We start from the raw sequence: 42,509 nt of genomic DNA on the forward strand, positions 1-42,509 counted from the left end.
CGGGTAAGGGGCTGGATTCGCGCCATCCGACACCAGACCCTTAACGGTCGGGAGGCGGCGAACTACGCTGGGTGCATCCGGTTCGCACCCGTACGTGCGGCTCGGACATCCGGCACAGGAACCGCGCTCGCCGCCAACAGGCCCCCGCGGTGGCTGAATCGGACTCAAGGGGAGGGACACCCCCACGACAGACCAGGCCCGCCGGCCTGCCCCAGCGGCATCACGAGGTGAACCGCAGTGAACAGAGAACACCGCGGGCCGAACGAGAAACTCGGCACCCTTCTCGGTCTGGCCGGCATCAGCAACGCCGGACTCGCCCGCCGGGTCAACGACCTGGGCGCGCAACGCGGTCTGACGCTGCGTTATGACAAGACGTCGGTCGCCCGATGGGTCGCCAAGGGCATGGTGCCGCAGGGCGCCGCGCCGCACCTGATCGCGGCCGCGATCGGCAGCAAGCTCGGCCGCCCGGTGCCGCTGCACGAGATAGGGCTCGCCGACGCCGATCCGGCGCCGGAGGTGGGCCTCGCCTTCCCGCGCGACGTCGGCGAGGCGGTGAAATCGGCCACCGATCTGTGGCGGCTGGACCTCGCGGGCCGCCGCGGACCCGGAGGCGCCGGAATCTGGCAGAGTTTGGCCGGATCCTTCGCAGTGAGCGCTTACGTGACCCCCGCGTCGCGCTGGCTGATCACTCCGGCGGACGCCACGGTCGCCAGGGACGCACCCGCGCCCGGCATGGCGCACGTCGGGCACACCGATGTCTCCAAGCTCCGCGAGGCCGCGGAGGACGCCCGCCGCTGGGACTCCAAGTACGGCGGCGGCGACTGGCGTTCCGGCATGGTGCCGGAGTGCCTGCGGGTCGAGGCGGCGCCGCTGCTGCTCGGCTCGTACAGCGACGACGTCGGCCGCGCGCTCTTCGGCGCCACGGCCGAACTGACCCGGCTGGCCGGGTGGATGGCCTTCGACACCGGCCAGCAGGAGGCCGCACAGCGCTACTACATCCAGGCGCTGCGGCTGGCCCGCGCCGCCGCGGACGTGCCGCTCGGCGGGTACGTCCTCGCGTCGATGTCGCTGCAGGCCACCTACCGCAACTTCGCCGACGAGGGCGTCGACCTCGCACAGGCCGCCCTGGAGCGCAACCGGGGCCTGGCGACCGCCCGCACGATGAGCTTCTTCCACCTCGTCGAGGCCCGCGCCCACGCCAAGGCCGGCGAGGCGGCGGCCTGCGGGGCCTCGCTCGCCGCGGCCGAGGCGCTGCTGGAACGGGCCAGGGAGGGCGACACGGACCCGAGCTGGCTCGGCTTCTACTCCTACGACCGGCTCGCCGCCGACGCCGCCGAGTGCTACCGCGACCTGCGCATACCGCGGCAGGTGCAACGATTCACCGAACAGGCGTTGGCACGGCCGACGGAGGAGTTCGTGCGGTCGCACGGGCTGCGGCTGGTCGTGTCGGCCGTCGCCGAGCTGGAGTCGGGCAATCTCGACGCCGCGTGCGCCGCGGGCGTGAAGGCCGTCGAGGTCGCCGGCCGCATCTCCTCGGCCCGCACCACGGAGTACGTCCGCGATCTGCTGCACAGGCTGGAGCCGTACGCGCACGAGCCGCGCGTGCTCGACCTCCGCGAACGGGCTCGCCCTCTCCTGGCCTCCCCCGCATAAGGGTGCGCCCTTCCCCCGCGTAAGGGTGCGCTCTTCCCCCGGCCACGGGGGTGTGCGGCTCCCCTTGCGCAGGGGCGCTTTCCCGCGGGCCGCGGCGGCTCGGGCGGTGCCCCGCAGCGGGTGCTTTCAGGGGCGCCTGGGGTCCCCCCACGCGCCCCTGAAAGGGGCCGGCGGTCCGTCGCAGCACGACGGCAAGTGGGTTGCTCTATGGCGCCGCCGTACGCAGACTCACCCCCGCCGGAGGCGCACCGCGTAAGTTGATCACGAGCACCCGGGAGGAGGTCCGCCATGCCCGCGGCCAGGACCGAGCACACCGTGAACGACCGAACCGTGTACGACGTCGTCATCGTCGGCGCCGGAATCGTCGGGCTCTCGACCGCCTACGCCCTGGTGCGGGCGGCGCCCGCGTTACGTGTCGCGGTGGTCGAGAAGGAGGCGGGACCCGGACGGCATCAGACCGGGCGGAACAGCGGGGTGATCCACAGCGGTATCTACTACCGCCCGGGCTCGCTCAAGGCCCGCTACGCGCTGGCCGGTTGCGCCGAGACGCCGGAGTTCTGCGCCGACCACAACATCCCGTACGAGGTCACCGGCAAGCTCATCGTGGCCACCGAGCAGGCGGAACTGCCCCGGCTGCACGCGCTCGTCCAGCGCGGGCGGGAACACGGCATCCCGGTCAAGGAGTTGGGGCCGATCCAGATCGCCGAGCACGAGCCCGCGGTCGCCGGGCTCGCGGCGATCCACGTCGGCTCCACCGGCATCTGCGACTTCCGCGCGGTCGCCGCCGCCCTGGCCGGACTCGCGGCGGACGCGGGCTGCTCGATCCGCTACGGCGTGCGGGTCACCGCGATCGGGCGGGCCGCGGACGGCACGGTCACCGTCACCGCGGAAGGCGGCACCGCCCGGCCCGCCCTGCGCGCCAAGGTGCTGGTCAATTGCGCGGGTCTGCACAGCGACCGCATCGCACGGCTCGCGGGCGACGACCCCGGGCTGCGTATCGTGCCCTTCCGCGGCGAGTTCTACGAGCTGGTGCCGGGCCGCCGCGGGCTGGTGCGCGGCCTGGTCTACCCCGTCCCCGACCCCGACTTCCCCTTCCTCGGCGTCCACCTCACCCGCGACGTCCACGGCGGTGTCCACCTCGGCCCGAACGCGGTGCCCGCGCTGGCCAGGGAGGGGTACGGCCGCTGGACCGTGCGCCCGCGCGACCTGGCGGGCACCGCCGCGTACCCCGGGACCTGGCGGATCGCCCGCAGGCACTGGCGGCAGGAGGCAGGCGAGGTGCTGCGGTCGGTGTCGAAGCGGGCCTTCACCGCGAACGCCAGGCGCCTGCTGCCGGCGCTGCGGCCCGCGGACCTGCGCCCGGCCCCCGCGGGCGTCCGCGCCCAGGCCGTGCTGCCCGACGGCACCCTCGTGGACGACTTCCGCTTCGCCGGCTCGCCCCCGTTCGTGCACGTGCTGAACGCGCCCTCCCCCGCCGCGACCGCCGCCCTGCCGATCGGCCGCGAGGTGGCCGGGCGGGTGCTGGCGGCGCTGTGACCTGCGGCGGGCCACCGGCGTCCGCCGGCAGGACCAGCCCCGTAGGACCGGAGCCTTCCCGTAGAATCGGACGCACTGTGTCCATCTCACCCCTCACCCCCACCGCCCACGCCCCCGCCGTGCCCGGCGCCCGCTTCCCCGACGGGCCGGCCGCCGACCCGGCCGGTTCGCGCGGCGAGCACCGCATCCGCTCCTTCCACGCCCGGCGCGGCCGTGTCACGCAGGCGCAGGCGGCCGCGATCGACCGGCACTGGGAGACGTGGGGCGTCGAGCTGGACGGCAGCCCGCTGGATCTGGCCGCGCTCTACGGTTCCGCGCGGATGCCGGTCGTGCTGGAGATCGGCTTCGGGATGGGCGACGCGACCGCCGCGATGGCCGCCGCCGACCCGGCGACCGGCATCCTGGCCGTCGACGTCCACACCCCGGGCCAGGGCAACCTGCTGGCGCTCGCGGACCGCGCGGGCCTGACCAACGTACGGGTGGCCAACGGCGACGCCATCGTGCTGCTGCGCGACATGCTGCCGCCCGCGTCGCTGTCCGGGCTGCGGGTGTACTTCCCCGATCCCTGGCCCAAGGCCAAGCACCACAAGCGCCGGCTGATCCAGCCGTCCTTCCTGGCCCTGGTCGCACCGCTGCTGCGGCCCGGCGCCGTCGTGCACTGCGCGACGGACTGGGAGCCGTACGCCGAGCAGATGCTCGACGTGCTGAGCGCCACCCCGGAGCTGGCCAACGCCCACCCGGCGGCGGGTTTCGCGCCGCGGCCCGATTTCCGGCCGATGACGAAGTTCGAGCGCCAAGGCCTCGCCAAGGGGCACGTGGTAAGGGACCTGCTCTTCACCCGGGTCTGAGGGGGCACGCGCGCACCCGCGCACGCCCCCGGCGTGGGCGGCAGCACACGTATCCACCTCCCCCATACCCTCGCGGAGCAGGGCAGTCGCCCCGTACTGTCGACAGGTGGCCACGTACTCGTACTCGTCCTCACCCGAGCCCGGCTCCCCGCCCGAGGGTCGCCGGTCCGACGAGCAGATGTACGTACCGGTGGCCCCCGCCTCCTGGCACTACGCCCCGCGGCGGCCGTTCTGGGAGAGCCGGGCGGTGCGCACCGGTGCGCTGTTCACCGCGCTCGCGGTGTGCGGAGTCGTCATCCTGGCACTGGTGCGCAAGCACATAGGCACCGAGCCGTTCCTGGTCGGGCTCGCGCTCGCGGTGCTGCCGGTGCCGCTGCTCGTGTGGGCCTTCCTGTGGCTGGACCGGGTCGCCCCCAGCCCCTGGCAGAATGTCGTGTTCGCCTTCTCCTGGGGGGCGTGCGCCGCCACCCTCGTCGCGCTCTTCGCCAACGAGTACGGCGCCAAGCTGCTGGCCACGACGCTGTCCGCGAGCCAGACCCAGTCCGACCGGTGGGGTGCGACCTTCGTGGCGCCGCTGGTCGAGGAGACCGCCAAGGGCACCGCGATCCTGCTGCTCTTCCTCTACCGCCGCCGGCACATCGAGTCGCTGCTCGACGGCATCGTGCTCAGCGGCCTGGTCGCCACCGGCTTCGCCTTCACCGAGAACATCCTCTACCTCGGGTCGGCCTTCGGCGAGGACAAGGCGGTGGGCGCCGGCGTCCTGGACTCCACCACCGCGGCGACGTTCTTCGTCCGGGTGCTGATGACGCCGTTCGCGCACCCGCTGTTCACCTCGATGACCGGGCTGGGCTTCGCCATCGCGGCCACCACCCGCCCGGGGCGCCCCTGGCGGTGGATCGCGCCGGTCGGCGGCTGGCTGCTCGCGATGGTGCTGCACGGCTCGTGGAACGGCTCCTCGCAGCTGTCCCCCGTCGGCTTCCTCACCGTCTACGTCGCCGTGATGATCCCGGTCTTCGGCCTGGTCGTCTGGCTCGCCTTCTGGGCGCGGGCCGGCGAACTGCGCACCATCCGCACCCACCTGGCCGCCTACGCCGCCGCCGGCTGGCTCCACCCGCGCGAGCCCGTCGCGCTCGGCTCGATGCAGACCAGGGCCGACGCCCGCGACACCGCCCGCCGTTACCACGGCGACGCCGGCGCCCGCGCGGTGCGCGACTACACCGGCTACGCCACCCACCTCGCCTTCCTGCGGTCCGCCGCGACCCGCGGCCTGGCACCGCCGGACTTCGCGGCGCGCGAGTCGGAACTGCTCCACCACCTCTGGCGGGACCGCGCGTTGGCCCAGCCCGCCCTCCTCCAGTCCGCCCCCCTCCCCTGGCCCCCGCCCGTCCCCGGCCCGCGCCCGTACCCCTACTGGTCCCAGTACGCCCCCGCCCCCTACGCTCCCGCGCCGGCCCCCTCGTACGGGCCACCCGGCCCGAAGCACCTCTAGGGTCTGTGCCGCCTGCCGCCTGCGCCGCCCCGGCGCGGGGTTTTCCGTACCGCTCGCCTGGGCGCCCCGCGGGTGTCGGTGACTGCTGCTACATATGAGGCTGGACCTTTGCAGTACAGGGGGGCTTCGATGGCGGACGTCATGCGCAGTGACGGGCTCGGGGAGCCGGTGACCGGGCTCTACGAGGAGTTGATCACCCGGCGGCTGGCCGAGCGGATCCAGCAACTCGACGCCGACGGGCTGCTGGCGATCGACGAGCAGGTGGGGGCGGAGTCCTCGCCGCATGTCCTGGCGCGGCACGTCGGCGCAACGGTCAGGCGCGTGCTGCAGGACCTCGCTCCGGCCGAGCAGGTGGCCGCGGCCAACCAGATCCTCACCTCGATCGGCACTCTGCAGGGTGCCAGGGAGTGGATCAGCATGGTGGTGGAAGGCCCCCGCCAGCTGATGGCCATCGCCGAGCAGAAGGCCCCGGGCGTGTACGAGGTCCACCGCCCGGTGACGCCGCTGTCCGAGACCGCGCTGATCACCAACTCCCCTGAGGACCCCAACCTCGGCTTCGAGTTGCGCGCGGAGCTGGCGACCGCCGACAGCATCGACCTGCTCTGCGCGTTCGTGAAGTGGCACGGCCTGCGGGTACTGGAGCAGCCGCTGAAGGCCGCGCGCGAGCGGGGCGCCAGGATCAGGGTCATCACCACGACGTACATCGGCGCCACCGAACGCCGGGCGCTGGACCGCCTGGTGCGGGACTTCGGCGCCGAGGTGAAGGTCAACTACGAGACGAGGTCGACCCGCCTCCACGCGAAGGCCTGGCTCTTCCGGCGCAGGACGGGGTACGACACGGCGTACGTCGGCAGCTCCAACCTGTCCAGGGCGGCCCTGCTCGACGGCCTGGAGTGGAACGTACGGCTGTCGTCGGTGGCCACCCCCGCGGTGATGCGGAAGTTCGAGGCCACGTTCGACTCGTACTGGAGCGAACCGGCCTTCGAGTCCTACGACCCGGACCACGACGGCGACCGCCTCGCGCAGGCGCTCTCCGCGGCGGGCGGCGGCGCGGCGGGCGGCAGGTCCCGGCTGACCCTCTCCGGCCTCGACGTCCGGCCGTATCCCTACCAGCGGGACATGCTGGAGCGCCTGGACGTCGAGCGCGAGGTACACGACCGGCACCGCAATCTGCTGGTCGCGGCGACCGGCACCGGCAAGACGGTCATGGCCGCCCTCGACTACCGCTCGCTGCGGCACAAGCTCGGCCGGGACCTGCGACTGCTCTTCGTGGCCCACCGCCGGGAGATCCTGGAGCAGTCGCTGCGCACCTACCAGGAGGTGGTCGGGGACGCCGACCTCGGCGAGGCGCTGCACTCCGGTGACATCCCCGCGAGTTGGACGCATGTCTTCGCCAGTGTCCAGTCGCTCAACGCCGAGCGGCTGCAGCGGCTCGACCCCCGGCATTTCGACGTCGTCGTGATCGACGAGTTCCACCACGCCACCGCGAGGACCTACCGCAGGATCATCGAGCACTTCGAGCCGATCGAGCTGCTCGGCCTCACCGCCACCCCCGAGCGGCTGGAAGGCCGCAGTGTCCAGGACGAGTTCTTCGACGGCAGGATCGCCGCCGAGATGCGGCTGTGGGAAGCGCTGGACAACGACCTGCTCAGCCCGTTCCACTACTTCGGCATCACCGACAGCACGGACCTGACCGGGGTCGCCTGGCGGCGCAGCTCCCAGGGATACGACCCGAAGGAGCTGAGCCGGCTCCTCACCGGCGACACCGCCCGTGCCCGGCTGATCCTCCGGGCCGTCAACGACAAGATCGCCGACCCCGGTTCGATGCGCGCGCTCGGCTTCTGCGTCTCCGTCGAGCACGCCCGCTACATGGCCGCGTGTTTCCGGGAGGCGAATGTGGCGGCCGTCGCCCTCTCCGGCGACACACCGAAGGAAGAACGCAGAGCCGCGCTTGCCGGCCTCGCGTCCGGCCGGCTCCAGGTGATCTTCTCCGTCGACCTGCTCAACGAGGGGCTGGACATCCCCGACGTCGACACCCTGCTCCTGCTGCGCCCGACATCCAGCGCCACGGTCTTCCTCCAGCAGCTGGGCCGCGGACTGCGCCGCACCGAGAGCAAGGCGGTGCTCACCGTCCTGGACTTCATCGGCCGGCACCGCGCCGACTTCCGCTTCGAGGAGATCTTCGGCGCCCTCACCGACCTCCGCAGGAACCGCCTCGCCGACAGCGTGGAACAGGACTTCCCGCAGCTGCCGTCGGGGTGCCAGATCATCCTCGAACGCAAGGCCAAGGAACGCGTCCTCAAGAACATCCGCGACCGGATCGGCGTCAACGCCCCGCAACTCGCCCGGGAGATCGCCCGGTACGCCCGCCCCGCGCTCGCCGACTACCTGAAGGAGAGCGGCCGCGACATCAAGCAGATCTACCGCGGCGGCAACTCCTGGACCGCCCTTCTGCGCCGCGCCGCGCTGCTCCCCGGCGACGCACCGCCCGGCGAGGACAGACTCCTGCGGCGGACCCCCGCCTTCCACCACGTCGACGATCCGGTACGGATCGACGCCTACTCCCGGCTGCTCGCCGACGACGCCCCGGCCTACGACGCCCTCGGACCGCAACTCCAGGCCTACGCCCGGATGCTGGTCTTCTCGCTGTGGCCCGGCGGCGGCTCCTTCACCGGATACGCCGCGGCCCTGCGCTCGTTGGCCGCACAGCGGGCCTTCCGCGACGAGGTGCGGCAGATCCTCGCGTACAACCTCGACCGCACCGAGCACGTCCCCGTCCCGCTGCTCGGCGACCACGCGGGCCTTCCGCTGACCGTGCACGGCTCCTACAACCGCGAGGAGATCCTGACCGCCCTCGGGCAGACCGCGATCGGCGGCTACGCACCGGACACGTTCCAGGAGGGCGCTCGCTGGTGCCCGGACATCGCGACCGACGCGCTGTTCGTCACGCTGGAGAAGGACGCCAGGGACTTCTCCCCGCAGACCCGGTACCGCGACTACGCGATGAGCGAGACGCGGTTCCACTGGGAGAGCCAGGGCCGTACGTCCGACACGTCGAAGACCGGCGTCCGCTACCGCACCCATGCCGATCGCGGCACCCACATCCTGCTGTTCGTCCGCCGTTTCAAACGCACGGACATCGGCGGCCCCCAGCCCTGGATGCTGCTCGGCCCGGCGCAGTTCGTCGAGTCCCGCGGCAGCAGGCCCATGGGCATCGTCTGGGACCTCCGGTTCCGGATGCCGGCCGACGTCTGGACGTACTCCGCGATCGCGGCGGGCTGAGCCGCCGTACCGGTGACTCACCGGACCGGGTGGCGCGATGTCCGCGTTCACCTGGTTTGCGGTGGTTGATTTCCTCGACGGATTCGACCTGGAAAACGCGTGACACCCCTGTAACACTCGGTATCTGACGGGTCGACAGCAAACCCACGGGGGCGCCGACAGTGCAGCCAGATGCGAGAGCCGGGCGGATGCCGGGTGCGGGGTGGTTCTGCAAGGTCCCCGGTGCGGTGTTCGAAGCGGAGGCGGGAGCGGGTCAGAGGGTGCCGGAGGGCACGGCACGGGTGGTCGTCGAGGAGTACCCGCTGCCGCAGCAGCACGAGCAGGTGCTGCGCGAACTGACCGACGCCGTACGCGAGTCGGCCGACGCGCTGCGGCAGGGCGGCGGGTGGACGGGCGGCGCGGGCCTTGAGGCGGTGCTCGCGCTGGACGCCGCGATGGCCCGGCGCGGGGTGCGGGTCCGTGCGGTGTACCCGCGGGCGCTGCTGGCCGTACCGCGGCATGCCGCGCACCTGCGGCAGGTCTCGGACGCCGGGGTGAGCGTGCGGGTCCTCGACCATGTGCCGCACGACCTGCTGGTCTTCGACGGGGAGACGGCCTGCCTGACCTCCGGGCAGGCGTGCGGGGCCGACGAGCCGGCGCCGCCGCTGGTACGGGTGCGCGGTCCGCTGCTGGCCGCGTCCTTCGCCGCGATCTACGAGTCGTACTGGCAGCGCGCCACCCCGCTGTCGCGTACGTCCGCCGGGCCGCACCACGCCCAGCTCTCGGCGCGGGAGCGGGAGGTGATCCGGCTGATGACCAACGGCTACAGCGATGACAGGATCGCCAGGAAGCTGGGCATCACGACACCGGACGTGCAGTCGGTGATGACCGCGCTGATGGAACGGCTGGACGCCGGCAGTCGTTTCGAGGCCGGGTACAAACTCGCCCGCGAGGTCGACCCGCGGGACCTGTGAAGGGGTGTGGCCCCGCACAGGGCCACCGGCCGGAAGGGAACCGTGAGGGCATGCGCGACCGGGAGGCGATGCGGACGCTGCTCGCCAGGGCCAGAGCCCGCGTCGACCCGGGGGAGTTCGGGCTCGCGCCGCGCGCCGACCCGCGGGGGCGCAAGGTCGCCGGGCTCACCCACGAGCACATGACCCGGCTGCTCGGCTGGCCCGAGCACAAGTACGGCTACGTCGAGCGCGGCCGGCTCGCGGCCATCGAGACCGAACTGCTCGAACCCATCGCCCGCATCCTGCACCTGTCGGACCACGAGTGGGAGGCGCTGGTCCTCTACGCGACCGGGACGCCGCCGGCGTACCGCCTCGACCCGCAGCTGGGGCGGGCGGTGCCGAGCCCCTGGGAACGGGTGCTGCGCGGCTCGCGCGAGATGGCGTACGTGAACGACGCCGCCTGGGAACTGGTCGCGTACAACGTGGCCTTCACCGGCATCTTCCGGCGCCGCGAGGTGCCGGGCAACGTGATGCGGTGGATGCTGCTCCACCCGGATGCCCGGGTCACCCTCGGGGACTGGGAGCACAGCTGGCTGCCGCTGCTCGTGCCGCAGCTGCGGGCCGCGGTGGCCGCCAACCCGCACAACAGGACGCTGGCGCAGCTCATGGCGGACGCCGGGCGCGACCCGGTGGTCGGGCGGTGCCTGCAGGCCCCGACGACGGAGTACATCGGGCCGCGGGCGGAGAACGCGCTGCCGCTGGTGCACGCCGAACTGGGGCCTGGCTGGGCCACCTTGTGCGCGGCCGGGCCTTTCGGGGTGCCGGGCGGGCGGCTGATGTTCGTCCTGTTCGACCAGGGCGAGCGGCCGCGGCACGCGCCCGCCCTGTCCGCGCCCGCGAGCGGCCCCGTCGGCCCGGAGCGGCCCGAATCCCCCCGTACGCCCACCGATACGGCGAACCTCCCCGCCGGGCTGGACAATGAGGCACCATGAACACCCCTCTGCCGCACGCGCTGCGGGCGCTGACACCGAACGTCCACGCATGGCTCCCGGACGGCCACGCGACCTGGGGCATGGCCAACTGCGTCGTCGTGACCGGGCGCACCGCGGGGTCCGGCGCCGCGCTGCTGGTCGACACCCCGTACACGGCCGGGATGACCCGGCACCTCCAACAGCTGATCGACGGCCTCGGCGACGGCCCGGCGGGCCGCCCCGAGGTCCGCACGGTCGTCAACACCCACGGCAACGGCGACCATTCGTACGGCAACGGGCTGTTCCCCGACGCCGAGATCATCGCCACCGACGCCAACGGCGAGCACCTGTGCGCCGAGCCCGCACCCGCGGACCTGGCCGGGCTGATCGCCGGCAGCGACCCGGACTCGCCCCTCGGGGCGTACATGCGGCGGCACTTCGGGCGCTACGGCGACTTCGGCGGGGTGAGCACCGTCCACCCGACCCGCACCTTCAGCGGCGAACTCGACCTGGACGTCGACGGGGTGGAGGTGCGGCTGATCGAGGTGGGTCCCGCGCACACCGCGGGCGACCTGATCGTCCACCTGCCGCAGGAGGGCGTGGTCTGCGCGGGCGACGTCGTCTTCAACGAGGACCACCCGGTGCACTGGGCGGGGCCGTTGGAGTCGGTGCACCGCGCGTGCCGGCGCATCCTGGACTGCGACCCGCGGGTCGTGGTGCCGGGGCACGGCCCGGTGATGACGCCCGCGGAGGTGCGCCGCTACGCCGACTACCTGCTCGACCTGCGCGACGCCGTCCACCGCGGCCACGGGGCGGGCCGCCCGCTGCCGGTGCTGGCCGCCGAGCTGATCGCCGACGACCCGTACCCGGCCTGGGGGTTGACCGAGCGGATGGCGATCCTCGCCGCGGTCGAGTACCGGGCGCTGGACGGCGAGACCGGGCGTCCTGACCTGGTGGGCCTGGTGGGCATGGCCGCCGGGTTCGCCCACCGGCGGGAGGGTGCGGCGGCCGGCGGTACGGCCGCCGGGAGCGTGCCGGCCGGCAGCGGCGGCTGAGCGCCGGCCCGACATGCCGACGGCCCCGGCGTCGGGGGGGGTGAACGCCGGGGCCGCCGGCTGCTCAGGGGCGGCGGGCCGTGCGGCCTGCAGGTGGTGCGGGTAGCGCGCTGGTGCGGCCGCTAGGGGCCTTCTGCGGGCCGCCGCGGGGCGGCCCGGGTGTCAGACCGCGACGTCATGACCGTACAGCCACGGCACCGGGTCGACCGGTGCGCCCCCGCCGGGGCGGACTTCGAGGTGCAGGTGCGGCCCGGGCACGTTGCCGGTCGCGCCGACACGGCCGATCGTGTCACCGGTGACGACCTGGCCGGCTGTGGCGACCATCGTCGACAGGTGGCAGTACCACAGCTCGGTGCCGTCATCGAGGCGCAGGACGACCCGGTAGCCGTACGAGCCCGCCCAGCCGGCCGAGGTGACCGTGCCGCTGTGGACGGCGTTCACCGGGGTGCCGGTGGGGGCGGCGAAGTCCTGGCCCGTGTGGGTCGCCCACATGTTGCCCGACTCGCCGAAGGCGGTGGTGAGGGTGTAGGACGCGACCGGTTTGACGTAGGAGGCGGCCAGTCGGGCCAGCCGCTCCGCCTCGGCCTGCGCGGCGGCCTCGGCGGCCGCCTTGGCCTTCGCCTCGGCCGCCGCCTTCGCGGCGGCGGCCTGCTCGCGCACCTTGCGGGCCGCGGCCTCCTTGGCCGCGTGCTCGGCGGCGGCCCTCTCCGCGGCCTCGCGCTCGGCGCGGGCGGTGGCTTCGCGCTGCCGGGTGACCTGGTCGATGATCCGGGTGCGCAGGGCCTCACCGGGGTCGGCGGCGGCGGGGGCCGCGTCGGCGGCGCTGTCCGCCGGGGCCGCGGGCGCGGCCGCCTGGACGACCGCGGAGGGGTCGTACGACGGTGTGCCGACGGCGACGTCGGGCTGCGCGGCCGGGGCCGCGGACGGCGGGAGGGCGTCGGGGAAGCCGGGGGCGTCCGGGAGCGATATCGGGGGCGCCGCGGGGGGCGCCTCGGCGGCGGCGGCCACTCCGCCGGTGCCGACCGCGGCCATCGCCGCGATGCCGAGCACCGCCGAGCCGACCACGCCGCTGCGGGCCGGGAGCCCGGCGCGCTGCCGGGGCAGGCGCAGCTGGCTGCGCGGACCTGCGGCGTCGGAGCCCGGGTCGTACGCGTCGAACGATGCGGCGGCCGGGCCGTCGACGGGGGCGTCGGACGGCAGGGACTCGTCCCGCTCCCCGAAGGGCCACTCCCCGGTCGGTGCTGCTACCGGGGACGGAGCGTAGGCAGGCTGGTTGGACGCCACGGGGGCGCACTCCTTTCCTTCCTTCTCGCCTACCGGGTTAGCTGACGGGTTCGGAGCAGGAAGGTCTCCTACGGGCCTGACGGCTGCCCGATTCACCCCATTGGACCCCTCCCGCGGTAGCGGAAGGGCGGGTCCCCGGTTCCCGCGGACGGGATTCGGCAAGCGCACGGTGCCGCCTGTCGGCGGCGGTGACGACCGCGCTGCGTTATCGAACGTTAATAGAGCCGGAGAGGTTTTCCAAGCCGAATGGGAGAGTTGGGGGCGGGAACCAATCGGGCAGGGTATACCTAGAGAGGACCAATCGGACAGGCGACGTGGCCGGGCAGTGATGTGAGTGTGCGTCAGTTGTTATCGGAGGGGGCGATATGGCTACGGACGGTGAGACGGCGACGGCGGGGCGCAGCGGCGGGTTCGGCTGCGGAATCGACGGCGGAATCGACGGCGGGCGTGGCAGCGGGCGTGGCAGCGGCCGAGGGGGCGGACAGGGCAGCGGGCGGGGCGGCACGAAGGAGCGCGCACGGAAGGGGCCGCGGGGGCCGCACGCGGAGATATCCGCGAGGCCGGCACGGCAGCTCCAGTGGTCTGGACCTGTGCCAATGCGCGAATCGCTTGGCATGCCGTGGGCGCGGGCCGCACGATGGGCGAGCCCGACGTTCTTGTCATGCACCCGTCCCCCCCATGACGCCTCAGGGAGCCCTCGATGGAACGCCCCAACTCTGCTGCGGCAAGCCGCCGTTCGCTGCTGCGCGGCGGCCTCGGCCTCGGCGCCGCCGCCACCACAGGCCTGGCCGCCGGCCTCTGGCCCGCCGGTGCCGCCCAGGCCGCCACCGCACCCGTCGCACCCCAGGCGGCCGCTGTCGACTACCCGTCAGCCGCCTGGGCGCCGGCCAGCACCGCGAACTACACCGCCTCCAACCGGCCGTCCAGCTACCCGGTCGAGCTGGTGGTCATCCACGTCACCCAGGAGACCTTCGCCGACACCATCTCGCTCTTCCAGAACCCGGCCCACGCCGCCGCGTCGCACTACGTCGTCCGGTCCGCCGACGGCGCCATCGACCAGTGCGTCCGCGAGCACGACATCGCCTGGCACGCGGGCAACTGGGACTACAACACCCGCAGCATCGGCATCGAGCACGAGGGCTGGGTGGACCAGCCGGCCTACTTCACCACCGCGCTCTACCACGCCTCGGCGGCGCTGACGGCGGAGATCTGCGACAAGTACGGCATCCCCAAGGACCGCAACCACATCATCGGCCACTCCCAGGTGCCGGGCACCGACCACACGGACCCCGGGCCGAACTGGGACTGGGTGCGCTACATCCGGCTGGTCAACGGGGTCTGAGGCCCGGCGGCCCCGGTTCGTCCAGCGGGAACATGACGCTGAGCCGGGGCAGCCGCCTGGCCGCCTCCTCCTCGTCCCTGGCCGTCCAGCGCCGTCCCGCCGGGTCACGGCGCCCGGACGGCGCGGGGTGGCCGGCCCCCCGCCCCGGGGCCTCGGCGTCACGCGCGGCGGCGCGTACCGCGGTCCGTACGGCGGCGTAGAAGGCGTCGCCGAAGTCGTCGGCCGGACCGGTCGCCAGCTCGTACGCCTCCAGCCCCAGCCGGTCGAGGGCCGGCCAGCCCGGCCGGTCGTCGGCGGACCAGGCGGCCCGGGGGCGGCCGGCCAGCCGGAAGACCTCGGGCGCGTAGGCGAGGACGTCCGGATCGTGCACCGCCGCCTCGAAGACGGCCCGGCCCAGGCCCATCATCCAGTGCTGGAACGACCGGAAACCGTCGTCCGAACACCAGCCCCCGAAGACCCGGTCGGCCGCACCCCACAGATTCCAGGTGAAGGCCTCATCCGTCATCCGCTCCAGGCAGGCCTGAAAGCCCACGATCCCGCCGGCCGGCAGCCGTGCGAGCGCATGGCGCAGCCAGGCATCGCGCTTGTCACCGCCGAATCCGTGCCGCCGGGAGTCCTCTAGGAGGGTCCAGAAGGAGTCGGTGTCCATGGCTGTCGACTATGCCAGGGGCGACCGATCCCTCCAATTCCCCTGCAACAAAAGCCCAGTTGGCGGGCGGCGGCGGCAGGGGCGCCCTGCTCGCACCCGCGGACCCGTCCGCAGCGCGCCACCACCTGCGCCCCACCCCTCCCACCCGCCACAACCTGCCGGGCCGCCGCCGCCCGACCGGTAGTTTGCACCGCCAAACATTGAAAAGAAGCGCATACTTGAGGCAATGCGCGCGGGTCGCGCGCCCCGGCTCGGCATTCCCCTCCACGAGCATTCCCGCTCGGAAAAGAGCCACGGATCGCTCAGCTTTACGTGCCTTTCCGGAAGCATGCGGAGTATTCCTTTCAATGCCCCTTCCCTTTCGCCCGTTCGGGTGACCAGCGGGCATTTCGCTGCCTACCTTGTTCCGCGGCGCGGGCCAGGAGCCCGCGCGTACCGAGACGAAGGTGGGGACATTCATGCTCCGGCTCTTACCCTGTCTTTCCGCGCACCCCCCGGCCCGCAGAGCACGCCGGTCGGCCGCGCGGGCCGCCGTCGCGATATCGGCGGCGCTGCTCGCGACGGCGGCCGGCTCGCTCTCCCCGGCCATGGCTCACGGCGGCGGCGGTGGCGGTGGCACCCCGCCGCCGCCCGCCGGGGTGGGCCTGCAGAAGACGGTGCAGAACGTCACCAGCCCCGGCACCACCCAGGCCCAGCACTCCGACACGCTCAACTGGGTGGTGTCGTACGACACTTCGGCCACCGGCGGGCCGGCCCCCGCGACCATCACCGACCCGGTCAGCGGCGCCCCCGGCGCGCAGGCGTACGTCCCCGGCTCGCTGCGCGTGCCGCCCGGCTGGACGCCCGGGTGGTCCACCGACGGCAGCACCTTCACGGGCACCGACCAGGGCGCCGCGACCACCGCCGTGCAGGCGGTCAACGACGCGGCGATCGGCACCGGCACCAACGTCAGCGGCGACCTGCTGCCGCCGGTCCAGGCCGCCACCCGCTCCACCGGGGGCGACGGCTTCACGCCGATCCTCTACCGGGCGGCCTCCGGTGACGTCGAGGCGTGGAACATCTACCACCACAGCGGCCCGGCCGCCCCCCTGGTGGTCTGCAACGACCTGTCCTCCGGGCAGCCCTGCGCCGGCGGCCCCTGGCCGCGCCCGCTCAACACCACCGCAGGCCCGCTCGGTTCGGGCGGCACCGGCAACGTCTACAGCACGCTGACCCCGCAGTACGTCATGGACCCGGGGCGGCCCGGCGTGGTCTACTACCCGGCCGTCGCGACCGGTTCGGTCGGCGCCGGCTGCCTCGACCTCGCCGCCCGCGCCAACTGCGGCTTCTTCCCGCTCGCCGCCGCCACCGGCTCCCCGAGCAGCGCCAACGGGCTCGCGGGACTCGTCGCCCAGGGCGGCAGGCTCTACGGCGTCGCGAACACCGGCCAGGTGCTGTGCCTGGACATCGTCTCCCAAACCCCGTGCGCGGGGCAGCCGTTCGCCGCGATCGTGCCGCCCAACCACGACCTGCCGGGCAACACCTACTCCCTCTACCAGGGCGCATTGGCGGTCGCCGACGGCCGCATCTACGCCTCCTCCTCGCCGATGGCCTCCGGCTCCACCGCCCCGGGCGCCCCCGCGCTCGGCTGCTTCGACCCGGCCACCGGCCAGACCTGCACGGGCTGGACCACGCCCCACCCGGCGGGACCCAACGCCAACGCGTACACGTACAACGCCTTCGTCGCGTACGACACCGCGGGCCACCCGAGCGGCGTCTGCACCGCCGACAGCACCGGCGGCAGCCCGTCGACCAGTTGCTACGCGCTGGACGGCGGCCCGCTGGCCACCCCTGCGACGGGCCTGGACGCGCTGCCCGCCGGGGTCCTCGTCTTCAACCCGGAGGTCGTCAACGCCGGGGGCGACAACCGCAGCTACTTCGCCGTGTGGGGCGGATCGCTGCCCGGCGACACCGTCTGCTACAGCTGGACGCACGCCCAGCCGTGCGCCGGATTCCCGGCTGTGGCCGGGCACCCCGCGGTCAACTCCGGTGTGACGCGCGACTACGGATACTCCTACGACGCGACCACCCGCTGCCTGATCGGCCTCGGCGACGCGGGCATCCTCTTCTCGATGGACCCCGGCACCGGCGGATCCCCCTGCCTGCACACCGGCGCCTCGGTCACCCTCAAGCCCTCGGACTTCTACTGCGACGGCGGCACCGGACACGCCGCCGCCTACACCGAGGCACGGCTGACCGGCCTCGACCTCGCGCACACCGACCCGGCCGCGACCACCGTCGCGGTCACCGACCCCGACGGCACCGTCGTCGCGACCCCGGCGCTGTCGTCGTCCGGCACCGTCGACCTGTCCGGCATCTCGGCCACCGCCCATCCGTCGATCACCGTCACCGTGCAGTTCAGCCTCACCGACACCAGTGACTTCGCCGACGGCAGACACCCCTCGCTGACCGCGTACTTCCAGGGCGACGACCCGCAGCTGTGCCTGCGCACGGTGGTCACCTCGGACTGCGCGACCAGCCAGGTCGCCGACACCGCGACCGGCAGCGACGCCACCGGCGCCCTCACCTCCAACACCGTCACCGTGCCGGTGCAGCCCGGTGCCGCGTGCCAGCCGCACGTGACGGTCGACAAGGAGATCTGCGCGGGCACTTCCTCGCACACCTGCGGCCCCGGCGGCTCCGGCCCCTGGGTCAAGTCCAGCCCCGTCGGCCTGCTGCAGGTGCTCGGCACGGCCTACTGGCGGATCACCGTCACCAACGCCGGGCCGGTCGACGCCACCGGCGTGACCGTCAACGACCCGACCACACCCTCATGTTCACAGGGCAGCTTCACGCTGGCCGCCGGCACCAGCCGCCAGGTCTACTGCAACTCCTTCCTGCTGGCGCTCCCGGTGAAGAACACGGCGACGGCGAGCTTCACGCCCGCCAACTCCCCGCACGGCACGCACCCGACGACGACGGACCCGTCGTCGGCCGTGGCCTGCTCCCTGCTGTGCATCCTCCTCCCGGCCGAGAAGCACTGACGGCGGCGGCACCCCGCCGCTGAGCACCGCCCGCCCCCCGACGCCTCCCGGGCGCCGGGGGGCGGGCCTTCCGCGCCCCGGGCGCCCGCACTCCCCCGATCGCCAGTACCCTCGTGTTCCTCACGGCACCTCATCTCCCTGCCCCGCGTCCTCGACGCCCTGCCCTCTCGTAGCGGCAGGGGCAACGGACGCCGTGAGCCCCGGCAGGACCGCCCGGCTGCCGGTGGAACCCCAGTACGGAACCGGGCGTCGCGGAGCTGCGGTCGGCGGCTCCGCCACCAGGGGCAGCGCGAGGGACGGAATCAGGTGGACGACGACCACGACGGCACGGGCATACCCGGCGAGACCCAGCAGGACCCCGCGGCGGCACGCAAGCCGGCGAAGAAGCCCGCGAAGCGGGCAGTTCCCAGGACTGCGGCGCCGGCCGCCCCCGCAGGCACGCGCGCGGCCAAGACCGCCGACGCCACACCGGTGGCGTCCCCGGGCACCCCGGCCGGAACGTCAGCCGAAGCAGGCACGACCGCCGGAGCGGCGCGCGACGCAGGCCCGGCTGCCGCCCCGGGCACAACCGCCCCTGCGGGCGAGGCCGCCGCCACCCCGGCCGACGCGGGCTCAACCCCCGCTGCGGGCAAACCCACGAGCCCGGGCACCGCCGCCGCAGGCACGGCGGCCGGCTCGGGCAGGCCTGCCGCCACCGCGGGCACGCCCGCCGGCACCGCTGCCGGCGCGGGCACGACTGCCGCCACGAACGCATCGGCGGGGGCAGCGAAGGGTGCGGCCGCGACTACCGGCGCGGACAAGCCCGCTGGAAAGGGCACCGCCGCCGCCAAGCGCACGGGCACCCGTACGGCCAAGGCGACGGCCACGGGCGCGGGCACGACCCCCGCCCCGGCCAAGCGCGCGGCCACACCCGCCGGCAAGACGGCAGCCACGCCCGCCCGCAAGGGCACGACGGCACAGCCCGCGGCGACCACCGACGCGACCCCCGCATCCGTCACCGACGCGACGCCTGCCGCGGACGCGGGCACCGCGGCGGGCAACGGCAAGCGCACCGGCAAGACCGCAGCCGCAGCCGCCAAGGCAGGCACCGGATCCCCGGCGCCCGCAGCGGGCACGGACGCAGCCGCCGACGGAACCGAGAGCCCCGCACCCGGCGCGGCCAAGCGCAAGGCCGCAACCGCGCCCGCCGCGCCCCGGAAGAAGGCCGCACCCGCCAAGAGGGCCGCGGTCGCGAAGCAAGCCGGCCCGGCGAAGAAGGCCGTCAAGTCCGCGCCCGCCGCAGCAACGGCCGAGGCGCAGGCCCAGGCGCAGGCCCAGGCAGCACCAGGCGAGGCCTGGCGGGTCGACGGGTACGCGGTGGAGGGGGACGCCCGGGTCGACGCCGGTGGGCACGTGGTCGTGCCCGCGCGGCACGAGGCCGGCGGGACGCCCGTCGTGATCACCTACGTCTCGGCGGAAGTTGCCGCCGACGAGGGCTTCCGGGAGGCCTTCCGCGGGGCAGCCGAGGGACTCGGGCGACTCGAATCGCCGTACGTGGCACGGCTGTACGCGTACACCGAGGACGGCCCGCACGCCGCGGTCGTACGGGAACCGGTGGACGGGGTCGCCCTGGACGCCCTGCTCACCGACAGCGGTCTGCCCGCAGGACCCGAGGCGGCGCTCACCGTACTGAAGAGCTCGCTGCTGGGCCTGGCGGCCGTCCACGAGGCCGGCCTCGCCCGCGGCGGCTACCAGCCCGCGAAGGTCCAGGTCACTCCCGAGGGCACGGTGAAGCTCACTGACCTCGGCGTGACGGTGAGCGGCGCGGAGGCCACCGACGTCCAGCTGGCGACGGCCGCCTTCTCCGCCTGCCTGGCGACGGGCACGGAGCCGCACCCGGACGTCCAGGCCCTGATCGCCCGCGGCTTGGCGGGCACAGCCGCAGCCACGGCAGCCGACGCGGACGCGGACACCGCAGCAGCGGACGACGCAGCCGCCGGCACGGTCACCCCTGCTCCCGCTCCCGCTCCTGCCCCTGCCCCTGCCCCTGCCCCTGCCCCTGCCCAACAACTCGCCACCGCAGCGGACTTCGCCGCCGAGGTAGATGCCGTCGCCGTCGCCGTCCACGGCGAGGACTGGGAAGCGCGCGGGCAGGCGGAACTGGCCGCGCTCGTCGTCCCGTTGCTCCAGCCGGCAACAGCAGTGCCGCCGCAAGGCGAACCCGCACCGGTCACCGAACCGTCGCTGCCCTTCACCTTCGTCGCCGACGATCCGTCCGCGGAGGGGCGCCGCTTCGGCCGGCGGGCCAAGGTCCTGCTCCTCGCCGCGGCAGCGGTCGTCGTCGCGGGGGCTCTCACGGTCGCCGCCGTGGCCACCGGCAACAGCAACGACGCCGCGGCCACCGTCACGCCCAGTGCCACGCCCACCGCGTCGGCCACCGTGCCGTCCACCACGGCCCCGGCCGCCGCCCCGGCCCCCACCACGACCGCGCCCTCCCCGACGAGCGCGCCGTCGACGACCCCGGCGGCACCCTCGCCGACGAAGCGGCCCACCACGCCGCCCACGACGGCCCGGGCCACCACCGCGCCCGCCACGCCCCCGCCCGCCACGAAGCCCGCCGCGCCCGCCGGGGCGCACGTGTCGGCCGTGTACGCCCATCTGGGCTGTACCCCCGGTAACCACACGGCCACGGCCGTCGTGCGGGTGGAGTACGACGGCACCGCGGGCGCCACACTGACCCTCACCTGGTGGCGCAACAGCTCGGGCAGTCCCGAGGGGGCGACGACCATGACCCCGCAGACGGTGAAGCTGCCGAAGGGCTCGACGTCGTACGTCTTCACCTCGAACTTCACCTACCAGGACACCCCGAAGCGCCCGTACATCGGCGTCACCGCCACCACCGCCCCGGCGGCCGCCACGGGCGCCAGGACCGAGGTCGTCCGCTGCCGCTGAGCACCCCGCCGCAGTGCCCCCGCCGCCCCCGCCCGAGCGACACGACCCCTGCTCGGGCGGGGGCGGCGGCTTTTCCGCGCGGGCGCAGGTTAGGGCCTGTCGTTGTGCGCTGCACCTGGGAAACGAATATGCGCGAGGGACGGATGTTCTGTCCCTGGGCGGTAACGCGAAGCCCCAGGGGGATGCCGCCGAGGCAGGATCGGCTGCAGGCAGCACAAAGGAGAGAGGGATACCATGGGCACCAGGAAAATCGGCCGTACGGCACCGGCGCTTGTGCTCGTCACCGCGGGTCTGGCACTCGCGGCCTGCGGGCCGTCGGATGCTTCCGGCACCTCGGGCTCCGCGCCCGCCGCGTCCTCCGCCCCCATGACCTCCAGCGACGCCCCGACGCCGACTGAGGCGCCGTCCGTGACAGCCACCTCGACCCCCGCCCCCGCCACCACCGCCACCGCCTCCCCGGCGGCGACCGCGGCCACCGGTTCGACGGTGCCGGGGTGCACCACCAGCCACCTGAAGGTCACCGTGCAGAGCAACGGCAGCGGGGCCGGCAGCAGCTTCTTCACGCTGGCCTTCCAGAACACCGGCAGCAGTCCCTGCACCCTGTTCGGCTATCCGGGCGTGTCCTTCGTGAAGGCCGGCAACGTCCAGCTCGGCAAGGCCGCCGCGCGGACGCCCGCGTCGAAGGCGACCGTCACGCTGATACCCAACGCCCACGCGTTCGCCGACCTGCGGACCGTCAACGGCCAGGGCGGCTTCGACCCCGCCCAGTGCCAGCTCACCACCGTGCCGTCGCTGCGCATCTTCCCGCCGAACCAGAGGGCGTCGGTCAATATCCCCTGGAACCAGAAGGAGTGCGTCGGCTCCACGGTGCAGAACCTGCAGGTGGGTCCGGTGCACAGCAACCGCTGACCCCACCACCCGGGTCGGCGGCCCCGCCGGCCGGAATGAGATGATCCGCTCCATGAGCAGCGGGGACAGCGGGGACGGCGCGCAGCGCCCGGAGGAGCAGTGGGCGCTGCGGCCCGCGGCGGCAGCGGACGTCGAGCCGATAGCGGACCTGCGGGCCGTCGTCATGCGCCCCGACCTGGAGCGGCTCGGGCGCTACGACGAGCACCGCGTACGGCAGCGCTTCCGGGACTCCTTCGACCCGCGGCACACCACCGTCATCACGGTCGGCGGCGAGCTGGCCGGTTCCGTGACGGTCCGCCCCGCGGACGCCCGGCTCTGGCTGGAGCACTTCTACCTCGCCCCGCACGTGCAGGGCCGCGGGCTGGGCTCCGCGGTCCTGCGGTCCGTGCTGGACCGCGCCGACGCGGAGGGTACGGCCGTGGGCCTCAACGTCCTGCAGGGCAGTCCGGCCCGCCGCCTCTACGAGCGGCACGGGTTCGTCGTGGACGCCCAGGACCCGGTCGACGTCTTCATGACCCGCCCCCCGGCCGCCGCCGGCCGATGACATGACGCCCCGCCCCCACGAGGGGAGCGGGGCGCCGCCTGCGTCAAGCCGTCAAGCCGTCAAGCCGTCGAGCCGTCAGCAGGAGAGGTTGCCTCCGGTCGGCACGCCCAGGATGGACGTGAAGCTCGTGTAGGCGTTGACGCGGGACTGCACCTGGGCGGGGTTGCCGCCGTTGCACTCGATGCTGCCGTTGATGCTGCGGATGGTCTCGCCGAAACCGGCGCCGTTGACCATGGCGTTGTGCGGGGTCATCGTGCCGGGTCCCGACTGGGTGTTCCAGTACCACAGGCCGGTCTTCCAGGCGATGGCCGAGTCGGTCTGCACGAGGTTGGGGTTGTCCAGCAGGTCGATGCCCAACGAGTCGCCGGCCGCCTTGTAGTTGAAGTTCCAGCTGAGCTGGATCGGGCCGCGGCCGTAGTACGCCGACTGTCCCGCGGGGCAGCCGTAGGACTGGCTCGTGTCGCAGTAGTGGGAGTAGTTGGCGGTGTTCTGCTCCACGATGTAGACCAGCCCGCCGGTTTCGTGGCTGACGTTGGCGAGGAAGGCGGCGGCCTCCTGCTTCTTCACCGTGTCGCTGCCGGTGTTGGCGAAGCCCGGGTACGCGCTGAGCGCCGCGGTCAGGCCGCTGTAGGTGTAGAAGGAGTTCCGGCTCGGGAACATCTGGTTGAACTGCGCCTCGCTGACCACGAATCCGCCGGTGGGCGGCTGGGTGCTGCCGCCCGTGGTGCCACCGGTGCCCGAGCAGGTGTACGGGCTCCAGTACCAGGTGCTGATCGTCGGGTCGTAGCCCGGGTTGTCGTGGGTGGCGATGTAGTCGAGGCCGTTGGTGTACTGCACGATGTCGCCGGTGACGTACGCGCGGCCCGCGACCCACGCCGGGTAGCTGCAACCGCCCGAGCCGCCGGTCGTACCGCCGGTGCCGCCGGAGCCGCCGGTGCACGTGCCCTGGTCGGCCCAGACGTCGGCGGCGCCGGGCGTCTCGCCCTGCGTCCACCACTTCGCCGACCAGTTGTGGCTGTTGTAGGAGGCGGTCATGCCGCCGGTGTAGACCGAGGACGAGTTCCACGCCGAGGCGCAGGTCGCCGCGGATGCGGGGGACGACATGGGCACGAGGATCACCAGGCCCACGACGGCCGCGACTGCGGCCAGGAACGCGATGAGGCGTTGTCTCGACACGTGACCACTCCTTATGGGGGTTGAGTGGGGTCGAGGCACACTCCAGCGTATTGGTCTGGACCTGTCAAGGTCCAGACCAATGCTCTTCTCGCCCGACGCCCCCGCAGTGCCGACGAGTTGCGCCCCGCCGCACGCCTCCACCTGCGCCTTGCCTGGCCTTTGCCGGAGAAATACAGTACGAGCTTCACTTATGTGGGGGGATTTCCTTACGTGCGTCTGTCTTTCCGTGGCATCTGCGCCACACTCGCCCTGACCGTGGGCCTCGCCGCCGGCTCCGTCCTGCCGGCCGCCTCCTCCGCCGCTGCGTCGACCGACCCGGTCAGCCGCTGCCCCAGCGGACGGCTCTGCCTCTTCGACGGCCTGGACGGGACCGGCTCGATGACGAGCTATTCGGGGAGCATGACATCGCTCGGCAGCTGGGCGAACCGGGCACGCTCCTTCGTCGACAAGGCCCCGTACGTGAATTTCTGCCCGTCGACGGAGCCGGGTCCCGCAGCCACCAACGAGGGGTATTCCGGCGACCCCACGGTCCTCGACTTCCGTAAATGGGACGCTGTTCTGGACCGCAACGTCGAGTCCTTCGTCCTCACCAACAGCGAACGCGAGTGCGAGACGGGAGTGGAGTACCCGTCCTGGCTCGGTGACGACGCGGCGGTCACCCGCCCGCGCAAGCTCTTCGGGGACCTCAACCGCGACGGCCGCACCGACCTCCTCTACCGCTCGCCCGCAGGCCGGCTGTACTTCCTGCGCGGCGACGAGAGCGGCACGCTGATCGGCGGCGGCTGGAACTCGATGACCGCGATCACCCGGCACGGCGACCTCAACAGCGACGGTGGCGAGGACCTGCTGGCCCGTGACACGTCAGGCGTCCTGTGGCTCTACCCGGGCAAGGGAAACGGCCAGTTCGGCGCCCGGACGAAGGTCGGGACCGGCTGGAACAGCATGCGGCGCATCGCGTCCGCCGGAGATCTGACCGGCGACGGCCGGCCGGACCTGCTGGCGGCCGACACCGCCGGAACCCTGTGGCTCTACCCGGGCGACGGCAAGGGCAGGCTGGGCAATCGCAGCAGGGTGGGCGGCGGCTGGAACAGCATGACCGCACTCGTCGGCGCCGGAGCCTTCGACGGTGACAGCCTCAACGACCTGGTCGCCCGCGACACCACCGGCCGGCTCTGGTTCTACCCCGGCAACGGCCACGGCGGGTTCGCCCCTCGCGTGCTCATCGGAACGGGTGGATGGCAGGAATTCACGACCGTCCTCGGGCTGGGCGACGCGAGCGGTGACGGCGTCAACGACCTCTACGCCATCTCGTCCGACGCCATCTCCTTCTACAAGGGTCGCGGCGACGGCCGTATCTACCTCCAGGGTGCGAACGTCGGGTGGGAGAAGGGCGACATGGTCTTCTGACTCCCGCCCGGGCACCCCTCCCGCCCGCCTCAGCTCCGGCTGCGGTGGGCGAGAGGGGTGTCGCGGTGCCGCCGTGAGAAGCGCGGCCCGGGCGGGGTGCGCGGGGTGTGGGCGTCGGGGAGGGTGAGGGCGAACAGGGACGCGGCCAGCGCCATGACGGCGAGGACCAGGTAGACGGTGCGGTACGCGGCGGGCGGGGCGATCTCGCTGGAGGACGGCGTGTTGGTGATCAGCAGGGTGGCGACCAGCGCGGGGGACATGGCCATGGAGAACTGGGCGACCACGCTGCCGATGGTGGTCGCCTGACCCATGTCCTCCTTGGGGATGGTGCTCACCGAGACCACGGTGAGCGGCATGAAGACCGCGCCCATCCCCAGGCCCAGCAGGAACATGTAGATCCGGAAGGACCACACCCCCGTACCCGCGTCCACCGTGGTCATCACGGCCAGCACGGCGGCGACCGCGAACAGCCCGGAGGCGATGATCCGGCGCGCGCCGACCCTGTCGTACAGCCGGGCCACCACCTGGACGGTCAGCAGGACGCCGATCGCCTCGGTGAAGGTGGCGCTGCCGGACTCCAGCGCGGTGCCGCCCCGGGCCTCCTGGAGGAAGAGCGGCGCCGCGTACATGGCGCCCATGAACGGCACGACGCCGATCACGCCGATCACCTTCGTGTCGCGGAAGAGGGCGTCCTTGAACAGGCGCAGGCGCAGGATCGGTGCGGCGGTGCGGAGTTCGAAGACCACGGTCGCCGCCGTCAGCGCGGAGCCGGCGACCAGACTGCCGGCGATCAGCGGGGAGGACCAGCCCTGCCCGGCACCCTCGCAGACGCCGTACATCAGCAGCGACAGCGCCGCCGCGGACATCACGAGGCCGGGGACGTCGAGGCGGCCGGGCTCCCTTTCGCGCGGGTTGTCGAGGAAGAACAGGCCGAACAACAGAGCGGCCACGCCGAAGGGCAGGTTGACGTAGAAGACCCAGCGCCACGACAGGCCGTCGATCAGGACGCCGCCGAGCATGGGCGCGACCGCCGGTGCCATCTGCTGCGGGATGATCATGACGCGGGAGGCCCGCACCCTCTCCGCGGGACTGAAGGTGCGGAAGAGCATGGTGGCGGCGACGGGGGTCAGCAGGCCGCCGGCCAGGCCCTGCAGGCCCCGGCAGACGACGAGTTGGCCGAGGTCGCCGGCCATTCCGCAGAGCGCGGACGCCGCGGTGAACAGGGCCATCGCGGCGAGCAGCACCGGCTTCCCGCCGAAGCGGTCGCCGAGCCAGCCGGACAGCGGGATGCTGATGCCCACACACACCGGGTAGACGACGACCACGCTGTCGCTCCCGGCCGCCGACACGCCGAACTGGCGGGCGATGGAGGGCAGGGCGACGGTGGTGATGGCACCGTCCATCACCACGAGGAAGAACGCGGCGACGAACATGACGGGTACGACCAGGCGCTGGTCCAAGCGGCGGCCGGACATGGTCCTCCTGTGTGCGATAGGCGCCGATATGCTGAGTCTACTCACTATGAGTCGGCACATGAAGATGTTTCCGAGCGACGGTCGACCGCTGACGGCGGCAGGCGAAATGAACGACAGAAGGAGCGTGGCGGAACCCGGTGGTGGAGACGCGGAGCAGCGACGTACTGGTCGACGACCTCTTCAGGACGACGGTGCGGCTGCGCACGTACGTCGACGCCCAACTGCGCGGCCACGGCCTGTCCGTACCGCGGCTGCGGCTGCTCAGAGCGCTGGCGGCCGCCCCCGCGGACGAGCCGCTGCGGATGCGGGACCTGGGCGAGGCGCTCAACGTCGCAGCCCGCACGGTCACCTCGCTGGTGGACGCGCTCGAGCGGGACGGCCTGGTGGAGCGGGTACGCCACCCGACCGACCGCAGGGCCTACCTGCTCGCCCTCACCGACCTCGGCCGCACTACCCACGCCAGGGCCGAGGACATCGACCGGGCCGCCCTGGCGACCGCGACCCGCGCCCTGTCCGCAAAGCAGCGGGCGCTGCTGCTCGACCTGCTCGCGGTGCTGCGCGACTCCGTCCCCGACGCCCCGCCCAGCCCGCCGGAGGGCTGACGCGGCCCTTTCCGCCCGGACGGAAAACCCCCTCCGCCCCGCACGCGGGATGCGCTACGCTCGCGCCGCCGGGGTGCCCGGTGCGCAGGCGACGGATACTTCTTTCTGCAAAAAAGAGGGACCTGGGTTCGAATCCCAGCATGTCTGGCCCAGCCAGGCTGTGGCGCAGCGGCCCAGCGCACTGTCTCCGTAGCCGACTTCGATCTCGGGCACCCCGATCTCCTCCCCCCTTCCGACGCGCCGCTCCGGCCGTCTTGCGCCCTCCATTTGTTCAGCCAACCCGTGCAGCCAAACTGTGCAGCCAACCCGTGCAGCCAAGCTGTGCAGGTAAGCTGTGCAGGTAAGCTGTGCAGGTAAGCTGAACAATTCCGCATGCGGATTCCTGAGGTGAGGACATGGGCGGAGATCGAGGGCCTGCGGTGTCGGCGTCCGCCGTGCGCGCGTCGCAGGAGGTACGGGCGGTCATCGGGCGGCTGCAGCGGCGTATCCGTGCCGCCACGGGGACCGAGGGGATCAGCCTCCCCCAGGCGTCCGTACTGGCCCGGCTCATGGACGGCGACGGGCTGACCACCAGCGACCTCGCCGCCGCCGAGGGCATGCGGCACCAGTCGATGGCGTCGACCGTCGCCGCGCTGGCCGGCCTCGGCCTGGTCGAACGGCGCCGCGACCCCGACGACGGGCGCCGGCTGCTGATCGCGCTCACCGCCGAGGGGCGCCGCCGCGCCGAGGAGGGCCGGCAGGCCCGCGGCGAATGGCTCGCCGGCGAGTTGCAGACGAGGTGCACGGAGCAGGAGCGGCGGACCGTCATCGAGGCCATGGCCGTACTGGAGCGGCTCGCCCGTGACTGACCGGCGGACCGCGGCGCCCGGCGACACCGGGAAGGCGGGCTTCGACCGGCGGCTCGTCCCGCCGATGATGCTCGGCTCGGTCCTGAACCCGGTCAACTCCACGGTCATCGCCGTCGCGCTGGTCCCGATCGGCACGGCGTTCGGAGCGCCCCCGTCGCAGACCGCCTGGCTGGTCTCGGCCCTCTACCTGGCCACCGCGCTCGGGCAGCCGGTCGTGGGCCGGCTGATCGACCTCTTCGGCCCGCGCCGCCTGTTCCTCCTCAGCACCAGCCTGGTCGGCGTCGCGGGAGTCGTCGGCACCCTGGCCCCCGGCCTCGGGGTGCTGATCGCGGCCCGCGTCCTGCTCGGCTTCGGAACGTGCGCCGGCTACCCCGCCGCCATGGCGCTGCTCCGAAGCGAGGCCGAACGCACCGGCAGGGACAGCCCCGCCGGCATCCTGACCGCGCTTGCCGTCGCCAACCAGACCATCGCCGTGGCCGGCCCGCTGCTCGGCGGCCTGCTCATCGGCCTCGGCGGCTGGCGCTCCACCTTCGCGCTCAACATCCCGCTGGCCGCGGCCGCGGTCCTGCTCGGCGCGCTGCGGCTGCCCGCCCGACGGCCGGCCGCCCGCGGCCGGACGGCCGCGCAGATCGACCTGCCCGGCATGGCCCTCTTCGCGGCGATGCTCGTCTCCCTGCTGCTGTTCCTGATGAACCTGCGCGCCGGCGCCTGGTATCTGCCGGTGGTCACCGCCGCGGCCGCGGCCGCCTTCACCGTGCGGGAACTGCGCGCGTCGACGCCCTTCATCGACCTGAGGGTCCTCGGCGGCAACGCCCCGCTGCTCGCCACGTACGGCCGCGCGCTGGTCGCGTACGTCGTCTCGTACGCCTTCCTCTACGGCTTCACCCAGTGGACGGAGGAGAGTTACGGGCTCTCGCCCTTCCACGCGGGGCTGGTGCAGATCCCGATGTTCCTGGTCGGGATAGCCGTGTCCGTCACCGTCGGCCGGCGCGGCGGGGTGCTGGCCAAGCTGCTGCTCGGCGCCGCCGGGCAGATCGCCGCCTGCGTGCTGATGCTGACCCTGACCTCAGCAAGCCCGGTGTGGGCGCTGCTCGTTCTCGCCGTCGTGTTCGGCATACCGCAGGGCGCCAACGGCCTGGCGCTGCAGAACTCCGTCTACTTCCAGGCCGATCCGCGGCGCACCGGCTCGTCCGCGGGCCTGCTGCGGACGTTCGCCTACCTCGGCTCGATGATCGCCTCCTCCGCGACCGCCGCGTCCTTCGGGCAGCACGCCGGCACCGCGGGCATGCACCATCTGGCCTGGATCATGCTCGCCGCCGGCGTCCTCTTCCTCGCGGTCACCGCCTTCGACCGCAGCCTGCGCAAGGCGCCCGCTTCGTAGAGTGCGGGGACAGCGCCGGTGCGAAGGGGTGGGACATGCGTGTGGTGACGTGGAACCTGTGGTGGCGGTTCGGGCCGTGGGAGGAGCGGCGGAAGGCCGTGCTCACAGTGCTGAGGGACCTGCGGCCCGACGTGGTCGGCCTGCAGGAGGTCTGGTCCCGCGGTACGGAGAACCTCGCGCAATGGCTGGCCGACGACCTCGGCATGCACTGGGCCTGGGAGCCGTCCCGCGCCCCCGAACGCTGGCAGCGGCGGCTCGGGGACCCGGGCGTCGACTTCGGCAACGCCGTTCTGAGCCGCTGGCCCATCGCCGACCGCGAGGTGCTGCAACTGCCCGCCCGCGAGGGCGACGACGACGGCCGCCTGGCCCTCTTCACCCGCCTCGAAGCCCCCGGCCACCAGGTGCCGTTCTTCACCACGCACCTCACCTCGTCCGTGGACGCCTCCGCGATACGGTGCGAACAGGTGCGCGCGCTCGCCGAGTTCGTCGCCGGGCACCGCCACGGCACCGACCACCCGCCGGTCATCACCGGGGACTTCAACGCGTGGCCCGAGTCCGACGAGGTACGGCGGTTCGGCGGCTACAAGACCGCGCCCGCCGTCCCGGGCCAGGTCCTGGTGGACGCCTGGGAGTACGCGGACCCCGCCCAGCCCTCGGTGACCTGGGACACCGCCAACCCCTTCGTCGCCGCCACCTTCGAGCCCAGCCTCCGCGTCGACTACATCCACGTCGGCCTGCCCGGCCCCGCGGGCCTCGGCGCCGTCACCGCCGTCCGCCGCGTGGGCGACCACCCGGTCGACGGAGTCTGGCCCTCCGACCACGCGGCGGTCCTCGCGGACCTGAAGGAGCGTCCCTGAAGGGGCTGTTGGCTTCCGCCGTGATCTGAGTACGGCTACTCATACCGTCGGGTGATCAGCTCGCAGTAACGTGGGGCCGGTGTTTCACCGGAGGCCACGGGTGAGCAGGGAGGGGTGGGGGCCGTGTCGTTCGAGACGGAATGGGCCGGGATCAAGCAGGAGGTCGCCGGCGGGCCGGTGTTGACGCTGGCGCATGCGGACGCCGGTGGAGGCGGTGGCGGCACCGCGGATGCCACCGGCGGCGACGCGGGCATGGCGTCGGACATCGCCGCGTGGAAGGCGGCCGCGAAGGGCGTGGGGACGCTGGCCGACAACCTGACGAAGGCCGCGGGCAAGCTGGAGGAGGCCCAGCAGGGCATGGACACCAGCCTGCTGTTCTCCAACAGCAGCTTCGACACGCTGCAGGCCCAGGGCGAGTTGCACCCCACCTGGAGCGGCTACGTCAGCAGCCTGCTGACCAGGTGCGCCGCCCTGAAGGAGCAACTGACCGCCGCGGGCGCGACCCTGTGCATCAGTGACGAGGCCGTCAGGGCCGAGTTCGACAAGCTGGACGACGGCTACAAGGACACGCCGGCCGTCGGCGGTCAGAGCCTGGGGGGCTGACGCGTGGACGTACCGGCTCTGAAGTTCCTCAAGACCGCCCAGTTCGAGGGCCTGGCCGACGGCTACCGCGCGCTGAGCGACATGGCCGACCAGGGCAAGGGCGACATCGAGAACGGCATCAGCGCGAAGATGCGCATCGCCGGTCTGGCGGGCGTCGGCGCGGACGCCGCGCACCGCCAACTCAGCGAGGTCACCGAAAACTTCCACTACATCCAGGTGGAATGCGGCCTGGTCAGCACGTCGTTACGGGCATTCGTCTCCGACATAGGCCCGGCCAAGGCGAAGTTCGACACGGCGATCTCCGACGCGGCGGCATACAGGTTCACGGTGGCGGACGACGGTTCCGTCACCTACCCCGCCGGGGGCGAGGACGACAAGGGCCAGCCCGCCGAGGGCGGCACGGCGACGAGCGTCGCGGACCCCAGCGCCCGCGCGATCTCCCACCAGGCCGCCCACTTCGACCCCAACCCGCACCACGCCGTCGCCCAGGACATCGCCGACCGGATCTCCGACGCGCTGCGCGAGGCCACCTCGGTGGACGACAAGTGGGCGCCGCAACTGCGCAAGCTGCTGGCCGACGACGACCTGACGGTCTCCGCGTCGGACTGGGCCGACGCCCAGAAGGACATGGCGGGCGTCGACAAGGACGCGGCCACCTACCTCAGCCACATCAAGCCCCCGCCGAAGAACGGCAGGCCGCAGGACAACGCCGACTGGTGGAAGAGCCTCACCCCTCAGGAGCAGGCCGACTACCTCGCCGCCTACCCCGGCCGCATCGGCGCCCTCGACGGCCTGCCCGCGACCGTCCGCGACGAGGCCAACCGCACGGTCCTGTCGGAGACCCGCGGCAAGTACCAGACGCAGCTCGACTCGATCCCGCCGCCGCCGAAGGAGTGGGCCGACATCGCGGACCCCTCGGGCCGCGGGGTGCACACCCCCGAATGGACGGTGTGGAACGCCGAATACGGCGACCAGTACAACAGATTGGCCCACATACGCGGCCGGTTGAACGGCATGAACGCCATCCAGGACCGCTTCGACGCCACCGGCACCGGCGGCCTGCCCGAGGCGTACCTCCTCGGCTTCGACCCCGAGGGAAAGGGCGACGGCAAGGTCATCCTGGCCAACGGGAACCCGGACACCGCCGACCACACGGCCATTTACGTCCCCGGTACGACGTCGAAGCTCGACAAGATCGGCGGCGACATCAACCGGGGGGTGAACCTGTGGCAGGCGAGCCATCAAACGGATCCGAGCGCCAAGGTCTCCACCATCACCTGGTTCGACTACAACGCCCCCGACAACATTCCGGCCGCCACCCGGGACTCGTACGCGCACGACGGCGCACCCGCACTGCGCGGCTTCCTCGACGGCAACGCCGCAGCCCACAAGGCCGCCACCGGTGGCCACGCGCACACCACGCTCATCGGCCACAGCTACGGCAGCACGCTCATCGGCGACACGGCCAAGTACCAGTATCCCGACCACGACCTCCATTTCTCCGACCCGCTGCCCGTCGACGACGTGATCGCGGTCGGCAGCCCCGGCATGCAGGCCAAGCACCCTGGCGACCTCGGCCTCGACCCCACGCACATGTGGGCGGAGGGCGGCGGCGGCCTCGACCACGTCGTCCGCGACGGCGGGCGCTTCACCGGACTCGGCGGCGGCGGGAACATCCCCACCGACAGGGCTTTCGGCGGCAACGTGATGGAGTCCGACGCCGGCAACCACAGCGCCTACTGGAACATGCACGACCACAAGGCGTCGGTCAGTCTGCAGAACCAGGCCGATGTCATCGTGGGCCGATACGGTGAAACGCACCTCGTCTACGAGTCGCCCTATGGAAAGCCGAAGTAGCAGGGGGAGGGAAATGAGCCACGTGTCCGAGGAGTTCGGGTACGAGCCGCGGGTGCGGCTCGCCGGTGCGGTGAAAGAAGAGGTCGCCGAACTGTCGAGCGCCGTACTCGACATGCTTCACGTCAGGGGCAGAACAACGGAGGGCGGTCCCATGGAAGTTGCATGGGACGGGGGAGACGACCCCGACGCGTACCACAACATCACACACATGTGGTCGCTGTACGGAGTGGACAACTCCGTCCTGGGGCAGGGAATGGCCTCACTCGCCGAGCAACTGCCCGGACGTGGCTGGGTCGTGGTGAAGAACGGTCCCGACTCCAGCCGGAACAGAAACCAGGAGATCCTCGCCACCCACCTCGCGACGCGGGCCCAGCTCGAAGCCAGTTGGAAGAAGGGCCTCGACGGCCACGAGCCGCTGCTCTCCTTCTCCGTCTACTCCCGCTTCTTCGCCCCGGCACCGGAGCCCGGCCGATGAGGCGGCAGGTGCGGTGGGGCGCGGCCCTCGCGGGCGTCCTCGCGCTGGCCGTCGGATGCGGAGGCGGCGGAGGCACACCCGAGCGCGACTCGGGGACCGTCAAGACCGAGGTCGGCGACCAGTCCCGAGCAATTGCCGACATGATGCAGGTCACGGGACAGACGACCGAGGCCGCGCCTCCGCGGGGCACCCCCACCGACATGTCGTGCGACGAGGACAACGAGGACAGCCCCGACCGTGAGATGGTGCAGTCGTGGTCGCTTTACGGAGTGGACAACACCGTTCTGGGCAAGGGCATGTCCGCTCTGGCCGCGAACCTTCCCGAACGCGGATGGAAGGTGGTGCAGAACGGCCCGGACTCCAGCATGAACAGGAACCAGGAGATCCTCGCCACCCACCTGGCGACGAAGACACAGATCGACGTGACCTGGATGAAGGGTCTCGACGGCCACGAGCCGCTGATCCACTTCAACGTCTACTCGCGCTGCTTCCACACCCCGTCGGCCACGTGATGCCGCCGCGCGCGGGAAGTGCAACCGGCCCCCGCCGGTCAGGCGCCGGCATCACAGTGGTGGGCATGCTGAAGGGCGGGGCCCTTGCGGGCGTCCTCGCGCTGGCCGCCGGATGCGGAGGCGGAGGCACACCGGAGCGCGACTCCGGGGCCGTCTCGAACGAGGTGGCCACGCAGTCCAGGGCGATTATGGACATGATGCAGATCACCGGGCAGTTGGTCGGGAGCTCCCCACCGCGGGGAACCCCGACGGACATGTCGTGCGACGACGACAACGACGACAGCCCCGAGCGCGTGATGACGCAGATGTGGACACTGCACGCGAAGGACAACACCCTGCTGGGCAAGGGAATGGCCAACCTGCTCGCAGGCCTCCCCAAGCAGGGCTGGAAGGTCGTGAAGAACGCACCGGACTCCAGCATGAACCGGAACCAGGAGATCCTCGCCACCCACCTGGCGACGAAGACGCAGATCGACGTGACCTGGGAGAAGAACATCCAGTACGGCGACCCGCTGATCCAGTTCGACGTCTTCTCCCGCTGCTTCCGCACCCCGTCGGCCACGTGATGCCGCCGCCGGACGCGGGGCGGTCGGGCGTAGGGATCTCTACAGGGCGCGCCGGTAGCGGACTTCGGGAACGGTGACTCCGTCGTAGTCGTAGACCTCCACCGCGCCGTCGGCGGCGTAACCGGCCCGCTCGTAGAAGCGGCGCGCGCCGGTGTTGTCGTCGAGGACCCAGAGCAGGAGGAGGTCGAAGCCGCGGGTGAGGGCGAGGGCGTGCGCGGAGTCGATGAGGGTGCGGCCGATGCCGGAGCCGGTGAGCCCGGGGCGGACGTACAGGGCGTAGAGCTCGCCCGTCGTCGTAGGGGCGCCGTCCCCGCGGACCGGGCCGACGCACGCCCACCCCACGACCCGGCCCCGGTCGTCGACCGCCACCAGGTCGGTGACGCTCCCGTCCGCCTCCGCGAAGCGCTTCCGCCGCCGCTCGGCGTCCGCCTCGACCGTCATCGCGTCGAGGTAGGACTGCGGGAGGATCCCGGCGTACGCGGTCTGCCACCCGCCCACCCGTATCGCCGCCACATCCCCGATCTCCGCTTCCGCCATCGCCCGCACAGTCACCATCCCGGCACCGTACGGCACCCGCCCGCGGCCGGGCGCGCCCGCGGGGTCAGTTGCCCGCTGCTGCCAGGGCCGCCTCGATGGCGGTCACCGGGGCCGGTTGCGGGGGCTCGTTCATGAAGTCGGCCGCCGACGCGTACGGCAGGCCGTACGCCGGGGTGTCGGGCTGGAAGCGCCGGCCTTCGGCGAGCGGGCCGGCGTCCACGGTGTCGAAGCCGAGCACGTCGAGGAGTTCCCTGGCCTGCGCCTTGGCACCCGCGTCGTCGCCCGCGATGGGCAGCGCGCTGCGGTCGGCGGCACCCGCCGGACGCGGCAGCAGGCCCAGGTGCTTGAAGTAGATGTTGTTGAAGACCTTCACCACGTGGACATCCCCGCCCAGATACCCCTGCAGCAGCCCGCTGTCAGTGGTCTCCTTCTTGTCGAGCTCGGGGATATTTCCGTCCCGCTGCGGGTAGTAGTTGCCGGTGTCCAGTACGGTCTTGCCGGCCAGCGGCTCGCGCGGGACCTGCTGGTAGGCCTTGACCGGGATGGTCACCACCACCCAGTCCCCTGCGGCGGCCGCCTCCGCCGCGGTGGCCGCCCTGGCTCGCGGACCGAGTTCCGCGACGAGGTCGCGGAGGGTTTCCGGCCCTCGGGAGTTGCTGAGCACCACGTCGAGCCCGCTGTCGACTGCCAGCCGAGCGAGAGTGCTGCCGATGTTTCCGCTGCCGATGAGTCCCAAAGTCACCATATAGGCGACAACGACGCCCACAGCTGATCTGTTCCGCGAGACCGCCCGAATGGCGCGGGCCTCCACGGCGGCCGGTCCCGCGTCGCACTGGCGGCGATCACCGGGATGTTCCTCGCCGACCCCGCCGCGGGCTAATTCGATGGCGCACACGAAAAGGCGTGCGCACTCTGGTCCCGTGCCAGAACCCAAGTACCGGATCCGAGCCCACCAGACGGACTCCACGGTCACCGTCTACCAGGCGTACATGCCGGAGATCGGCCTGCCCGCCGCCCGCGAGGGCCGCTTCCCCGCTGCGTGGCAGCGGGACCGGATGACGTGGATCAAGCCGCGCTCATAGTCTTTTTCCATGACGACAGACGACGCGACGCAGCAGGACGAGGCACGGTTACGGCGAGCGGTCCGCGCGAGCCGGGCCGGGGGTAGCCAGCGCGTGAGGAACACTCGCGCGGACTGGTCCGGGGAATCCGCAGCGATCTACTGCCGGATCTCGCACACGAACGACGACGACCAGACCGGCGTGGACCGCCAGGAGAGCATCTGCCGCGAGGTGGCCGGACGACTCGGCCTCACCGTCGCCGAGGACCAGGTGTTCGTGGACAACAACCGGTCTGCGTGGCAACGCAAGCGGCAGCGCCCGGGGTGGGACGCATTGCTCACCGAGGCCCGGCGGGGCCGCATCCGCCACGTGCTCACGTACCACCCCGACCGCCTGATGCGTCAGCCCCGCGACCTCGAAGAGCTGCTGCAGATAGCCGACGACCACGACATCACGTTGCACGGCCAGGCGAACCGCCGCGATCTCGCAGACCCTGACGACCGGTTCTTCCTCCGCATCGAGGTGGCACACGCGTGCCGCTCCAGCGACGACACCTCACGCCGACTCGTCGACTCCATGATCGACCGGGCCAAGGAGGGACGACCGCACACCGGCCGGCGTCGCTACGGCTACGACAAGACCGGGACGCAGATCGTCCCCGAGGAAGCCGCCATCGTCCGCGAGGTCTTCACTCGCTACCTGGACGGGGACAGCCCGTTGCGTATCGCCCAGGACCTCTACGCACGGAATGTGAAGACGGCACAGGGCCGCCACTGGTCCGCACCCCGCGTGCGCGAACTTCTGGGCAACCGCCACGTCACCGGCATCCGCGTCTTCCGGGGCGAGGAGATCGGAGACGGCGAATGGCCGCCGATCATCGATCGCGGCATGTGGCTGGAGGTCAAGGCACGGCGTAGCTACCGGGCAGCGACGTGGACGGCAGACGAGGAGCAACCGCAGCGCTTCTATCTGCTGCGAGGTCTGGTGACGTGCACAGGCTGCGGCAAGCCGATGGGCGGCTCCACGACGAAGTACATCTGCAATCACACCCACCGGCTCGACGTGCCCCGCTGCAACCGCGCCGTCAAGGCGGCTCCTGTGGACGAGTTCGTCACCGAAGCCGCCCTCTACCTGCTGGAGCACCTGGACCTCACCGAAGTGCCCTCGCCGTCCTCGCTGTCAGCGGAGGACCAAGCAGCCATCGACGCCGACAGGCAGGAACTCGACGAACTCAAGGACATGTGGCAGACCCAGGAGTTGACCACCAGGGAGTACCGCGAGATGCGCAAGACGGTCGAGGCGCGGATCCAGGGAGTCCAACAGAAGATGATCGTCCGACCGACCGCAGAGGTCCTGGACGGCCTCACCGGCCCCGACGCCCGCACGAGCTGGAAGGACCTGGAAGACGCCGAGAACTACGAACGCCTGAACGCCGTGCTGCGGTTCTTATTCGCAGCCGTGAAGATCAAGGGTGCGACGAAGAGGGGCCGCCAGTTCGACTACGGCCGGATCGACATAGAGCAGAACCCGATCTGGCTCTGACCGCGTCAGCCACAGTGACGCGCAGTCGTCTGCCGGACCCACTTCTCCGTCGCTGTCCGGCTGGTCTGACGACGTTCACCCTCCTACTCGACCTTTCGCCCAGGATTCCCGCTCCAGGAGCCGGGCGAGGCGTCGTGCCGCCGCTGGGCTGATCTTGGTGCAGAACTTGCCACAGACGCGCTCCAGATGCCTGGCTCGCTCAGTGTCCCGGTGCGCGGTCATGGTGCTTCACGCGCAGCCTCGCGGTTTGCCGCGAGGTCTTCCGCGATAGCAGCGGCAAGGAGTGCGGCGCCAGCAGTGTGCCCGGAGCCCGCGTAGCGCCACCATGCTTCGGTCACGCTGTCAGGCCCGGACGTGTCGGGTTCATCGTCACGCAAGGCGTGTTCGTAGGCGGCGCGCTCCTCGCGGAGAGCGGAGTACGTCGTGGAGTACACGCGCGACTTGGTGAGGATGTGGCCGCGGTACCCGAGGGAGTGGGTCCAGGCGCGCAGCCGGAGCGGCTCCAGTCCGGGAAGGATGCCAAGTCGCCAGCACGTCGACATGAGACTGCGGACGTGGTCCGAGACGGGAGCCGTCGCGATCTCGGCTGCCGACTTCAGCGGGTGGTCGAGGCCGGCCCCGGTGTCGGGCGCGCCTTTGGTGACGTACTTCGCGACATACGCCGCCACCGCGTCATCGTTCAGAGCGTCTGATCCGCCGTCGGAGCGCAGCGGCCTGGCGTCCAGTTGGGTGCCCCAGCGCAGCTCGTACTCTCCGAGCGCCGGGTGATACGGCATGGACAGCCGGACAGCGGCAGCCGCCGTATGTACGACGTCGACCAGAGCAGCAGCATCCGCCCATGCAGGCGGAGGATCGTCAGGCCCACTCGCTCCGTCGAGCCGCATCACCGCGTGAACGTGGACGGCCGCGCGCCGTTGGTACTCGGCGACCTTGGCGTACGAGATGCGCACCGCTCTCCGCAGGGCGGTCCGGCTCTGACCCGTGCGGCGGGCGAGGTGGTGGTGCAGGTTGTCGGTGAACGCCTTCCACAGGCGGCCTGCGTGCGCGTGCCACAGGATGTGACCGATGTAGTCGTAGCAGTCGGGGCAGAGAGGCTGGCCGACGCGAGGGTCGGTGTCTGTGTGGACGAGACCGCAGCCGATCGGCCGCCCGTGTGCACACCAACCGGAGTTGCGGGGGCGGCACGGTTCAGCGCCGGTGGTGCGGTGGACTCGACCGAAGCCCGGCGCCGTCAGTGTGACGAACAGGCGCGGGCGGTGCTGTACGTCCAGGGGAACGTTCTTGCCGCCGATGAGCCCGGCGCGCACCAGGTGGTAGGTGTCGCCTGCGTGGAGGCGGGAGCAGGGTGCGCACACGGTGGCGCGACGATTGCGGCAGCGCACTGACAGCCGCTCGTACGGTTCCGCGGCGGTGTCGTAGTGGTGGAGGACCTCCCCGGTGATGTCGTCGCGGGTGGTGGTGGAGCCGGAGAGGTGGACGGGGTGCGCGCAGCCGCCGGTAGCGGTGATCTGCTGTAGCAACCGCTCGAACTGGGGATGGTTGGCCAGGCGGATGATGTCGCGGTCGGTGTCGCTGAGCTGACGCAGGCGCGCCGCGCGGGCGAGTTCGGCGCGCCTGTCAGCCGTGGTCATCTCAGTGGTGATGGTGGTGGGGACCTTCCCGGGCGGGCCGCCGCAGCGGCTCGGGTGGATGGGGAGAGGCAGAGGTTCATGTGGATCACTCCTTGTGCTGGCGTGCGGGTGGGTCCGTTCAGCGGATGGAACCGGCGCCCCGGCAGATCCGGCAACGGCGGCGCCGTCCCGTCCAGGTCGTACGCGCTCCCTCGCCTTTGCAGGCAGGGCAGCGGACGCGTCTCATGGGCATGCGTCTCCTTGTCGTTGTCAGGTGTGGAGGAATCCTCGGAGCGCCCAGTCGACGGTCGCGGAGATGTTGCCGCTGACGGGCGACGCGGCGAGGTAGTAGCCGAACAGGACCAGGACGACGGCTTCCCAGATCCGTACATCCCGGCCGCGGACCAGAAGTGCGGACACCAGTCCGAAGATCACGACGAGCGGGATCTGCCAGGTGGCCGTCACGAGAGGTCACCGGCTTCTGTGGCGTCGTCCAAGAACGCCAGATGCGGCGTGCGGTCGGCGTACTGCGCCGCCATCCGGGCGACGACGTCGAGGGTGGTGAAGTGCGAACGTGCCCGCACCCATCCGACGGTGTCAGCGGTGGTGACGGCGACGCCCTGTTCGCCGGCGTTGATGGTCTGGGCGACAGCCACAGCGTCTTTGTGGAGGTCGCCGAGGGTCATCTCCGCGGTGCCCGGATCGTTGACGCGGTGGCAGATTCGCCCACCGAGCTGAGCGCGCAGGGCCGTCACGCCGGGGCCGAGGTCGGAGCCGACCCGCTGCCCCGCGATGACCAGATGCACCCCGAGAGCCGCACCGAGCTGGCCCAGCCGCAGGAGGTAGGTGGAACACTGTTCGGCTTCCGCGCGGTCGTCCTTGGAGCCGTTGGTGAGATACAGCTCCGCCATCTCGTCCACCAGGACCACGACCGGCACCGGCCGCTCTTCTGCCGGCAGTTCCCAGATAGAACGCGCGGCAGCCTCCCGGCAGACGGCCATGCGCCGCTGGATCTCCACCACGAGCGCACCGAAGAGGGTCACGGCTTCCCGGCGGGAGGTGGCCAGCGCCGACAGCCGCTTGCGGAACAAACCCAGTTCCATGCCGCCCTTGCAGTCAACGCCCACCAAGGCAACTGGCTGGGGGGCGAGCTGCATCACCAGCCTCGCCAGCAGCGTGGATTTCCCGGAGCGGGTTGCGCCGACGACGAGCCAGTGAGGTTCGCGGCGGAAGTCCACCAGCCAGGCACCGCCGGTCTCCAGCGCGCCGACGACCGCAGACAGCAACGGCGTGCCCTCAGTTCCTCGTGGGAGTTGCGGGTCCTTCAGCGGATCGGTCGCGGTGGCGCTGATCAGGACGATCCCCCGTCGCGGCGAGATCACCCGTACCGCGTGCATCCGCCAGGCGTGCGCTATGGCCTCGGACGCCTCGATGAACGGGAGCGGTGTCTGCCCCGGCAGCAGCCGCACCCTTACAGCCAGGCCGTTGGGAAGCGGCCGGACACCCTTGAGCCGCGGGACCCGCAGCCGCAAGGGCGTGCCCTTGACCGCAAGGCCACCCAAGGCGCGGCGGTTGGACCCGTAGGAAACAGCAAGGTCATTGAGCCGGGCGACCTTCCGCCAGGTGGCGACCACGCGGATCACCGCCGGTACGTACCCGGTGACGTACCAGTACCAGTCGGGGCGCCGGCCCCGTAGTTCGCTCACGACCAGCAGCGCCATGGCCACCAGCGCGAGGCAGATAGCTAAGAGGATGGGGTTCATCAGGCACCACCACCGGACTTACCGGCCGAGGAGGCGGGCGCCACAGGGACGGGAGTGATGGCAGCAGCCCGAAAGCTGATCCCGTGCCGATCGCCCATCGACCAGGCGAACGCTTCCAGCCCGGTCACCCGCACCTCGGTGCCCTCAGAGACACCTCGCGGCTCCCCGGTGACCGCTATCTCGATCACGGACACCCGCCGCCCCTCTTGGCGGACCATCACACCGACCGTGTAGATCGTGTTGCCGTCCTTGTCCTTCTTGACCTCCTGCGTCTCAAAGTTGCTGATCTTCGCCTCGGGCTCAACTGCGCACCGCAGCACGCCCAAGCGCGTGGTGTCCACAGGGATGGACTGCATCCTGCTCGGCCTCCTGGCCATCAAGACGCCAGCATTCAACTGACGTCACTCGTCCTGACGAGTGACAAGTGTGCGACTCTTGACGCCAGCACGCAAGCACTTATGCTGACGAGTGACGTGAGTGAGATGGACGCCACAGCGCGAACAAGGGGAACGGCATGTCAGAGATCCAGCGCCCAGGAGCGCTCTACCGCCAGGTCGCCGCTGCCATCCGCGACGCCATCTCATCCGGCGAGTACCCGCCCGGCGCCCCGCTCCCCTCAGAGACCCAGCTCATCGAGCGCTACCAGGTCTCCCGCCCCACCGTCCGCAATGCAGTTGCCGCCCTCCGCGCCGAAGGGCTCATCGAGGTCATCCACGGCAAGGGCAGCTTCGTCCGAGGGACGCCGACCCCTGTCCTCACCATCGACCGCACAGTGACCCGCAGCAGCGGCGGCGCGTTCATGATCGGCGGTGACACCAACTGGCAAGCGCCGGAGGCGCCGTCCGTCTACCGAACCAAGACGACCGCGGTCACTGGGCCTCCACTCGGCCTTGCCGAAGGCGAGGCGCTGTTCGGCGTCGACCGGCTCCTAGCCGACCCGGCTACGGGCACACGCGTGCTTCACCAGGCGCTCATCCCATTCGCCACCGCTGAGGGGACCAGGCTCGCGGAACACCCGGACACCGAACCCGCAGACATCTACGCCCTGCTGGCCGGGAAGGGCCACTCCCTGTGGTGGTCGGAAACCGTCCGCGCTCGGATGCCGCTCCCGGACGAGCGCACGACCCTGCAACTCCAGGACGCCACCCCGCTCCTGGAGACCCTGCGCGTCACCCACGGCGCCAAAGACCAACCGCTCGTCCTGGAAACCCTGCGCACCAGCGCCGACGCCGCGCAACTCAGCTACCGCGTCACGCGTGAGCAGCCGCACAAGGTCCGCGCGGCCCGCACCTGACATTGGCCGGCGCCGCCGAGGTGTCGAAACCTGTCTCCACTTACTCAAGGCGGCTCGCTACCGCTCGCCGCGCGCTCCCCGGCTCACCGCCGGGGACGCCGCTCCTGTCTCCGCCCCGCTCCGCCCCCGGCTCCGCCGATCGCGCACCAGCAGCTGGCCACATGACCAGCTCCATGCGAGGCCGGTCGTGGCTGGGGCGGCCGGCTCCGCGGCTTTAGGCCAAGGCCGTGAAGTTATGGCTGCGTGGTTGCTTGCACGCGTGCTCTGGTCTGCGGGAACGCCGGACGTAGGAAGCGGAGCCCCGGTAGAACGACTTGTCGACCAAGACCAGTCATTCCAGCTCGGGAGCTCCGCTGTCCGATCAGTGTGTCATCACGCGTGAAATCACGGTGGCCGGGGGCTTGTTCGCCCCCGGTCATCTGGGGGAACTCACCCAGATCGTGCCGTTCGAGATGGTCGATGCCGTTCTCGCCGAGACCGGTGCGGCCCAGCGCA

The 42,509-nt window shown here is 72.0% G+C and carries 36 protein-coding genes, 1 pseudogene and 1 riboswitch; of the genes and pseudogenes, 27 read left to right on the forward strand and 10 right to left on the reverse strand.

Annotated features, from left to right (window positions below; genetic code table 11):
- The first annotated feature begins 237 nt into the window (after window positions 1-237).
- The 8 genes from NFU81_RS36220 (at window position 238) to NFU81_RS36255 (ending at window position 11,766) form a co-directional block, all read left to right on the forward strand.
- Window positions 238-1,653 (forward strand): NsdA family TPR-like regulatory protein, encoded by a 1,416-nt coding sequence (locus NFU81_RS36220; RefSeq protein ID WP_251500016.1) that lies wholly within the window; start codon window positions 238-240, stop codon window positions 1,651-1,653.
- 288 nt (window positions 1,654-1,941) lie between these two features.
- A complete protein-coding gene (gene lhgO / locus NFU81_RS36225; RefSeq protein WP_251500018.1) occupies window positions 1,942-3,189 on the forward strand; it encodes an L-2-hydroxyglutarate oxidase in 1,248 nt (415 codons plus the stop codon).
- A gap of 77 nt (window positions 3,190-3,266) precedes the next feature.
- Complete coding sequence (gene trmB / locus NFU81_RS36230) at window positions 3,267-4,037, forward strand: tRNA (guanosine(46)-N7)-methyltransferase TrmB (protein WP_251500020.1); 771 nt, start codon at window positions 3,267-3,269, stop codon at window positions 4,035-4,037.
- 106 nt (window positions 4,038-4,143) lie between these two features.
- Window positions 4,144-5,526 (forward strand): PrsW family intramembrane metalloprotease, encoded by a 1,383-nt coding sequence (locus NFU81_RS36235; RefSeq protein WP_251500023.1) that lies wholly within the window; start codon window positions 4,144-4,146, stop codon window positions 5,524-5,526.
- A gap of 129 nt (window positions 5,527-5,655) precedes the next feature.
- Window positions 5,656-8,808 carry a DEAD/DEAH box helicase gene (locus NFU81_RS36240; protein WP_251500025.1) on the forward strand — a complete coding sequence of 1,051 codons (3,153 nt, stop codon included), beginning with the start codon at window positions 5,656-5,658 and terminating at the stop codon, window positions 8,806-8,808.
- 260 nt (window positions 8,809-9,068) lie between these two features.
- Window positions 9,069-9,761: a helix-turn-helix transcriptional regulator gene (locus NFU81_RS36245; RefSeq protein WP_251500028.1), complete on the forward strand. Its 693-nt coding sequence runs from the start codon at window positions 9,069-9,071 to the stop codon at window positions 9,759-9,761.
- A 50-nt stretch (window positions 9,762-9,811) separates the two neighbouring features.
- Window positions 9,812-10,732, forward strand: coding sequence for a helix-turn-helix transcriptional regulator (locus NFU81_RS36250; RefSeq protein ID WP_251500031.1), 921 nt, complete (start codon window positions 9,812-9,814; stop codon window positions 10,730-10,732).
- Window positions 10,729-11,766, forward strand: coding sequence for an MBL fold metallo-hydrolase (locus NFU81_RS36255; protein WP_251500045.1), 1,038 nt, complete (start codon window positions 10,729-10,731; stop codon window positions 11,764-11,766). The genes NFU81_RS36250 and NFU81_RS36255 overlap by 4 nt, the downstream gene beginning before the upstream one ends.
- A 162-nt stretch (window positions 11,767-11,928) precedes the next feature.
- Here the strand turns inward: NFU81_RS36255 and NFU81_RS36260 are convergent, their stop codons facing one another.
- Entirely contained in the window at window positions 11,929-13,050 is a 1,122-nt protein-coding gene (locus tag NFU81_RS36260) for a M23 family metallopeptidase (RefSeq protein WP_251500055.1), read from the reverse strand.
- Between the two features lie 12 nt (window positions 13,051-13,062).
- Window positions 13,063-13,221: riboswitch (cyclic di-AMP (ydaO/yuaA leader) on the reverse strand.
- A gap of 529 nt (window positions 13,222-13,750) precedes the next feature.
- On the opposite strand from NFU81_RS36260, the gene NFU81_RS36265 reads away from it, so the two are divergent.
- Window positions 13,751-14,392 (forward strand): N-acetylmuramoyl-L-alanine amidase, encoded by a 642-nt coding sequence (locus NFU81_RS36265; RefSeq protein WP_251500057.1) that lies wholly within the window; start codon window positions 13,751-13,753, stop codon window positions 14,390-14,392.
- On the opposite strand, the gene NFU81_RS36270 is transcribed toward NFU81_RS36265, so the two are convergent.
- Window positions 14,379-15,041, reverse strand: a complete 663-nt coding sequence (locus NFU81_RS36270; protein ID WP_251500059.1) for a DUF4240 domain-containing protein — start codon at window positions 15,039-15,041, stop codon at window positions 14,379-14,381. The two genes, NFU81_RS36265 and NFU81_RS36270, sit on opposite strands and share 14 nt — an antisense overlap.
- Before the next feature lie 458 nt (window positions 15,042-15,499).
- Here NFU81_RS36270 and NFU81_RS36275 point away from each other — a divergent pair, with 458 nt between their 5' ends.
- From NFU81_RS36275 to NFU81_RS36290, 4 genes are all read left to right on the forward strand, one after another.
- Window positions 15,500-18,064: a DUF11 domain-containing protein gene (locus NFU81_RS36275; RefSeq protein ID WP_251500067.1), complete on the forward strand. Its 2,565-nt coding sequence runs from the start codon at window positions 15,500-15,502 to the stop codon at window positions 18,062-18,064.
- Window positions 18,065-18,370: 306 nt separating this feature from the next.
- Window positions 18,371-20,995, forward strand: coding sequence for a protein kinase family protein (locus NFU81_RS36280; protein ID WP_251500070.1), 2,625 nt, complete (start codon window positions 18,371-18,373; stop codon window positions 20,993-20,995).
- Between the two features lie 234 nt (window positions 20,996-21,229).
- Complete coding sequence (locus tag NFU81_RS36285; protein WP_251500072.1) at window positions 21,230-21,904, forward strand: DUF4232 domain-containing protein; 675 nt, start codon at window positions 21,230-21,232, stop codon at window positions 21,902-21,904.
- A gap of 52 nt (window positions 21,905-21,956) precedes the next feature.
- Window positions 21,957-22,448, forward strand: a complete 492-nt coding sequence (locus NFU81_RS36290) for a GNAT family N-acetyltransferase (protein WP_251500075.1) — start codon at window positions 21,957-21,959, stop codon at window positions 22,446-22,448.
- Between the two features lie 75 nt (window positions 22,449-22,523).
- Here NFU81_RS36290 and NFU81_RS36295 read toward each other — a convergent pair whose 3' ends face one another.
- Window positions 22,524-23,624: a glycoside hydrolase family 19 protein gene (locus NFU81_RS36295; RefSeq protein WP_422665377.1), complete on the reverse strand. Its 1,101-nt coding sequence runs from the start codon at window positions 23,622-23,624 to the stop codon at window positions 22,524-22,526.
- 210 nt (window positions 23,625-23,834) lie between these two features.
- Here NFU81_RS36295 and NFU81_RS36300 point away from each other — a divergent pair, with 210 nt between their 5' ends.
- A complete protein-coding gene (locus NFU81_RS36300; RefSeq protein ID WP_251500078.1) occupies window positions 23,835-25,031 on the forward strand; it encodes an FG-GAP-like repeat-containing protein in 1,197 nt (398 codons plus the stop codon).
- A 29-nt stretch (window positions 25,032-25,060) separates the two neighbouring features.
- Here NFU81_RS36300 and NFU81_RS36305 read toward each other — a convergent pair whose 3' ends face one another.
- Window positions 25,061-26,506 (reverse strand): DHA2 family efflux MFS transporter permease subunit, encoded by a 1,446-nt coding sequence (locus NFU81_RS36305; RefSeq protein WP_251500081.1) that lies wholly within the window; start codon window positions 26,504-26,506, stop codon window positions 25,061-25,063.
- A gap of 137 nt (window positions 26,507-26,643) precedes the next feature.
- Between NFU81_RS36305 and NFU81_RS36310 the strand changes: the two genes are divergently transcribed.
- From NFU81_RS36310 to NFU81_RS36350, 9 genes are all read left to right on the forward strand, one after another.
- Entirely contained in the window at window positions 26,644-27,108 is a 465-nt protein-coding gene (locus NFU81_RS36310) for a MarR family winged helix-turn-helix transcriptional regulator (protein WP_251500084.1), read from the forward strand.
- Window positions 27,109-27,503: 395 nt separating this feature from the next.
- Window positions 27,504-27,956: a MarR family winged helix-turn-helix transcriptional regulator gene (locus NFU81_RS36315; protein ID WP_251500087.1), complete on the forward strand. Its 453-nt coding sequence runs from the start codon at window positions 27,504-27,506 to the stop codon at window positions 27,954-27,956.
- On the forward strand, window positions 27,949-29,337 hold the full coding sequence (locus NFU81_RS36320) for an MFS transporter (RefSeq protein WP_422665378.1): 1,389 nt from the start codon (window positions 27,949-27,951) through the stop codon (window positions 29,335-29,337). Before NFU81_RS36315 ends, NFU81_RS36320 begins: the two co-directional genes overlap by 8 nt.
- Before the next feature lie 35 nt (window positions 29,338-29,372).
- The gene (locus tag NFU81_RS36325) at window positions 29,373-30,194 is read left to right on the forward strand and encodes an endonuclease/exonuclease/phosphatase family protein (protein WP_251500089.1); all 822 of its coding nucleotides are present in this window, start codon (window positions 29,373-29,375) and stop codon (window positions 30,192-30,194) included.
- A gap of 123 nt (window positions 30,195-30,317) precedes the next feature.
- Window positions 30,318-30,797, forward strand: a complete 480-nt coding sequence (locus tag NFU81_RS36330) for a hypothetical protein (protein WP_251500091.1) — start codon at window positions 30,318-30,320, stop codon at window positions 30,795-30,797.
- A 3-nt stretch (window positions 30,798-30,800) separates the two neighbouring features.
- On the forward strand, window positions 30,801-32,654 hold the full coding sequence (locus NFU81_RS36335) for an alpha/beta hydrolase (protein WP_251500093.1): 1,854 nt from the start codon (window positions 30,801-30,803) through the stop codon (window positions 32,652-32,654).
- Between the two features lie 13 nt (window positions 32,655-32,667).
- The gene (locus tag NFU81_RS36340) at window positions 32,668-33,129 is read left to right on the forward strand and encodes a hypothetical protein (protein ID WP_251500095.1); all 462 of its coding nucleotides are present in this window, start codon (window positions 32,668-32,670) and stop codon (window positions 33,127-33,129) included.
- On the forward strand, window positions 33,126-33,641 hold the full coding sequence (locus NFU81_RS36345) for a hypothetical protein (RefSeq protein ID WP_251500097.1): 516 nt from the start codon (window positions 33,126-33,128) through the stop codon (window positions 33,639-33,641). The genes NFU81_RS36340 and NFU81_RS36345 overlap by 4 nt, the downstream gene beginning before the upstream one ends.
- Window positions 33,642-33,706: 65 nt before the next feature.
- On the forward strand, window positions 33,707-34,207 hold the full coding sequence (locus tag NFU81_RS36350; protein ID WP_251500099.1) for a hypothetical protein: 501 nt from the start codon (window positions 33,707-33,709) through the stop codon (window positions 34,205-34,207).
- Window positions 34,208-34,246: 39 nt separating this feature from the next.
- Here NFU81_RS36350 and NFU81_RS36355 read toward each other — a convergent pair whose 3' ends face one another.
- Window positions 34,247-34,762 (reverse strand): GNAT family N-acetyltransferase, encoded by a 516-nt coding sequence (locus NFU81_RS36355; protein ID WP_251500101.1) that lies wholly within the window; start codon window positions 34,760-34,762, stop codon window positions 34,247-34,249.
- 46 nt (window positions 34,763-34,808) lie between these two features.
- The gene (locus NFU81_RS36360; protein ID WP_251500103.1) at window positions 34,809-35,489 is read right to left on the reverse strand and encodes an NADPH-dependent F420 reductase; all 681 of its coding nucleotides are present in this window, start codon (window positions 35,487-35,489) and stop codon (window positions 34,809-34,811) included.
- Window positions 35,490-35,664: 175 nt separating this feature from the next.
- Here NFU81_RS36360 and NFU81_RS36365 point away from each other — a divergent pair, with 175 nt between their 5' ends.
- A complete protein-coding gene (locus NFU81_RS36365) occupies window positions 35,665-35,826 on the forward strand; it encodes a DUF4291 family protein (RefSeq protein ID WP_251500105.1) in 162 nt (53 codons plus the stop codon).
- Window positions 35,827-35,919: 93 nt separating this feature from the next.
- On the forward strand, window positions 35,920-37,347 hold the full coding sequence (locus NFU81_RS36370; RefSeq protein WP_251500108.1) for a recombinase family protein: 1,428 nt from the start codon (window positions 35,920-35,922) through the stop codon (window positions 37,345-37,347).
- Between the two features lie 218 nt (window positions 37,348-37,565).
- On the opposite strand, the gene NFU81_RS36375 is transcribed toward NFU81_RS36370, so the two are convergent.
- The 4 genes from NFU81_RS36375 to NFU81_RS36390 all read right to left on the reverse strand — a co-directional run bounded on the left by NFU81_RS36375 (window position 37,566) and on the right by NFU81_RS36390 (window position 41,076).
- Window positions 37,566-38,978 carry a replication initiator gene (locus tag NFU81_RS36375; protein ID WP_251500110.1) on the reverse strand — a complete coding sequence of 471 codons (1,413 nt, stop codon included), beginning with the start codon at window positions 38,976-38,978 and terminating at the stop codon, window positions 37,566-37,568.
- A 249-nt stretch (window positions 38,979-39,227) separates the two neighbouring features.
- Window positions 39,228-39,422, reverse strand: a complete 195-nt coding sequence (locus NFU81_RS36380; RefSeq protein ID WP_251500112.1) for a hypothetical protein — start codon at window positions 39,420-39,422, stop codon at window positions 39,228-39,230.
- Window positions 39,419-40,720 carry an FtsK/SpoIIIE domain-containing protein gene (locus NFU81_RS36385; RefSeq protein WP_251500113.1) on the reverse strand — a complete coding sequence of 434 codons (1,302 nt, stop codon included), beginning with the start codon at window positions 40,718-40,720 and terminating at the stop codon, window positions 39,419-39,421. Before NFU81_RS36385 ends, NFU81_RS36380 begins: the two co-directional genes overlap by 4 nt.
- Window positions 40,720-41,076, reverse strand: coding sequence for an SCO3933 family regulatory protein (locus NFU81_RS36390; protein WP_251500115.1), 357 nt, complete (start codon window positions 41,074-41,076; stop codon window positions 40,720-40,722). Before NFU81_RS36390 ends, NFU81_RS36385 begins: the two co-directional genes overlap by 1 nt.
- 158 nt (window positions 41,077-41,234) lie before the next feature.
- Between NFU81_RS36390 and NFU81_RS36395 the strand changes: the two genes are divergently transcribed.
- Entirely contained in the window at window positions 41,235-42,014 is a 780-nt protein-coding gene (locus tag NFU81_RS36395) for a GntR family transcriptional regulator (protein ID WP_251500117.1), read from the forward strand.
- 314 nt (window positions 42,015-42,328) lie between these two features.
- Window positions 42,329-42,509: pseudogene (locus NFU81_RS36400) on the forward strand (hypothetical protein); the annotation flags it as partial.

Origin of the sequence: Actinacidiphila cocklensis (assembly GCF_907177275.1) — a bacterium.
In the GTDB taxonomy this organism is placed as follows: Bacteria; Actinomycetota; Actinomycetes; order Streptomycetales; family Streptomycetaceae; genus Actinacidiphila; species Actinacidiphila cocklensis.

Coding starts and splice junctions, on each gene's coding strand:
- lhgO (WP_251500018.1), top strand. CDS start 1,942: ATGCCCGCGGCCAGGACCGAGCACACCGTGAACGACCGAACCGTGTAC.
- NFU81_RS36240 (WP_251500025.1), top strand. CDS start 5,656: ATGGCGGACGTCATGCGCAGTGACGGGCTCGGGGAGCCGGTGACCGGG.
- NFU81_RS36250 (WP_251500031.1), top strand. CDS start 9,812: ATGCGCGACCGGGAGGCGATGCGGACGCTGCTCGCCAGGGCCAGAGCC.
- NFU81_RS36255 (WP_251500045.1), top strand. CDS start 10,729: ATGAACACCCCTCTGCCGCACGCGCTGCGGGCGCTGACACCGAACGTC.
- NFU81_RS36265 (WP_251500057.1), top strand. CDS start 13,751: ATGGAACGCCCCAACTCTGCTGCGGCAAGCCGCCGTTCGCTGCTGCGC.
- NFU81_RS36270 (WP_251500059.1), bottom strand. CDS start 15,041: ATGGACACCGACTCCTTCTGGACCCTCCTAGAGGACTCCCGGCGGCAC.
- NFU81_RS36275 (WP_251500067.1), top strand. CDS start 15,500: ATGCTCCGGCTCTTACCCTGTCTTTCCGCGCACCCCCCGGCCCGCAGA.
- NFU81_RS36285 (WP_251500072.1), top strand. CDS start 21,230: ATGGGCACCAGGAAAATCGGCCGTACGGCACCGGCGCTTGTGCTCGTC.
- NFU81_RS36290 (WP_251500075.1), top strand. CDS start 21,957: ATGAGCAGCGGGGACAGCGGGGACGGCGCGCAGCGCCCGGAGGAGCAG.
- NFU81_RS36305 (WP_251500081.1), bottom strand. CDS start 26,506: ATGTCCGGCCGCCGCTTGGACCAGCGCCTGGTCGTACCCGTCATGTTC.
- NFU81_RS36315 (WP_251500087.1), top strand. CDS start 27,504: ATGGGCGGAGATCGAGGGCCTGCGGTGTCGGCGTCCGCCGTGCGCGCG.
- NFU81_RS36325 (WP_251500089.1), top strand. CDS start 29,373: ATGCGTGTGGTGACGTGGAACCTGTGGTGGCGGTTCGGGCCGTGGGAG.
- NFU81_RS36340 (WP_251500095.1), top strand. CDS start 32,668: ATGAGCCACGTGTCCGAGGAGTTCGGGTACGAGCCGCGGGTGCGGCTC.
- NFU81_RS36345 (WP_251500097.1), top strand. CDS start 33,126: ATGAGGCGGCAGGTGCGGTGGGGCGCGGCCCTCGCGGGCGTCCTCGCG.
- NFU81_RS36350 (WP_251500099.1), top strand. CDS start 33,707: ATGCTGAAGGGCGGGGCCCTTGCGGGCGTCCTCGCGCTGGCCGCCGGA.
- NFU81_RS36355 (WP_251500101.1), bottom strand. CDS start 34,762: ATGGTGACTGTGCGGGCGATGGCGGAAGCGGAGATCGGGGATGTGGCG.
- NFU81_RS36360 (WP_251500103.1), bottom strand. CDS start 35,489: ATGGTGACTTTGGGACTCATCGGCAGCGGAAACATCGGCAGCACTCTC.
- NFU81_RS36375 (WP_251500110.1), bottom strand. CDS start 38,978: ATGACCACGGCTGACAGGCGCGCCGAACTCGCCCGCGCGGCGCGCCTG.
- NFU81_RS36385 (WP_251500113.1), bottom strand. CDS start 40,720: ATGAACCCCATCCTCTTAGCTATCTGCCTCGCGCTGGTGGCCATGGCG.
- NFU81_RS36390 (WP_251500115.1), bottom strand. CDS start 41,076: ATGCAGTCCATCCCTGTGGACACCACGCGCTTGGGCGTGCTGCGGTGC.
- NFU81_RS36395 (WP_251500117.1), top strand. CDS start 41,235: ATGTCAGAGATCCAGCGCCCAGGAGCGCTCTACCGCCAGGTCGCCGCT.